Genomic DNA, 57,671 nt, shown 5'->3' with positions numbered 1-57,671 from the left:
ATCGTATATTAAAACCCAACGGCTATTTGGCTCTCATTTGGAATCAGCGAGATATTAATGTTCATTGGGTGAAAACACTGGCAGATTTAATTTCACCTTTTGAAGGTGACACGCCGCGTTACCACAGCAACCAATGGAAAAATGTTTTTCAAGAACAGGAATTATTCAAACTTTTCCAAGAAACTACAATTCAACATTTGCATCATGGTACAGTGGAACACGTTGTTTCAAAACGCTTACTTTCAACCAGTTTTATTGCGGCAATGCCCCAATCAAAACAACTTGAGTTTAAAGCACAATTTGAAAAAATCGTACATGAACATACCGGGAAATCTGCACAAGATAATATCGATTTTCCATATACCACACATGTATATGTCTTTAAAAAAATAGCGACAGAATAGGATAATCTTCTCATGAATATTTTACTGAAACGTATGGCTTTTCCTGCACTTATTTGCTCTACATTATTTTTAAGTGCTTGTAATAATAAAAATGCTGAACACTCAGATGAAATAACTCCAGAAGATAAAGTCATGCAAGAACTATCCTCTGAAGCTGTTCGTCATTTTGATAAAACACCAAATGATCAACACGATATTCGTTTACTTGTGGACTATGACAACCGTTACACACAAGTCAGCGATGAAATGGAAGATGAACTTACCAAGCTCGCTAAGGCTGGAAACTTAACAGCTGAATTTTCATATACACGTAAAAAAGATAATTTAACCTCTGCTTCTGAAATGCTCAAAGCTTTAGATTTAAAAACCGAACAAGGTCGTTATATTCAAGGTCTGATCGCCAGTTATTGGGATAAGCAGCTTCAACTTTTAGAACAACATAAAGATAAGGCACTCGACGATAAAAGCCTCTCTGATGATAAATTAAAAGACTTAGGTTCTTATTTACATGCACAAGATCAACTTGAAAATTGGCGCTCTCAATATCCTGAAATGGAATCTCAACTTGATCAATAAATCAGGTTAAAGAGGAAATAAAAAAGGAATCACATTCGATTCCTTTTTTATTTCCTAGATTCGCATTTGAACGACATTTTCTATTTACTTAAATAAGAATGTACGCCTTCACCCGCTGCTCTACCTGTAGCAAAACAAGCGGTGAGTAAATATCCGCCTGTAGGCGCATCCCAATCGAGCATTTCACCACATAAGAATAATGTAGGATTTGATTTCAACTGCAAGTGTTCAGTTAATGCTTCTTGCTTCACGCCACCTGCACAGCTAATCGCTTCTTCAATGGGTCTAAAACCTGTTAATGGAATAACTAAGTTTTTTACTTTTTGCGCCAATGCATGTGCATCTGTCCAAATATCTTTCGCAACAAGTTCTCGAACTAAATTTGCTTTTGCTGTATCTAAACCTGCTTTACGCCAAATATTGCTTAACGATTGTTTTTTACTTGGCTGTAATTTTTTTGCAAGTTGCTCAATACTTTGATCTGGCAATAAATCCAAAGTTAATGCCATAGATTGACCACATTTCACTTGCTCACGTAAAGCTCGACCTTGTTTATATACTAGTCCACTTTCTAAACCGTAATGGCTAATAACAATATCACCACTCGCTTTATCGCCACTATTTACCCATGCTTCAACGCGCTTTAATGGTTCGCCAAATACAGGTTGCATAAACTTAGACCACGCAATTTCTACGCCTGCATTACTTGCCTGGAAGCTTTCAATATCAGATATATTCAACCATTTTTGCCATGCTCCATCACTTCCTAGCTTTGACCAAGACACTGCACCACAAGCCAAAACAATCGCATCGAACTTTTCTTCTAAAGTTTGCCTCAATACAAGATTCTGAATGCTTAATGTTGCATCAGTTAAATCTGAAACTTGGTGTCTATAATGAAATTTAACACCATCTTCCATAAGGCGTTTTAACCACGCCCGAAGTAAAGGCGCAGCTTTCATTTCAATTGGAAATACGCGCCCCGATGTACCAACATAAGATTCAATTCCCAAGCTTTTCATCCAAGCTTGAATCCAATGGGCATCCCATTTTTTTACCCAAGGACTTAGCCATTCCACCCGATCATAGCGCTGTACAAATAGATCTACAGGTTCTGCATGTGAAATATTTAAACCTGTTTTTCCAGCCATTAAAAATTTACGTGCAGCAGATGGCTTTTGCTCATACACATGAATATCGTAGTTATACTGACTGAGCACTTCAGCAGCCATAAGCCCCGCAGGGCCCGCACCAATAATTGCAACACGCTTTTTCATGACTAAATTAATCCACTTTCTCTGCTGTAGCATTTACCCCTTGTAGAGGCTGAAAGTCATCAAAACGGGTGTTGTAATCGGCAGGTTTGGTCATCACAAGTTGTTGGCACAATTCACCGCGTTCTAAATATTTAATTTCAAAATGGGTACGTGCCGATGTTGCAGGAATAACTTCTTTTACAAAAGGCAATTTCCATACATCTACAAGTTGCTTTTGAGCTTCTTCAATATATTCAAGAATATTACTAGCTAAAGTAATTGTACCGCCCACTTGTAAGCGAGAAATTAAAAACTCAAAGAACGGCATATTTAACCAACGCTGTGCAGGATTATGCGGCTCTGGGTTTGGGTACAAAATAAAAAATTGCTCAATTTGTGCAGGAAACAATGCATGCACTACCCAAGGTAAAGCATCTGCATGAACAGGCTGAAAATTGCTTTGACCTTCAATGCCATGTTGTTTTTGCATAGCTAAAAACTTTTCGCGTGTACGCTCAACCGCAATTAATTTTTTATTTGGGTTTTGTCCACTAAAAAGTAGCGCGTGCTTTCCTTTACCTGCACCAATTTCTACGCAAATAGGTTCATTGACAATGGTTTGAAAATCTCGGGGAGCATGCATACGATGTGCTTGAAATTGACGAATTGGCATAATCAGATCAAACTAATAAAATTCTGCACAAGTCTAACAAGTGCAATCGATTTTGCCTAATTGAATCATCCATTTTCGTTTGGAGCTTATACATGACGACTTTAAATTGCCCACGCTGTGGGGAACTCACCCCTTGGGAAAATAATGAATATCGTCCTTTTTGTTCTGAAAGATGCAAACTGATTGACTTTGGTGCATGGGCAAACGAAGGCTATAAACTCCCAACTCAAGATGCGCCACAAGCCGATGGCGGACGTGAAGAAGATCAGTATTAATTTAAAAACTGCAAATAAAAAAAGGTCTGAATATTCAGACCTTTTTTAATGCAGATATAAAATTAGCCAGCTTTACTTGCTACAAATGGATTGTGCTGTTTTTCAAAACCAATGGTACTCAATGGTCCATGACCTGAAATAAACTGAGTTTCATCTGGCAAGCTAAAACATTCACGCTGAATAGAATCCAACAATTGTTGATGGTTTCCACGTGGAAAATCTGTACGTCCTATCGAGCCTTTAAAAAGCACATCACCTGTCCACAACAAACTGTAGTTTTTGTTATAGAACATGACATGACCTGGGGTATGTCCTGGTGCAAAGCGAACTTCAAATTCTTCCTCGCCTATTTTCAACACTTCCCCACCTTCAAGCCACTGGTCAACCTCAACCTTTTCAGGAATTGGAAAGCCATAACGTGCCGAAACTTCTTGAATTTGATCTAACCAAAAAGCATCTTCTTTATGTGGACCAACAACAGGCACAGACCAAACTTTTTTCAATGCACCAACCGCACCTGCATGATCTAAATGTCCATGCGTTAACCATAATGCTTTAACAGTTAAGCCGATTTCTTCCACTTCAGCTTTGAGCTTTTCAGCATCGCCACCTGCATCAATCAAAATTGCTTCTTTGGTTTCCGAATCCCAAACAATTGAACAGTTTTGTTGGAATGCCGTGACAGGCACAATTTTGACTTGCAACATATGGCGAAAACCTCAATTTTTAAATGGCTAATGTTTGCTTTAAGGCATCAAGATTAGCTTGAACCAAGTGATTGAGCAATTGCAAATGATCATCACGCGAATTTAGCGCAGGAATATAAGCATAACTTTCACCACCTGCATCTTTAAATACTTCTTCATTTTGAATCGCTAATTCTTCAAGCGTTTCTAAGCAATCTGCTGAAAAAGCAGGGCTCATAATTTGCACCGACTTCACACCTTGCTTACCCCAATCTTCAAGCAGTACATCGGTATAAGGTTTTACCCATTCTTGCTTACCAAAACGCGATTGGAAACTAATAGCCCATTCATTTTCAGATAAACCTAGCGCTTCTGCGACCAATTTTGCTGTTGTACGACAACGGTCTGCATAAGGGTCACCCTTATCTGCATAAGGCTGAGGAATACCATGAAATGACATCAATAATTTTTCAGCTTTACCATGTTGAGCTTGATATTCACGCACACTTTGCGCTAAAGACTGAATATAAAGTGGATGCTGATAATAATCGCGAATAATGGTTAGACCTGGCAAATTTCGTTGCTGTGGAATCCATTTCGCAAAAGCATCGTACAAAGGAGCAGTCGATGTTGCTGAATACTGTGGAAACAACGGAAACAAAATAACGTGATCTTGCTGATTTTGACTTAAGCGCTCTAAAGCAGATGCAATTCCTGGATTACCATACGTCATGGCAGGAACAACCGTCAGCTCAAATTCAGGATACTGCTTTGTCAATGTTGTTTTAACACGTTCAACTTGTTGAAGCATGATTTCACGCATTGGTGAATCTTTTGACCATACCATTTCATACGCATGTGCCACGCGCTTGGGACGAAATGGCAAAACAAATACATTTAGAATGATTTGCCAAATGGGTTTTGGAATTTCAATTACACGCTGATCGGACAAAAACTGTTTCAGGAATCGACGAACTGCTGGCACCGTGGGTGCATCAGGCGTACCTAGATTAGCCAAAATCACGGTCACTTTGGGTTTAGTTGCAGTCATCATCAAGCCTTTTTCTTATTCAGTTTGAATAAGCTTACTTTAACAGCTTTCTAGACATTCTTGATATTGATTAATTCTAAGATCTAAATTGTAAAGTCCGATCACTATCTAATAAATTACTTTCTAAAAGACGTTTTGCTTTCGGAGAAACTTTCCACAGCATACGTTGGCGATCATCACGCCCTGTCGGCACAATCCAATCATTTTCACGCATTTGCATTTTAATGGTGTGTAAAGCACGAATATTGATTTGTGCACGTGCAACTGCATGCGCTCGTGGCATCTCTTCACGCGCATCTGCAAGTCCAGTTTCATTTAAATATTCATTCATACTCTTAGAAAAGAAATCTTCTGGAGTAGGATTAATAAATGTTGTACCCAAAACACTTAATAACTGCGCCCATGTCATACGGCGCTGTACTTTTAGCTCTTTAAAATTACCGTCTTGATAAGCGTGCATTCGATATTCAAAAGAAAAGTCTTCATGCATCGAAACTTTTTTAATATTCAAAAATGGATCTGCTTCACGCGTACCAGCATTTGTTTCTAATTGAACAATAGTCGCTTTCAGCGCTTCAATTTGATCATGTAAAGCTTGTGTATTTTGAGGACGAACCCAACCAGAAACGGGATAACGCTCTAAAATTTGAGACATATTTAAACGTACAGCAAGCTCTAAATCTCGCATAGTTCGATATGTAAAAATTTGATCAACGTCTTGCATAATCAACTTACGAAATTCTTTGAATTTCTCTCTTAATTCTGGCTTTTCATCATGCAAAGATTCATCACGTGCATCTGGATTTTCATGTACAAAGGCAATAATTGGCTTTTGCTTGGTCACAGCATAAATGTACTCAAGATGCATATAGCCAACACCAGAGACTGACTGCTCTCCATATTGACTACCTAATATCACCACCACATAATCACAATCATCAATTTGGCGACGTGCAAAAGTCGTACTTAAAGGTGTACGTTGCTCTAATCCCCAAGAGAAAAAACCCATACCAACCAGAGTTTGGGACAATACAATTCGTTCTGGTTGCATTTCACGGCCAGAAGTAGAGATAAAAACCTGATAACGCTTATCGAGCATTGGGTTTCCTTTCTATATTATGTATTTTTAAATTCAATCAACACTTAAATCTTAAAATATAAATTTTAAATGTTTTTTATTTCCCATGTTAAATTAGATGGAATAAGGTGCTGCAACACTGCTGTTAATTCAGCTGCATTATTTCCACTCACATAACAGGAAACACGAAAGTCTGACTTAAGATTACGTTCAAATAATAACGCATTTTTGATTAGAATGCGGGAAGTTTGTCGCGCTACAGCCTGTCCAGAGTCAATTAATTTTAATTTTTCACCAAAAATATGTTGAATTGCAGGCTTTAAAAATGGGTAATGCGTGCAGCCTAAAACTAAAAAATCTGCACGTTGATTGACTGCTGGTTGTAAAATCTCTTGCAATACTGATAAGCATGCTTCACTCATTTGCTCTCCTGCTTCAACAAATGGCACCAAATCTAAACAAGTAATTGGAAGCACAGATACATGAGCAGGAATGGCAAAACGCTGAACAACGTCTTTAATAAGTTTGCCACGAAAAGTTGCAGGTGTTGCTAAAACTGCGACTGTTTTTGTTGTTGTTTGAAGAACAGCTGGTTTAAGTGCTGGAACCAAGCCCACTATAGGAAAGTTCTCACCATAATGTTCACGTAAATAATCTAAACTAAATGCGGAAGCTGTATTACACGCCACTACGGCAATTTTACATCCCTGACGATACAACCACTCAATGGCATGAGCCGTAAGTTCACGAATATTTTGATCACTGCGTGGACCATAAGGCACATTGGCAGTATCTGCATAATAAACAATACGTTCATTTGGCAAATATCGTGCAATTTCAATTGCTACAGACAAGCCACCAATTCCCGAATCAAAAATACCAATAGGCGCACTCGGCTTTGCCTTAGGCATTGGTTCATTTAAAGGGTAAATAGGATGAATGGCTGTCATATCTTTAAATTCAAAAGTTCGAAATAAGATCGCTAAAGCTTAAACCTCAGGTGCCTAATTGCAAGTGTAAATCACCACTTTTAAGCAATAAAAATGCTTCACCTTGTTCATTTTCTTTCAACTCCCCCATTTCGACTAAATGAAAAAATGAAGATCTTTGAATTAATGCATTAATCCCAAAACGAACATGTACATAAGGACGCAATTCACCTGCGTATTCACGCATAAAAATGGAATGTTCTTTATCAACAAGAATAACATCGTCTGTTGTAGTAGTAAGTTGCAAATAATCTTGCCCCTCAATTTCTACTCGATCGACCTGATTTACAAATAAAGGTTCATCTTCAACTTCAATTTCTATTTGCTCTACAGGCGTTTTTAAATAGAACTTTCCATCCTCTTTCCAAAGTACTGTCGAAAAGAGATCAATTAATGCTTTTCTTTTGATTAATTGACCTTCGTGCCACCATTCTCCATTAGCTTTTATTATCAAATTCATTGTGCCACAATGCTTTGGGTGCCATTGCTCTAAAGGCGGAATTGACTTTTTGTGACCGGACTGTCCACCTTTTAAGTATTGTGCAATATCCATTAAATTCTTATGATCAGAAATCGCTAGTTTTTTCGTCGGATTTGATGAATTATTTTTGTGTGCCATAAATGCATACCTTACTGACGGAAAAATAATATGATTTAGCCAATTGGCTAGATCAAGGTTTAAAACTATACTAGCCCATATTATAAAAGACACGATCTTTTTGTGTCTGGGAACCGAACACTCATGGCAGCACCGAATTGAAAAATTACGGATGCCACCTTCGTTATATATGAGGAGTCCTACATGGAGCACATCGAACGTGAATCGATGGAGTTTGACGTAGTCATTGTTGGTGCAGGCCCTGCGGGTCTTTCTGCAGCAATTAAAATTCGTCAACTTGCAATTGAAAATAACCTAAACGATTTGTCCGTTTGTGTCGTAGAAAAAGGCTCCGAAGTTGGTGCGCATATTCTGTCTGGTGCTGTTCTAGAACCACGCGCAATGAATGAATTGTTCCCAAATTGGAAAGAAGAAGGTGCGCCTTTAAATGTTCCTGTAACTACAGATGAAACATACTTCTTAACTTCTCCTGAAAAATCACAGTTAGCTCCACATTGGATGGTTCCAAAAACCATGCATAACGAAGGTAACTACGTTATTTCACTGGGTAACGTAGTTCGTTGGTTAGGACAAAAAGCTGAAGAATTAGAAGTTTCCATTTTCCCAGGTTTTGCTGCTTCTGAAATTCTTTATCATGAAGATGGTACTGTTAAAGGTATCCAAACAGGTGATATGGGTATTGGTAAAGATGGCGAACCTACGCATAACTTTGCACCAGGTTACGAACTTCATGCCAAATACACTCTATTTGCTGAAGGTTGCCGTGGTCATTTAGGTAAACGCCTGATTGCGAAATTCGACCTAGATAAAGATGCCGATCCACAACATTATGGTATTGGTATCAAAGAACTTTGGGAAATTGACCCTGCTAAACATAAAGCAGGTGCAGTAATGCACGGTGCAGGTTGGCCGCTAAGTGAAACTGGTTCTGCTGGTGGCTGGTGGTTATATCACGCTGAAAACAACCAAGTTACCTTAGGTATGATTGTTGATCTTTCTTACCAAAATCCACACATGTATCCATTTATGGAAATGCAGCGTTGGAAAACGCATCCACTAATCAAACAAGTACTTGAAGGTGGTAAACGTATTTCTTATGGCGCGCGTGCCGTAGTAAAAGGTGGTTTTAACTCACTTCCTAAATTTACATTCCCTGGTGGTTCTTTAATTGGTGATGATGCAGGTTTCTTAAACTTTGCAAAAATTAAAGGTTCACATACTGCCATGAAATCGGGCATGTTATGTGGCGAAGCTGTATTTGAAGCCATTCAAGCAGGTGTAGAAAAAGGTGGTGACCTTGCCATTGCTCGTGTCATTGAAGGTGAAGATTTCTTTACTAAAGAATTAACGTCTTACACTGAAAAATACAATAACAGCTGGTTAAAAGAAGAGTTATACAATTGCCGTAACTTTGGTCCAGCAATGCATAAATTTGGTACTTTCGCTGGTGGTGCATTCAACTTCATCGACCAAAATGTATTTAAAGTTCCATTTACACTGCATGACTTAGTGCCTGACTTCAGCGCATTAAAAACTGTAGATGCTGCAAGTGTTAAACCAAACTATCCAAAACCAGATGGTAAGCTTACATTTGACCGCTTATCTTCTGTATTTGTATCGAACACCGTACATGAAGAGAATCAGCCTGCTCACTTAAAACTGACAGATGCATCTATTCCAGTAAATGTAAACTTGCCAAAATGGGATGAGCCTGCTCAGCGCTACTGCCCTGCTGGTGTTTACGAAATTATGGAAGAAAATGACGGTTCTAAGCGTTTCCAAATTAACGCAGCAAACTGTGTTCACTGTAAAACTTGTGACATTAAAGATCCATCTCAAAACATTACTTGGGTAACACCTGAGGGTGGTGGTGGTCCTAACTATCCAAATATGTAATTTGGACAGTTCTTGCGCGAGCTCATACCCTAACATGTAATGTCCTTGCGGCAGATAAAACTATGTTTTACCTGCCTCATCTTGCGAAGTAATCTTCTCATATCCAAATATGTAATTTGAATCAAATCGTGTAAGAGAAAAATTATAGATTTCTCTCTTACAATAAAAAAATCCCTACTAAATGCAGGGATTTTTTTTATTGCTTAAAAGTTTTAGCCTTTTTTAACTAAATAATGAAATTCTTTATTACCTTCTTCATCTAATTTTTCTTCTTGCAGTAATAGTTCATGACCTAAATGCATACAAAACTTTGGAATATCCCAAGAAGTCGAATTATCTGTAGCAAAAACCTCAACAATATCGCCAGATTTCGACTTACGAATAGCCTGATGAAGCATCATCACAGGTTCAGGACAGCGTAGTCCACGTGTATTTAATTGAATACTTGGTTCAATAAATGAATCAGACATCACAATACTCAAAAATTTAAACTTTTTACATTCTAGCACAACGCAAGAATTCCCCATGCAATACAAACTGTTGCGTATTTGAAAAGTACTCAACAAAAATGACAACTATCCAACTATTTAATAGATAGACATCTATATTTTCTTCGGTATGATAAAATTACATTTTTGAAATTTTAAGAGTCTTTAGGAAAGATCATGCACGAGGAATCCGGCACATCGTGGGGAATGCGTGGCTTACGCAAATGGTTAGGTACTGCACCAGAAACTCGCGATGAGCTATTAAAACTAGTACAAGATTCACGTCGTTTTTTAGAGCCCGATACCGTGGCAATGCTTGAAGGTGTTTTTGACCTGCCTGCAACAAAAATTCGTGAAGTTATGACTCCACGTACAGCAATGATTAGCCTACAAGAAGATGATGAATTACTTGATATTTTACATGTTCTTGTAGAGTCAGCACATTCACGTTTCCCCGTATTCTCTTCAGATCAACCCGATAATGTTGTCGGAATTTTATTGGCAAAAGACTTATTGCCATTTCTTACCGAACCAAACACAAAGGTCGATATTCGCGCGCTTATGCGTCAGCCATTATTTGTGCCTGAAAGTGCACGTTCAGACCAAGTTCTTCGAATGTTAAAAAACACTCAAACACATATTGCAATTGTGATTGATGAATATGGCACAACTTCAGGTTTGGTCACGTTAGAAGATATTCTTGAAGAAATTGTCGGTGAAATCGAAGATGAACACGACAAACTAGATGAAGAAGCTGAATATATTGTTCCCGATCAGGATCCCAAAACAGCAAATACTTGGATTGTTCAAGCACTCACACCAATTGAACACTTCAATGATGTTTTAAGTTCAGAGTTTTCAGATGATGAAGTTGAAACTGTGGGTGGATTATTATTACAGGAAATTGGTCTAGTTAGTGATTTACAAGGTCAAGTTGTTGAAATTGATGATTGGGAATTTACAATATTAGAAGCTGACTCACGTACCATTCACCTCATAAGAGCCAAACATAAATGAGGACATTTTTTAATAAATTGTTAAAACCGTCTGAACAACAAAAACAATTACCCTTCATTTACCCTTTGCTAATATCCCTATTAGCAGGGGGAATTTTTAGTTTTGCCTTAGCACCATACCACTATTGGTGGCTTGCGATTTTATCCCCTGCCTTGCTTTATGCAACATTACATCGTCGCACTCCAAAGCAAGCTGCTGTTTTAGGCTGGGCGTATGGTTTTGGTTTATGGTTTGTTGGCGCATTTTGGCTTTACACCTCCATCCACGTTTATGGTGATACCAATTCTGCTTTGAGTGTTCTACTCATTGCGCTTATGGCAATTGCAATGGGACTGTTTACTGCAGTTCAAACTTGGATGTACCGTCGTTTCTTTCCTGAAACACCACTCACATTTGCTCCGCTTTGGGTATTCTTTGAGTGGGCAAAAACATGGGTATTTACAGGTTTCCCATGGCTCTTTGTTGGTTATGCATTTACCGAAAGACTACTCGATAACTACGCACCATTATTTGGTATTTTTGGCGTTTCTTTTGTTGTCATTACCATTGCTTGTGCATTGGTCGAAATACTACAAAACCGGTTTTTCTGGATCATTCCTATTGCAGTTTTATTAATTGGGGCTTGGGCTGCATCATTTATTCAGTTTGTTCATCCTAAAAATACTAAACCTCTGACCGTTTCTTTAATTCAAGGCAATATTCCTCAAGATTTAAAATGGTTAACAGAATACCAAGCTAAAACTTTAGAAATTTATACAGAATTATCACAGCGTGAATGGGGTCGTGATTTAATTGTTTGGCCTGAATCTTCAATTCCATTACCACAAACTGAAATTCAACCCTTTTTAGATGCTGTTAGCTATAAAGCACAAAATATGCATTCTGCATGGGTAACAGGCTTGGTATATATTGATCAAGAAGAATCCCAAGAAACAAATCGTTTGATGTATTACAACACGATTATGGCTTCGGGTTACGATACAGATGGACTCTATAAGAAACAGCGCCTTGTGCCTTTTGGGGAATATATTCCACTATCAGGTTTATTAAGTTGGGTACTTCCCGCTTTCCAAAATGACCCTGCTGCTGCGGGCTTCTCACGCGGTGAAAGCAACCAACACGCATTAACTGTTCAAAAGCATCAATTAGGAACAGCCATTTGCTATGAAGTGGCATATCCAAACCTAACGCGTCGTAATGCATTAAATAGTGACTACCTTGTTACCGTCTCAAATGATGCATGGTTTACAGGTACAGCTGGGCCTCAACAACATTTACAAATGGTACAAATGCGTGCCAAAGAAAATGGGCGTTGGTTTATTCGTGCAACCAATACAGGTGTGACTGCGTTTATTAATGAACAAGGTCATATCGTCAGCCGTGCACCTATGGACCAAGCAACGGTTTTACGTGGCAATCTACCAGCAATGGAAGGTCAAACGCTATATAGCCGATTAAGCGATTGGCCAGTGCTTATTTTCTCTGCACTGCTTTTACTTTTAGGTTTAAGGTTCCGCCCACGAGTTGTAGATGTTTCATTTAAATCCCGTCGATAACAAATAATCATAAAAAAACCGAGCGATAGCTCGGTTTTTTTATCAACATTGATTTATAACAAAGTCACTAAATAAGACATCATTGCTGCAAGTGAAACCATTGGAACATAGCGATATAGTCTAACAACACGATGTTCAAATGTTGTTGAATTATCTTCTTTTAATTTTAAAACAGTGGCTTGTAATGCAGACCAAAAACTTAAAATAAACATAGAGCTTAATAAGCTCAATGCAAAAAAACCAACCATAATTTGGCTGCTACCCTCTGTTGCCTGCCATACATGTGCAATGCCTTGACTAAGAGGAAGTGTGCTTAAAATCAAAAGAACAGACTTGAGCACAGACCAATGAAATTGATTGATTTCATCCGACATCATTAATGCTTTCATACAATTCTCCTGAGTAAATTGGATACCATGTAGACATTATGCAAGTTTTTAAATAAATAAAAAGTCTATATTTCTCCATATTTAACTTAGATTGTAATCAATAAATATGGGAATAATTCTTATTATAAATACCAAACACACAATATTATATAAAAACAATAATTATCAATTACTTATATTATATTTTATAATTAATATTTATTATCATTTAACTCAGTATTGAATAATTCAATTATTAGAAATGATATATTCCATAATCGAACAATTTAGAATAATTCTCATTTAATAAATATAAATACATTTTCCAAGAAAAATACCTTCAAACCAGGAGATCCCTCCTACAAAGTCTATCTACTTTATACTTAAAATATTCACATACAAGAACTCAACATGTTTTTTAAGATATAAACCTTGATAATTTCTTTATTTGATATATCATTAAGTCAACTAGAAAAATTCTTGTTTAGTAACCTTCTTTAAGTATCGCAGTTTTAGTCATAATCCTTCGTTTTTTCAGATATTAAACTTTCTTTATTTTTCAAAGTTATTATCAGCCACCTAAAAATGGCTAAAAGTCATCAAATTTATGTAGGATATATCATGTCTAATACAGTTACTGGTACAGTTAAATGGTTCAACGAAACTAAAGGTTTTGGTTTTATTCAACAAGAATCAGGTCCAGACGTTTTTGCTCATTTCAGCGAAATCACTGGTTCAGGTTTCAAAACTTTAGCTGAAGGCCAAAAAGTTTCTTTCAGCATCGCTCAAGGTCAAAAAGGCCCGAACGCTGTAAACATCGTTGCTCTTTAATTAGTAACGAATAAAAAAAGCACTTTATAGTGCTTTTTTTTTGCCTATTGCTTTATACACAATCTTATTATTCCTAAATATATTCGCTGCTATTTTTTAAAATTATAATTTTGCTCTATGCTGTTACATTCAAATACCAAAATCATTCATATTCTTATTATCATATCAATAGCTCAGCTATCGATCCCCATGCCTTACTCTTAAATAAATAAGGACTTAACTTAGCATTATGCAAAATGTCTATTCAAACAGTTCAGGCACTCATCGTATTCGCGTTGCTGTCCCTGTTTATTTATACGATTGTTTTGACTACATGCTTAGTCCTGAACAGTATCAACAAGCTGAAATTGGTGCTCGTGTTTTAGTTTCTTTTGGGCGTCAAAACTTAGTGGGCATTATTATGGAAAAGCTTCCATTAGATGCCCCTATTGATCCTTCATTTAAACTTAAAGCTATCACTGAATTATTAGATGATCATGCAATTTTAGATGCGAATGTACTGAAATTACTGAGTTGGTCAGCCCAATATTATCAATTTCCAATTGGCGAAGTCATGCAAACAGCGCTTCCCACCTTACTTCGCCAAGGCAAACCTGCCGACATTTTGGCACGCGTTTGGAATTTATTAGATTTTGGTGCAGAAAATAAACTTAAGCGCTCAGAAAAACAACAAGAAGCTTATAAAATTTTAAAGTTACACCCTTCAGGTACAACTGAAAATGTTCTAAACCTAGCAGGTGTTGAAACAAGTACTTTAAAGGCGCTAGAAAAGAAAGTAATTTGCGAATGTGTATTGGAAAAACAAGATCAAATACCTATACCTATGAGCATGGCACAAATGCCCTTGACTGCAAATCCAGAGCAAAAAGCCGCTGTAGATGCTGTTCTAAAATATCAAAATAAGTATCAGGCTTTTTTATTAGATGGCTTAACAGGGAGTGGTAAAACCGAAGTCTATTTGCAAATTATGCAAGAAGTCTTAAAAAAAGGAAAACAAGTATTAGTACTTGTACCTGAAATTGGTTTAACACCTCAAACAATCAGCCGCTTCCAATCGCGCTTTCACTGTAATATTGCCTTATTACACTCTGGTTTAAATGACACAAAACGCTTACAAGCTTGGCAACATGCGCAATCGGGTAAAGCATCTATTATCCTTGGTACACGTTCTGCAATTTATACGCCTTTACCTAACTTAGGCTTAATTATTTTAGATGAAGAGCATGACCTTTCTTTTAAACAACAAGAAGGTTTCCGCTATCACGCACGTGATGTTGCTTTATATCGTGCACATTTAGAAAGTTGCCCCATTGTTCTTGGTTCTGCTACACCAAGTATCGACAGCTATGCTCTAGTAGATACGGGTAAAATGCAAAAGTTGGAGTTAAATCAGCGTGCAGGCTCTGCTGTCATGCCTAAAATTCATATTTTGGATTTAAAAATCGCGCAAAAACAACATGGTATTAGCCAAATTCTGATTCAAGAAATTCAAAAACGCTTAGATAAAAAAGAACAAGTTTTAATTTTTTTAAATCGTCGTGGTTATGCACCTGTTCTTATTTGTGATAGCTGTGCTTGGCAAGCAAAATGTCCAAATTGCGATGCCAATTTTACATTACATACAAAACCGTACTCTCATTTGCACTGTCATCATTGTGGAACCATTCATCGCAAGCCCGATCATTGCCCACAATGTAACCATACTGAACTTAAACCAATTGGGATGGGAACAGCTAAAGTTGAAGACCATTTAAATGAACTTTTCCCCGACTTTGATGTAATTCGCGTCGATCGTGATTCAACGAGTCGTGTAGGAAGTTGGCAAAAAATTTATGACCGCATTCAGACCAGTGAACCCGTTGTTTTACTTGGTACACAAATGTTGGCAAAAGGTCATCATTTCCCTTATGTCACATTAGTTGCGATTTTAGATATAGACTCAGGCTTACTCAGCGTTGACTTTAGAGCACCTGAACGTACAGCTCAGCTCATTGTGCAAGTTTCAGGACGTGCAGGGCGTGGTGAACACAAAGGCGATGTATTTTTACAAACCTTGCGTCCAGATCATCCATTACTCAATACATTAGTTCAGGAAGATTATCGTCGATTTGCACAGCAAACTTTAGCCGAGCGAAAAATGGCATTACTTCCCCCTGCTCGCTATTCTGCATTAATTCGTTGTGAATCTAAAAACCAAGATACGAATCAAGACTTTCTCAAACAACATGCTCAAATATTACGTGAACACTCTGAAAATTTAATTGATATTTGGGGACCTATTCCTGCCCCAATGGAACGTAAAGCTGGACGCTTTCAAGCACATATGGTTCTTCTTTCAACCGATCGAGCTCGCTTACATTTTTATATTCATCAATGGTGGCAAAATATGTTGCAACAAAAACCATCAGGCATGAAACTAAGTTTAGATATCGATCCACAAGAACTCAGTTAATTTTTTCAGATTGTATCAATTAAAAAAATTATTTGTATCGTCATAAAACACACTAGGACACCCCATGTCACTACTGCTGCAAGTTACTATTTTTCTAGGAGCATCTTTAATCTTGGTACCATTACTTAAACGTTTTGGTATTGCCACAGTATTGGGTTATTTATTTACTGGCATTGTGCTTGGACCAAGTGTGTTTAACATCGCTAGTGACCATGAATCTATTAAAAGCTTGGCTGAATTTGGTGTCATTCTTTTAATGTTTATTATTGGTTTAGAGTTACGCCCACAGCGGTTATGGGAACTTCGGAAATCTATTTTTGTAATTGGCAGTGCACAAGTAGGTATAACAGGGATTATTCTTACTGTACTCGCCTTTTTTGCTTTATCACAAGGTATTGCAACAAGTGTCATTATTGGCTTTGCACTTGCCTTATCTTCTACAGCATTCGCACTACAACTACTCAGTGAAAAACAACAACTCAACACCACTTATGGTCAACAATCATTTTCAATTCTGTTATTCCAAGATATTGCAGCAATTCCCCTTATTGCCATTATCCCACTACTTGCAGGTGGTGAATCGGCTCATCATGGTATTGCTTATTTCGCTGCAATTATTGCAACATTTTCAGGACTATTTTTATTTAGTCGCTATTTAATGCGCCCCTTTTTCCGTTTTGTTGCAAAAAGTGGTGCATCCGAACTCATTACAGCAGTGGGTTTATTTATTGTTCTTGCAGTAGTCATGTTAATGGATGTACTTGGAATTAGTACAACATTAGGAGCATTCTTAACGGGTGTTTTACTTGCAGACTCGGAATTCAGACATGAATTAGAAGCAAGTATTGCACCCTTTAAAGGGCTCCTATTAGGCTTATTCTTTATGACAGTAGGTATGACCACTCAACTGTCATTACTCATGGATATGCCTGAACTTATCATTGGAGGAACTTTAGTTTTACTAACTGTAAAACTTGTATCCCTAACCGCAATCGCACGTTATTTTCAATATTCATGGCGTAACAGCTTACTGCTTGCAACCTGCTTAGCACAAGGTGGCGAGTTTGCCTTTGTCATTCTAAGTGTTGCACAATCTGAAAATGCACTCAGTCAAGCAATGATGGAGCCATTGACCTTAATTGTGACCTTATCGATGGTGTTAACACCATTACTATATTGGCTCATCAATGAACACATTATTCCGCTTATCGACAAAAAAACTGAGCCTGAATACGATGATATTCCAAACGAAAATCCAGCCATGATTATTGCTGGTTTTGGACGTATAGGGCAAATTATTGCGCGTATTGCACATTTACAACACCTCCCTTTTACAGCAATTGACATTAGTTTAGATAAAGTCGATTTTGTCCGTAAATATGGCGGCAAACTTTATTATGGTGATGCTGCTCAACCTGAAATTTTACGCTCAGCAGGCATTGAACATGCCAAAATTTTCATACTTGCAATTGATGATATTGAAGACTCAATGAATGTTGCACGCCACATCCGTTTAAACTATCCAAACTTAAAAATGTTAGTCCGTGCTCGCGACCGCCACCATGTACATTTACTACGTGATTTAGGTGTAGAGTTTATTTGGCGAGAAACCTATCTTTCTTCATTAGGTATGGCATATCGTGCTTTATGTGACTTAGGCATTAGTGAAGAAGATGCACATAAAAGTATTGAGTTATTCCGAGATTATGACGAGCAAGTTCTCGCTCAACAGCAACAAGTCTATACCGATGAACAAAAAGTATATGAGTCTTATCGCAATACCTTAGCTGAACTTGAACACCTATTTGAACGCGATACAGAATTACGTGAAGAGCCCATAGGTGTAGACTTAAAACGTGGATTAGAAACACACCGTATTGATGTTACACGTGATGAATTGAAATGACTTGTGTTTTAAAATATCGCCACCATTAAGTAAGGGTTATGGAGAATTTTATGTCTGATTTACGTCAACGCTTTTATATTGAAGATAGTCCTATCCGTGGTGAAGTCGTTCATCTTGAAGAAGCATTGCAAACAATCCTTGCTCAACGTGACTATGCACCGGCAATCCAAGTTTTAATTGGTGAAATGCTCAGTGCAACTGCATTACTTGCAAGTACTTTGAAAATTAAAGGACGCATTAGTCTTCAAATTCAAGCATCAGGCACACTCAGATGGGCAATGGCTGAATGCAACCATCTTGGTGAAGTTCGTGCTTTAGCTGACTATGAATCTGACCCTGTTTTTAATCAAGCTGAAGACAGCAGCACTGTTTTTAAAACTCTTGTAAGCCCTGTTCTTTTTATTAATATTGAACCTGAATTTGGTGAACGCTATCAAGGTATTGTACCGTTAGACAAACCTGATTTAGCTGGTTGCTTAATGCAGTATTACGATTTATCTGCACAGCTTCCAACTCGTATTACCTTGGCAAGTAATACTGAGCGCACAGGTGGATTACTGATTCAATTATTACCACGTAATAATGAAGAAGAACAAAAAATTGTAGATGAAGACTTATGGCCTCGTATGACCATGTTAACTTCAACATTGAAAAAAGATGAGTTAACAGATCTTCCTGCAACAGAAATTCTTTATCGTTTATACAACGAAGAAGAAGTTCGCCTCCCTGATGCTGAACATCTTAAATTTGGCTGTACATGTTCAAAAGAGCGCTGTGAAGTAGCACTTGAACAAATTGGTGTAGATGCTGTACGTGAAACATTAGAACATCAAAATCCAATTGAAATGGATTGCCAATTTTGCAATACCAAATATCAATTTACAGCAGAAGAGGCTTTAGCTCTTTTTGGTGAACACCTCAGCTAAGCGACTTTCTAAAAAAAGGATGATTTATATCATCCTTTTTTATTTGTCTAAAATTAAAACAACAAACTCGCACTTATGTGAATAACTTAACAATTCTTAAACTTATTCCTACTTCAATAAAAAGAATAACGATATAAATACACCCGATTCCTTTTACAGATTTTCTAACAAGAATAATCTTTTTATTTTTAGGTACATTCTCCCATGTATAAAAAACTCCTAAAGCCTATCGCTATCATCGGTATGCTTATCTTTTCACATCATGCTTATGCAAGTAATGATCCTCTTATTGGAACATGGAAAATGATTGATGAACGCACAGGATATTCACTTTCTGATACCAATATCAGCAAATTAAAAGATGGCACTTATAAGGCTACTATTATTGCAATACGTGCAGTTCCAGGCGCTCCTATCACTAGTAAGTGCTCGGAATGTATAGGACAGCTCAAAAACAAACCTCTTATCGGGTTTTCACCTTTGTATGGCTTAGAAGCATCAAATACAAATAAAACAGAATTTATAAATGGAATATTTATCGATACAAAAACAGGGATTAAATATCAAAGTCATGTCCGCCTAAGTAACAATGGCAAGTACCTAAATATACGTAACACCCAACCCAACAGTACTGTTGGTAGAAATTTAACATGGGTAAAATATTAAGCAATTTTAATGAATTAAGTAAATTTTCACTGTACCTTTTGTCACATTTTGAAACAATAAGGTACAGTTCAACAATATTGTAATATGTAAAAATCGCTTAATAATAATTCTAATAAGAGAACTTACTTGTCTAGCTACACATACTTAAAATAGTAAAAGCTTAGTTAAAACATGACATATATTCTCCGTATGTCATTCCTATCACTCAAATGAGGGTTTAGATGGCTTATGAACATTAAAGAATGTAATAAAAAACTGAAAAATATGTTTCCAGAATTTAGAGAAATCATTCAACAACTTCGTGAAGACAATGCACATTTTGCAAGAATTTTTGAAGAGCACGAAGAGTTAGATAAAGAAATTATTCACCTAGAACAAAATCCTGTAAATTTAGTGAATGATTCGATCGAACTATTGAAACGTAAAAAATTAAAACTAAAAGATGAGATGTATCAACTTCTAAATCAATTTAAATCTGCCTAAATGATTTAAACGATACAAAAAAAACCGCAAATTCTAAAATTTGCGGTTTTTTCTAAAATTAAAATTTCTTTTCAACTGATAATAAGAAACTTGGAATAGACTCACTTATTCGTGCCTCATATACACTACCATCCGACACATTATTCAAACGCTCTTTATAATCTGTACTAAAAATATTACGGGCGCTAAATGTTGCAGCTAAGTCATAATCAAAGCGCTTGGTCACACTCAAATCTATATTTACACGCTCATTTGTCGTACGTGTGTAGGGCTGATTATCTAGAGTTCGTGTAAACTCTGGTGTGTAATTTACATTGATACTTGTTGCTAAACGCCAAGGTTGATAATTATATGAAAGACCCGTACTTGCCGTATAAGGTGCTACGCCGCTCGCTAAACGCTCCTTACCATTACCTTCATCAATCGTTGCATGTACAGTTGATACTTGCCCATTCAACATAAACGAATGACCATTTTCAGTTTGCTTTAACGCATAACGCCCTGCCAACTCAAAACCATAAGTTGTAGCATTGTCCTGATTATGTGGACGCTCCACAAAACGACCATTTTCTTCACGAATCACTTTCTCAATATAGTCATCTATTTTACGATGGTAAGCCGTTAAATTCACACCACCTGCCGAGGTGTTATAACCTAAAGTTGTTTCCAACGCTGTAATGGTTTCAGGTTTTAAATATGGGTTACCACCACGATCAGGATTATTTAATGAACCTGAATCTGAATCAGTAGAAATGGTAATTGTCGGCATCAAATCATCAGCACGTGGCGTTTTAAATGAACGTGAAAAATTAGTTTGTAATGACCAACGATCATCAAAATCAAAACGATGTGCCAATACAGGACTTAAATTACTCGCAGTATAATCGACCAATCCTGAGCGATCTAACCACTCTTGACGAGCACCAATCGTCATAGTCTGACGATCTGTAAAGCGCCAACTTCCTTCTAAATATAATGCGTATTTTTGCTCATCCAAAGTATCTGCAACATTACTTTTTAATTCATTGATACGTGAATCAACACCAAATTTGAGTTGTTTCGTTTCATCAAATTTACGTACACCATCGTATGCCAAGCCATATTCATTCACGCTTTCATCGATATAGTCGACACGTGAACCCGTAGTTTTCTGAGTTTCATTTTGTTTTTCTGCACTAAAACGAACTTTATCAGTATTTCCTTTATCTTTACGTTCATAACGCGTATTTAAACGTAAACTATCATTGGTATCATGCTGAAATTGCCCATCACTTTGACCTTTATTTGTGCTATCACGATAAAACATTTCTGCAATTAATTTTTGCTGATCATCAATTTCATATTCAACACGCGGTGTAAGCATTAAAGATTGACGATCCATAATACGTGTGCGGGTATTCACGTTACCTTGCTTTTCAGTTTGTGTAATGGTCGTTGAATCTGTCCACATCTGATTAGCAGACATACTGTAGATCCAACCATTATTGCGACCATCCATTTGTAAACTTAAGTTTTTACGTTCTTCTTCTTTGGCATCTGAACGAGTTAAACCATACCCTGCACGTACAGTACCGCTAATAAGATTATTTTCTAAAGGCTCTTTTAAAATAACATTAATCACAGCTGATGATGCAACCGAAGCTTGTGCAACACTTGGCTGTTTCACAATTTCAATTCGTTCAATCATATCTGGTGTAATGCTATCAATAATTGATGCTCCACTACGTGGACCACCCTGAATAGGTTCACCATTCACAAGAAAGACAGGAGCACCACCTCCTCGAAAACGCATTGCCCCATTTCCACCACGGGATCCTTGCCCTGGTGCTCCCATCTGAATTCCGGCTGCACGTCTTAAAGCATCATTTACAGATTGATCACCAAATTGAAGCATTTCTTCACGGCTAATAATTGTTTTTGGAATTGCACTTATATCAGGATCTTTTGCTACCGTAGGCTGTGCTTCAAACTTCAATGTCTGTAAAGTTTGAACCGATGGCTGTTCTACATTTTCTAAACTATTTTGAGAGCTTTGCTCTGCTTGAGCATAGTGAGATAATCCCATTACCCCCAAAGTTAAAGCACTCAACTTAAGCGATTTTTTTAGATAAAGCATGACGATAACGCCTGATATTTATTTTTTCGCTAGCATAAAACAGAATCATGGAGAAATTTAGAGTATTAAAAATATTCCCACTATTTATTTAAACTTTGTAAATTTCTCTACTGTTTTTATGGTCTGCTTAATAGGCGTTTCATCTAAAAACCAAAATAAACTCATGTGCTGATCTTTATGCTGTTGTGCAAGCATATCAATCACACTTTTCTCTCCGCGCCCAACCAAGTGACGACGGTAAAAATAATAAAGTAGCAATAATGTAGTTCCAAACATAATTGCCAACATCACCCAAAAACCTGTTGGTGATTTTAGCCCTGGAATAAATACAAAGTTCATTCCATAAATACCAGTTAATAAGGTTAATGGTGCAAATACGGCTGTAATAATCGCCAAAATCCGCATGTTTTCATTGGTCTGGTTTGCTACTGCTGAAAAATGTAAATCTATTGCTGCTTGTACTGCACTACGTGAACGCATCGTATATTTTTGAATACGTTCAATATGACTCGATAAATCATTCATACGAATTAATAGAATGTCATGCTTTTCATTCCGTTTTTTCACTTTCAAATGACTATAGTTTTCTACAAGTTCATCTCTTAATTTTTGCAAACATTCAATTTGCTCTTCACATAAATTTTCTATTTGTTGAAAAGCCATATTTTCTTGTAGCAACTGATGCCACTTGGTAAATCTTTTATGTCCTTGCAATAACTCTTGCTGCCAATGTTCTATTCGTCTTGTCAAAGGAACGCGCAAATCCAAATAATCATCAACTATGACATTTAGTAAACGTAAAGATAAATCTACGGGATGATTGGGCAATTTGCGGGGCTTATTTTGCTCTTCAATTGCTTTCATTGATGCTATTTCAATACGCTGCACATAACTTTCCGTAGCTTTATTCCCCACCTCTCTAACGGTTATTAATACTTGTGCTGTCATAATAAAACTAATAGGTGTTGTACTTAATCCAAATATCTGCTCATGGACTTCCAATGATTCATCATTTGTTTTTATCTGGTCATTTGGAGTAATGAGCTTTCTAAAAATCAACAAGTCATAATCATCTAGAGTATCGAATATACAAGGATGATCTAAATTTAGAATATCTTTTAAGTGATATTCATTTATTAAAATATTAGTTTTTACTTGTATTTCTTTTTGCCAAATATCAGCTTTTCCTACAACATCTTCACGTAAGCAATCAATCCAAATATATTCAGGCTCTAATGCTTCTTCCCTATTTTTTCTAACATAAATAGTTTGTTGTTCAGGATGTAAATAAAAATAATAGACTTGCATAAATTCACTCATTGAATATATGTTTTACTTTAACTAATTGTTCAATCATAAGTTATTTTCTAAAGCTTATTTGTAATTTAAGTTTTTATAATCTTTTTTAGCTCACAAAAATACATAATTCATTGATTACACTTACTTTTAAAACAAATAATAAAACTTACAATCAAGCAACATAATCTCTTATATTTCATTAAGCCTTTTCTAAATCAAAATGCTAATCTTAAAGAATAAACAGAAATAACTCAGCCTAGTTTCAATTGTATAGGCACTATTTTCTAGCTCAATGAGGTAATGCAATGTTTCCAGAATACCGTTCATTAATTAGCAAACTTAAGCAAGACAACTTACATTTCTCAAAAGTTTTTGAAGAACACAATGCGATAGATCATGAAATTATTCGTTTAGAAAAAGATCCTATAACGAGTAATGCTGATGATATCGATCTACTGAAAAAGAAAAAGCTCAAACTAAAGGATGAAATCTATACCATGCTTAAACAAGCAGAAACTTCAACCGAATAATCTAAACTTCAATTAATCTTTTCAGTAAAAAGCCCGCATAATGCGGGCTTTTTTAAACAACTAAAACAAGAAACAATTATGCTTGTTCGATGTCTTTCATTGTTAATTTAATACGACCACGGTTATCAACATCCGCAACCTGTACTTTAACTTCTTGACCTTCTTTCAATACATCTGCAACGTTCGCAATACGTTCGTTAGAGATTTGAGAAATATGAAGTAAGCCATCAGTACCTGGAAGGATGTTTACAAACGCACCGAATTCAACGATACGAATCACTTTACCAGTGTAAAGTGTACCTGGTTCGATTTCAGCAGTAAGTGCTTGAATTTTTGCAATTGCAGCAGAAGCAGCAGCTTTAGTTTCACCAAATACGCGAACTGTACCGTTATCTTCGATATCGATTGCAGCTTTAGTTTCTTCAGTGATTGCACGAATAGTCGCACCACCTTTACCAATTACATCACGGATCTTATCTGGGTTGATATTGATCACTTGGAATGTAGGCGCGTGCATAGAAATTTCAGGACGAGCGCGTGAAATAACTTGGTTCATTTCATTTAGGATGTGCATACGACCAGCATAAGCTTGGTTTAATGCAGACTCCATGATCTCTTCAGTAATACCTTCGATCTTGATGTCCATTTGAAGCGCAGTAATACCGTTTGCAGAACCTGCTACTTTAAAGTCCATGTCACCAAGGTGATCTTCGTCGCCTAGGATGTCAGAAAGAACAGCGAAACGCTCACCTTCTTTTACTAGACCCATTGCGATACCCGCAACTGGTGCTTTAAGTGGAACACCTGCATCCATAAGTGATAATGAAGCACCACATACAGAAGCCATTGAAGATGAACCGTTAGATTCTGTAATGTCAGATACGATACGGATTACGTACGGGAAGCGATCAGCAGCAGGAAGAACAGCTTGAACACCACGACGAGCCAAACGACCATGACCAATTTCACGACGCTTAGGACCAGATTCACGACCAGTTTCACCTACTGAGTATGCAGGGAAGTTGTAGTGAAGCATGAAGTTATCAGTTTTAGTACCTGCAAGAGTATCAACCATTAACGCATCACGAGTATTACCAAGTGTAGTTGTTACTAATGCTTGAGTTTCACCACGTGTGAACAATGCAGAACCGTGTGCACGACCTAATACACCCACTTGTACGTCGATTGCACGAACAGTTTTAGTGTCACGACCATCAATACGTGGCTTACCAGACAAGATGTTGTCACGTACTGTGCGATATTTAAGGTCTTCGAATAATTCGTTAACTTCGTCAGCGATACCAGTTTCGTCATTTTCAGGAACGAACTGAGCAACAGCTTCAGCGTGAAGTGCATCAAGTGCTGCATAACGGTCTTGTTTAACAGCAATTGCGTAAGCTTCAGAAATTTTCGCTTCGAATGCTTCTTTCAATTTACCAAGAAGTTCTTCGTTTTTAACTGGAGCAGTCCAAGTAGACTCTGTTGCACCCGCAGCTGCAACAAATTCTTTAATTGCTTGAATCGCGATTTGCATTTCGTCATGACCGAACAATACAGCACCTAACATTTGGTCTTCTGAAAGTTCTTTCGCTTCAGATTCAACCATAAGCACTGCAGATTCTGTACCTGCAACCACTAGGTCAAGGTCAGATTCTTTAAGTTGTTCGTGATTTGGGTTAAGAATGTATTCACCATTGATTAAACCAACACGCGCACCACCAATTGGACCACGGAATGGTGTACCTGCAATCGCAAGTGCCGCTGAAGTACCTAGCATTGCAGCAATGTCAGCATCCATTGTTTTATCAGAAGAAATAACAGTCGCTGTTACTTGGATTTCGTTATAGTAACCTTCTGGGAACAATGGACGAATTGGACGGTCAATTAAGCGTGAAATTAAAGTTTCAGCTTCAGATGCACGACCTTCACGTTTACCATAACCACCAGGGATACGACCTGCTGCATATTGTTTTTCTTGATAGTTAACAGTCAATGGGAAAAAGTCTTGACCTGCTTTAGCCGTTGGTTGAGCAACTACAGCAACAAGAACTTGAACACCACCCATCGTAATTACAACAGTGTTTGCTTGGCGAGCAACACGACCTGTTTCTAAAATTACATTATGTTGACCGTATTGGAATTCTTTACGAATAATATTAAACATTGACATGTATTTTTGTTTCCCGAAATTATTCTAGTGGAGACCCCTAAGGTTTGGCATTCACAACAACTAAAATAGTCTTGTAGCATAAATGACAAAGCTTAGAAGCCGACCTCACCAGAATCAAACATACTAATTTTAAACACAAAGAAGGAGCGAACATTCGCCCCTTCCCCATTACTTAGCCGAGACTAAGTATTCTTTTGTTTTCTGTACTACAGCATATAACATGCAATAATCCGAAAAACAAAGTTTAAATCGAATTAACGACGTAAACCTAAAGCAGCAATCAAAGCGCTGTAACGAGTAGCATCTTTACCTTTAAGGTAATCAAGAAGCTTACGACGTTGGTTAACCATACGGATAAGACCGCGACGGCTATGGTGGTCGTGTTTATGCTCTTTGAAGTGACCTTGTAAGTCATTGATTTGAGCAGATAAAAGAGCTACTTGAACTTCTGGTGAACCAGTGTCGTTTTCAGCGCGAGCGAATTTTGCAATGATCTCTGCGCGATCTGCGTTTGTTAAAGCCATTCGATTTCTCCGAGATGCTTATATAAGTTTCATTTGATACAAATCAAATTGATTCTTCAAAACCAATTTGACTGCCGTGCATCACTACAGCAAGTGAAATATTTTAAGGGAAAAAGCATTGAATTGCAAAAGAGAAATTTGAATGCTATTTAAACACTTAAAGAAAGGTATAAAAATTTTCCGTGTTTATATAAAAACCACAAAATGTACAAACTTTAACCCAATAATTACATTTAGATAATTTATTTATTTACTTTGCAAATATATATTAACACTTAAATATATAAAGCGGCTTGAGCAAGCCCAAACCGCTTTATAAGTGCGCTGTAGTTTCTTATTTTTTCGTTATTATTATTTAATTTATTGTTGTTATTTTCCGTTTTATGCTTTTAATTTAAATAGCGATATTAATAATCTACTAATTGCTATCGAGTGAATGACATTATCTTGACACATTTAATTATGTGACGTAATCATCATTTTCTTAATGTTTTGTAAGTTTTTTTCTTACAAAGAGTGATTGGCTTTTATGATTTATTTTTAGATAAAGAAAAGCCTTGTAGTCTCTCCCAAAACTACAAGGCTTAGCGGCTGTAAGTTTCCTCTTTCACTTACTTCAATGTAAGCTCGTTGTCTAATGACGTTATTCTTATACTTTTACGATTATGTCTAGCATTCCTTGCTAGACTTGTTTTACGCAGTCATCTTCTCAAAATTTATGACAAAGCTCTATGCGTCAATTGCCTTAATTCTTGTAAGCTATTTCGTACAAAATAAAAAATCATTTAAAATCAACAATATTTTTTTATAATCTGTTCAACTTATTTTGAATTCCACTTTTCCTTGATGTTTTAATTGTTAAGGCTTGTACCAATGACGCCTGATCTGCAAGTAAGCTCACCGCAGACTTTGCTCTTGTAATTGCAGTATAAAGCAACTCTTTACTCAACAAATTTTGAGCAGCTTGATCTAAAACAACCGCTGTATGTGTAAATTCTGAACCTTGTGATTTATGAATAGTTAAAGCAAATGCTGTTTCTATATTTTTTGGAAGACGTGTTGCCAGTACCCATTTTTCTAAGCTAGGAAAATATACATTAAATTGTACTTGTCCCTCTTTTACTTGCTTAAAGCAAATTCCGATATCACCATTTGATAAACCAAGCTGATAATCGTTATAACTCATCATTACAGGGCGTCCAACATACCAATCGCCCTGTTTGACTATATTCAGCTGGGCTAAAAGTCGTTGCTCAATTTGATGATTAATTTGTGTTAAACCAAATGCACCATGACGTATTGCAGTTAAAATTCTGTAATCATCAAATTTTTTAACGACTGCATCAACCAGTAATTCAGGTTCATCACTTTCTAAATATTGTTTGAGTACTTCCACATAAGATACATAACCCAACATCAATTTGTCATAGTACGCAGTTAAGTCCGATTGATTCGAAAGCTCTGAAGGTAAATATTCTAAATTCACCTGATCTTTCATTCCTTTATTTAAAATAACTTCTGACAATTCACTAGGCTGTACAACATTTTGATGAAAAGTATCTAAAATAGAATCTGTAGATTGATGATCATGTGATTGTTGAATAAATTTCGCCATTTCACCAATCAATGCACCCTCTTTAAAACGCCGACTTGTCACTAAATTTACGAAGTTTGATTCCAGTGATTCAACTTGTTGTAAATCTGCCAATACAGAACCAACATCTACAGATGCAAGCTGATTCGCATCGCCTAATAAGATAAGCCGAGCATGATCTGGGATTGCAGTAAATAACATTTTCGCCAAATTCAAATCAAGCATAGAAGCTTCATCGACCACAATCACATCGTAAGGTAAGGGTTGTTTTTCATGAAATCTTGGTTGATGACTATTGCCCAAACCTAAAAGTCGATGAATGGTAATGGGTGTTAATCGCTTTAAGTCTTCACTTAATAAGTCTTGTAATTTTTCATCATCAAAAGATTTCTGAAGAGCCTCTTTCATTCGCTGAGCAGCTTTACCTGTAGGTGCTGCCATTGCAACTCGAATATCTGGAATTTCTTGATTGAGCACTGCAATAATGCGTGCCAAAGTATAGGTTTTACCCGTGCCAGGCCCCCCCGTAATAATGCTAAAGCCATTTTCAGCAACCATTTCCAAAGCTTTCTTTTGATGAGTATCTTCTAATAAATCATGATATTTATTAAATGAAATAGCGGAAATTTTTTGATTTTTTAAACGCTGTACTTGCTGGCAAAGTGCCTGTTCTAAAGCCCAATAACGGTATAAATATAAATACTGATTATCGTGAATAAAAGGTGCTATATTCTGACTAGAAACCTCGTTTTCATGCACCACCAATCCACTTAAAGCATCTATGTTTTCCAAATTTAAGCGTATACAACTATCACCTTGCGTTACAGCCTCAAGAACATCTTGCATAATTTTTGTGGAAATATCCGTTTTTTCGGCATGATTAAACGAAGATTTTATTAAAAAATCACTCCATATTTGAAACCATTCAGTAGCTTGGCTTTCAGGCTGTTGTTTAATCGTTTCCTGCTTGTTTTCCACACAATTATCCTCAAAGTTATCCACAGACTAATATCATGTTTAATCAACTCTTTTTTTAATGAATTAGCTTTTTTCGAGTAGTTTATCGACAGAAAAACTGCCTAATATAGAATCAAGTCTCAAAATAAACTCTGCATCAGGTTTCCAGTAGTTTATGCCTTGTAACTTTTCACTATTCATCCCTCTTAAATACAGATAACTTGCACCACCCAAATGCTGATGAATATCATAGTGTTCCAATTGCACTTTTAAATATCGATGCAAAGCCACCAAGTATAAGCCTGCCTGTAACCAATAACTGGCTTGTGACATACTCTTTTGAATTTCTTCAATATTATACTGAGATTGATCTACACCTAAAAAGTTACTTTTATAATCGGCAATTTGATATTTCTGACCATCAAAATAAACCAAATCGATAGAACCTGTTAAATAGCGTGCTGAATTTGCTTCATTTAGCTCGAGCATTTCAATACCGTATTCGGCAAATAACTGATAAATACGTTTAGTTGCCAAAACGTGATCTGACAAAGCCAAATAAAATGGAAATTCAGATAAATGATTTTTCGCACTTAATTGGTCAAGCTGAAAACCATCATGCAGTGGTGTTGTTAAAACATCTTTAAGCCATTCAGCCATTAATGCAATTAACTGATCTTCCGTACCTTCTAAAAATTCTTGATGATATTTTTCAGCAAGTTCCAACCATAAACTTGGATAATCATTTTTAAAACGACGATGAATTTCTAAATGCCATTCGCTAGAATCTTGAAAATTAATATGTTCAAAAATTTCATGCAAGAAATTACCTGCCAATGTTCCCATTGGAAAATGACGCTTAATCCATGAAATTGGTTGAGTCTGAATAACGTCTATTTCAGGAATAATATTGATTTCATCTTCAGCACTTTCCATTTTTTCAGTTTTAGCCGCTAGAGCATCTATGGCTTGCTTACGGGTTAAATGCTGTGCCAAAGCACTAAAACTGGTTTTTGTACGAGGATAAAAGCGTTGCATAGGAAATTGCTGTGCTTGCAAAGCCTTAGATTCTGTATCCGAAGCTCTGAGTGCTAAAGGACGCTCTGCAATTAGAGCTTCATCTACACTAAAAGGATGCTGAAAAACATCTGCACCTTGACCACGCCAAAATGCTAAACCTGTATTCGACTTCCCTTTTACATCTTGCAACATGGCATAAACACGGTGACTTGCACGTGTTAAAGCCACATACCACAAACGATGCTGTTCGGCTTCCGCGCGCGCATTATGCTGACCAACGTCATCTTTTGAAATGATTAACTCGTTATTTACCGCAACGACTCGCTGTAATTCCGCTTTACCTGTTTGTGGATTAGTTTGTTCAACTGTGGAAAAGTTTAGGGTTTTCCCCATTTCACGAAAGTCTTTATCTGCGCCCAATAAAAATACAATTTTAAACTCTAAACCTTTCGATTGATGAATCGTCATCAACTGAACGCCTGCTTCATTCGACAGTTTTCTTTCTAACTCCCACTCTCGCTCACTTGGAGATTGGAGCTGTTTTAAATACCAATGATAAAGACTTTGAGCACCTTGATATTGCTCACTATGTTGACTAAGCACTTCGGTTAAATGACGCAAATTCACAACCGATCTTTCATTATCTCGACTTTGAGTTGCAACTAAGTTTTCCCAAATTTGGAATAGATTCAACGCATATTGCCATGCGGTTAAAAAGCCTTTTTCTAACCACATTTCACGTATTAAATCGAAATCATAAATAAAGGAACTTAAACCTTCTGCTTGCTGTTCCAATTCAATTAGTTGTTGCAAATTAATATTTAATAATCGGCTAAGTAGAGCTCGTTTAATTTTGCATTCATCATAAGGATGCATAATTGCTGTTAAAAACGCACCAACATCTTTAGCAACTTGGCTATCAAAAACACTACGTTTAGATGGACGATTCACCTTAACGCCTAGTCGTTCCAACTCATATTGAACTTTGTCTAAGCCATCGTGATTTTTCGATAAAACTGCAATGTCATCGGCAATTAAATAACGTGGTGATGCTTCATCTAAATATAATTTTTTTTCAATTCCTTGATTAAGTAAATCACGAATTTTCCATGCAACTTGAATGGCTTCGGTACTTTTATCTTCAAGCATTAACCAACGCAAAGCTTGATGATTTTGACCATTTTCATCAACCAATGCAGGATGTGGCCGCGAACCAGCCTCAACCAAACTATAAGAAACATTTTCGCCAAAATCCATTTGACGCTGAAATAAAGCATCGACAACTTCAACCAATTCTTTCGTTGAGCGATGGTTATACTTCAAACTATAAAAATGCCCTTTTTTCGCAATAATATCTGCACGAGCTTTGTTATAGGTCAGCATATCTCCACCACGAAAGCCATAAATCGCTTGCTTTGGATCGCCCACCATAATCATGCAGCCTTGCATATAGCGCTGATGATCACGCCAAATTCGTGCCAGCATATCGTCTTGGTCTTGGTTGGTATCTTGAAATTCATCAACTAAAATAAGTGGATATTTCGCTTGTACAAACTGAGCAAAACGTTGACCTTGAGCGCCTTGTAGCGCCTCAGATAACGTTCGAATTTGCTGTGCAAAAGTCGTTTCACCTTTTTGTTGCAATACTTGTGGTAAACGCTTTTTTACTTCTTTGCTTAAATAAAATTTTAAATAAGCATCTAGTACATTTAAGTCGTTATCCAACTGAGATAATTCTTCAAAAAAATCTCTCAATGCTTTAATAACAATGTGATTATTAAAGTTTTCAAGTACATCTTCAGCGCATTTATTCAGGGCTTTTTTTGTAGATAATTCCGTTAAATACTTAACAGTTTGTTCAAAATGTGGTGAAAATAAAGCGTAACTTTTTTGCTCGGCTAAAGCCTTAAAAAATTCGGGCAAGTACAATGTTAATGTCTTTTGCATTAAATCATCAGTGCGCCATTTTTTTGCCACAATAGAATTGTACTGACCATCTGACAGGTAATATTCACTTAAAGTAGCGACTTGACTTAAATCGAGTTGGAGCAATTGATCAATCGACTGTTCAAATTCATTTAAGTTAATTTTTGGTGCTTCAATTTCTTGAAATTGTGCCGATGCAAAATTTAAAGTGTTTTCCACAACCGAAACATAATTATCCACAGATTTTAGTTTTTTCTGTAAAAGTAGATAATTCACGACCTTTTGTTCTTGTGTCTGAATCCATTCACGTAAAGCGTCATGTATAAGTTGTAAGGTATAACTTTTGGCATCATCAGTAATTTCAGCACGTTCAATTTTGCCACTTTCAAAAGCAAATTCACGTAATAATTTTTGGCTAAAACTATCGAGCGTTCCTACAAATAACTCATCAAGCTGATCGATTACCAATTTCAGACGTTCACGCGCATAATCCACTTGCGTTGCATAATCTGTTAAAACTTTTTTGTATAAAGGATCTTTTTCTTGCTGAATATAGGTTTGAATTTCAGCATCTGTTGAGTTTTGAAACTTCTCAAAAAAACGCAACGTATCGACCAAACGCATTCGAATACGAGACTTTAATTCTGCAGCTGCTTTTCGGGTAAATGTAGTCGCAATCACTTGATTTGGCAAATATGAACCTAGAAAAATACGTACCATTAAGCTCGAAAGCGTAAAGGTTTTTCCAGTTCCTGCCGAAGCCTCAATCCAATGCAACCCATGAAACTGCATATCTCCAATAGGGTCAAAAGAAAACTGCTGAGATATTTGAGGATTGTTCATTTTGTTACTCCTCAACCGTTACTTGATGCATAAAAATTGGGTGATATAAATCATAGGAAAAATGCTTACAAGCATCTTCTAATAAAATTGTTGCATCTTGTTCTTGCAAAATAAAATCCCAATCTCGATGATGCTTTGTCGCTTCATTTTCAGTGACAGAAAAGCCTGTGAACTTTCCATCAAAATTCCAATCTTTATAAATATCATCCATATTTTGAATAACCATGTGCTGATTTTCATCAGGCACCCACTCATATTCTTTATATTTTTCAGCAGGTTTTAAAATTAATGCCGCAGGTAAAACCAAAGGCTGTGTTTGACCATATTCCCAAGCCTTAAACCAATGACTTAAATAAGTTCGTGCTTGGTTAGAAGAAACACCTTCACAAATAATGGTGTTATCACTAAAAATGACAATACGAGCATGGTCTTCACCACCCTCACCCAAATTTAAATATGCAATCCACAATAAATATTCAAGCCACACTTTGGCACGGCGTTTTGCCCGTGCGCTTGATGCCTCTAGGCTGACCCACTGTTTAGCACCATGTTTTGGTAAGCTTAAATTAATATGTAAACTCTTATTTACACGCCAAATTTGCTGCGTTATTGCTGTTTCAGTTTCTGCATATTGTTGTAAACGTGCATGTAATTGTGCTTGCTCTAACACGCTCATTTGCCATGCACTTTCTTGAATTTTCCCAACAGGAAGCTTGTCCATTAAAAGCTGTGAATTTTGTTCACCTTCATGTTTTTTCAAAAAATCCCGCATTGCATAACGTCCCAAACCATCAAGTAACAACGGCTCTTGTGTATCGGGTAAATCTTCTGCTTTTAAGTTTTTTACACCCAATGTTTTTAAATATAAACGTGCAGGGAATGTGACATCTTGAATCCATTGATAGCTGTCGAGCACCTGAATATCTTGTTCTAATAATGGATATTGCGTATTGACCCATTGGCTTCGTTGCGATTTAGCAAAACGAATTTGATTGGCAACTTTATACCATTGATCTTGATAACGAATAGTTTCAGTCGATTCAAAACCTATCGGATCAAAAGGCTGTAAAGTATGAACGTGATAGAGCGACTGCAATTGTTTTGCAACATCAATACCTTCTATTGAAACCATTTCATTTAAACTTGAATCGGTCGTTTCAGCTTCTACAATAAGCGCTAAATGCTGAATAAATTCTTGTAAAACTGTCGATGGATCTCGCACTTCACCATCGCTCACATCAAAGCCATTATAAAACAGCCATAAATTTTCTTGAGCCAATAACAGTGAATCTAAAAATGCGCCTTGTTCATCTTCTAAACGTGAACGATCACCTAATTGTGGTTTTAAAATTTCCATTAAATCGAAAGGTAAATGTGTATTTCGATTTGGGAACTTTCCACTGTCTAAGTTCAGCATCACAATAAGTTTATAAGGCAACGGACGCAATTGCCCAATTTGGCTAAAAGTCACTTGCCCTGTTGGTTCTGCTTGTTCAACTTGCGAGTCGAGTAGTACATTTATTTCTTCTAAAATGTAGCCTAAAGGCAAACTTAATGCGTTTAAGGCATGATGATTTTCTTCATCATAAAAACTTGCCAAAGTTAGCATTCTGTCTTGTTTTTTAATCAGCTTATAAACCGCACTTAATGAATCTACACCTGCATCAATAAATTCATTAACGTCATCCATTAAAGTTTTAAGCCATTTTTCGACACGAATTTTCTTACCCAATTCATGAGCAATCATCCAATTTCGACGTGCTGAAAAATCTTGATAAATTTGAATAAGTTTAGCAATAAGCTCAAAGTCACTTGGTAAAACATTTGCAAAACTTAACGTATCGTTAAAAATTGCATGCTCTGGAATTGCCACGCCTAATGCCAAACGGTCTAAAGCAAATTTAAAACTAAAACGATAATCTTCATCGCCTTGTTTTAGGCTTTGCTTTAAATGTTCTTCATCAAATCCACGTTTAAAACCTGCGGCAACAAGCAGTTCGACCATTCGGTCTACGCTATTAATATCGAGTTCATAACGAAGTAATGTGGCATTTAAACCCAACCAATCTGCAAAGTCTTCAATGTTAAAACGACCTTGAATAAGTTGAATTCTACCTAGCACAGAGCGCCATGCATTGGCGGCATCTATTTGAGTTACACCTGCAATTTGCACAGGTAAATAAATACTTTCTTGACTAAGCCTATGCGCTTGATTTTCACGTGAATGATGTAAATTTCTATCACTAGGTGGCGGTGCAAAAATACTACGAATTAAAGGTTCAAGCTGTTTCAAATTTGGTGTTAAAACCAAAATATCACTTGGTTTTCTTGGACTATCTTTATCGCCTTTTGAAAGCCAGTGAATAAGTTGATCTTTTAAAACTTCAAGCTGTCTTTGAGATGAATGACACACATGAATTTGCACAGAATCATCATCTGATTTTAAGTGATAAGCATTCTTTTCAGGTTCTACCAAATACAAAATATCAGACTGAACTTTTGCTAGTAAAGTATCTGCATATTCATCGACAAAAAGGTCTGCCCAAACCCCTTCTTCCCCTGAAGATAAATTGGATAATAAAGAGAAATGATCACGCGCTTGCTTACCAAAACGTGTAAGTAGTGGATGACGTGATTCACGTGTTTGTGCATTGAAATTTAAAGTAAATTCTTCAAAGAATTTTTGAATTTGTTCATCGCTTGCATCTGGATTTTTTTCAATAAATCGCTCTTTTACTCGAACGTCATAACGTGCTTTCCAATTCGGATCGACACTATCTGCCCAATATTCTTGCGATGGGTTGTAATGTAGAATATAGATATCTATGTATTGTCCCAAACGGCGCAAAAACTGTAATTGACTAGGTGGCAAATCCAATAAAGTGAAAACCACAAGCTGATGGGGTAACGTGCTTAAAACATCATTGGGCTGTTCAGGTGAGCCTAAAGCTTCCCAAAACAAAACATCAATTTCTTCCATTTCCTTAAAGTCTTGGTCGAAAACTTCTTGCCAAAGCCAACGCTGCCAAGCTTCTAACTCTTGAGCCTGATTTAAGGTAAAAGCAGAAATTTCTGTATTGGTTTTAAAGAACATATTTTCAATATTCAGTTCTTTATTCTGCCCCCAAGCCTGTAACCAATTGGTTTGGCAGTTACATTTTCCCTCGCAACCTTTTTGGCAATATCCTCTATAACTCATGTAATTAGAAAATAACTGAGATACTTGCTGAGATACCCAATACAACATATTTTGCTTTTTTAGCTGTTTTTCTAAACCTTGCTCTAAACGATCTGCACTGTCATAAATACGTTGAACTATTGAATAAAGTGGATGTGTTGTATCTAACGGATTTTGTTCTGCTTGAATAAATTCTTTTAGCGCTTGAAACACACGCCATTTAATGATTAATCTGGGAATGTTGGCTTTACGTACTTTGTCTTTATCGTTCTGTAAAACTTGCTGATAAGCAGACCACTGAAAACCACGAATACGATGGTGAAATGTTGTATTTGCACTAATGCCTTTTTTTTCTGCCAAGCGCTGTGTAAGCCAAGCCTCAATAGCAGGTGAAGGCACAATAAAATGTTGAGTTTTTAAAACGTCAAATGGGTTCGATGTCGGCTTCTGAATAGTCTTGAGCATCGCTTCAACAAGCACATCTATGCGCTGACTTTGAATGACATGAATCCCCATTAAATTTAATTCCTTTTCAATTTATGCAATACAAAAGCTTCAAGATTATTTACTATACTTTAATGTCTGTCTATGTCACTTTAAAAACATTATTCAAGGTAAAATTACATTGAATAAAACATCTTCTAAAAAGTTTTACATAGAAAAATTTATACGCTTTTTTAAGGTACTTACCAATATGAAAATAGATAATATTCCTGAGTCTATAGATCCAACGCTGAATATTGAAGCTATTCGTACTGAATGCCTCGAACTTGTAAAAAAGCGCTCTTATTTTTCTGCGGGTGCTGCGGTTATTCCTGTTCCATTTTTAGATGTTGTGATTGATGTAAGTATTCTTTCACAGCTTATTCCTGAAATTAATACGCGTTTTGGTTTAGCACCTGAACAAATTAGTGTGTACGACCCTGCAACTAAAGAAATTCATTGGAAAGAACTACGTAAACGTGGCATCGAATTTTCAGGATTTGTTGTTGCACGTACGGCGGTAAAAAAATCTCTCAATAACATTGCGGCAAAAGTAATTACGAAACAAGTCACCAAATTTATTCCTTTAGGTGGTCAAATTATTGCTGCAAGTTTGGGTTATTTTGTGATGAAAAAAGTGGCTGAAGCGCATGTTGAAGATTGCTACCGTTTAGCACTACGCATTCAGCAAAAACAAAAGACCACAATTGATCAATAATTTTTAATTCGTCAAACTCAATATAATGATTAAACCTCTGCTCTTTCAATAAAGAGCAGAGGGTTTTTTTAAAGTATTAATCTGCTTTAAGCTGTTTTAAAATAGCTTTTAACACTTCCAAACGTGCAAATTGTTTGTTGTCTGTGGCAATCACATGCCACGGTGCATAGTCTGTATTTGTTCGCTCAAACATATCTGCTGCTGCTTTTAAATAATCATCCCAACGCTCTCTATTACGCCAGTCTTCCACAGTAATTTTAAATTGTTTATGCGGTGTTTCTTCTCGTGCTTTAAAACGACGTTCTTGTTCATCTTTACTAATGGCAAGCCAAAATTTAATCACTAAAGTTCTGCTATCAAATAAGTCTTTTTCAAAGCGGTTAATTTCGTTATAAGCACGTTGCCATTCTGCATCTTGCGCAAAACCTTCTATACGTTCAACCAAAACACGTCCATACCAAGATCTGTCAAAAATACTGATCTTTTCTTCAGGTTGTAACTTTGTCCAAAAGCGCCATAAATAGGGTCGTGCCAACTCATATTTTTCAGGTGCGGCAATGGTATGAATTTCATATTCACGCGGATCAAGCTTTTTCACAATGCGTTTAATAGCGCCGCCCTTTCCTGCTGCATCCATCCCTTCAAATACAATCACAACATTTCGGTCATCAAAACGTAACGCTTTAGAAACCTTAGATGTCAGCTTTTTTAACTCTGCTTTGTATTCGTCTTTCGGAATTTCTTGAAGTGGAGGGTTAATTAAAACTTCAGGTGTTTTTGCTTGTTTCCATTTTCCTTTGGCTTTGCTTTGATGCTCTGGAAGATGCTTTAATTTGCGTAAAATATGTTGTGCAAATTGTTGATCTCGCGATATTGCATCTTCGCAATCAATAATGACCCAATCTTCTGTAAAGCGTTGGCGTAAGCGCTGTAAATTATCGTATTGTTTTTTATTACGCCAATCTAAACCATGTAATTTATGCCAATGTACTTCACTAGGATCCATTTCGTTTAAACGGCTTTGCAGTGATTTCCAAGATAAGTCGAACCAAATTTTAATGACATCTACGTTGTTATTTTTTAGATCTTGTTCATAAGCTCTCATGTTTTCCACGTATTCGTCGAATAGCGTGGAATCTAAGGGGTTTGAAACATGAGATGCGGTTGATAATAAATCTGTATACCAATTACCAAACATCACCAATATTTGCCCTTCGGCAGGAATAGAGCGTGAATATGGCTGCCAAAATGTTTTTTTATGGTCGAATATATGGGGGGCATCTGCTTTTACACGTAAATAGCGTGGGTCGACCCATTCACGGAGTTGTTTAACGGCTTCGCCTTTACCTGCAAGTTCAATTCCGTTGACCAAAATAAGTAAGCTTTTGGCGTTTGATTGTCCGCGAGTTTCTTTCATTGCGTATTGCGCTTGAATAAGCTCTACAGATAATTGTTCTTCTTGCATTGGTTTAAATTCAGTTTCTTTTAGCATCTTTATTCATACTTTTTAGCCCCTATTTCTTGAGTATATAAAAAATAGGGTTTGATATAAGTATATTTATATTACAAATTAAACTTTCATGTTCATATTTTTTCAGTGCACATCTATTAAAATTTTATGACTCATTAAAACCCTCATCTTTGACATTTTCTAATCTCGAGTACAAATCAGTTACCGCTTTATAAAACTCTATAAATTTACTCCAATCTTCAAATCTAATTTTGTATCCATCATGAGAGTTATCCAAAGGATGTACTCTCAATTCTGGTACTCAATGCTCATCTATAAGCTCAACATCACATAATTGTGAGTTATTTTTCGATACCCAATTAGGTAATTCAGCTTCAAAAAAAGAAAGAGCCCCCATGTTTAATTCTCCTGTAAATTTTAGATAGTTTAAAACTTACCACCCAAAAAATAAAAAGTCAAAATAATTATATAAAACAGTAGTTTACAAAAATAAATCATAATTTTACCTACTTGAAATCATTCATTTTTTCTATATCTTTTATACTAGTAGTCCTTTAATTTTTTTGCTTTTATCTAACTTTCAAAATCATATTGCTCTAATTTTACCTAGCACCATCCCATTACTTTTTTCCCTCAAACCATAGCGCATCTATAAAACACATACTAAAATTCAGGTATTAAGTACACCACCTGAGACGTTACATGTCTAAACTTGCTGTTTTAGATGAGCTTTTAGAACTTTACTATCAACTGAAATACCATAAAAATCAGGACATTTTTTACCGCCTGCAAGACGTTCAAGCATGGCAAAAACAACGTATACAACATACTCACGCAAAACAATTTGCAGAAAAACAAAATATTTTAATGTCAGAATATTTTCTTAATCGCTTATATGGTGGTCCCGACTTCGATGCTTTGGCAGGACAAATTGCACGACTTGTAAAATATGCACATAAAGCCGAAAAACTCATTCCTGAAAATGCCATAAAAACAGGAACAGCAGGCGTAACCTTGGCTATTTTAGCCGTTCAGCTAGACGAAGAAGTTGCAATTCAATTACTTGAAGATTATCCCAATAATCCTGTAATAACCGATGAAATAATGCGTGTAACTTACTTAAAGCTCAATCAAGGTGAAAATCGGTTAAAACAGCTACGCTTACTGGATGAACTTGGCATAAGCTTAGACAAATACATGCGCTCATTTATGGTTCAAGCAGCCTTTAAAATGTGTAAAGGTGCTGCAAATAAATATCACTTTGAAGTGATGTATGACTTTATGCAAGATGGCTTTTTAGCGCTAAAACCGTTAAAGTCGGCAGAGAAATTTGTAAAAGAATTTACTGCAATAGAACGAAAAATTGTCGATAAAGTTCATGCAGGCGATTTAAATCCATTTCAATAATGGATCAAACTATTTAAAGGAGAAATAAGTCTAAGCTTTATTTTCCTGTATATTATTCATAACAATTGCACGCTGATTGCTGTATATCGACTCATAATCTGTCATCATGCAAGCACTGCAACATTAACCCTATTCTTATGTTAGGAGTGACTCAAATGTCGAATGAAAATCAAACGCCTACCCCTTCTTCTGCGTCGGCACAAACAGACAATGTGAGTCCTTTTCTAACAGAGCCACTTCCTCAAGGTGCGCCACAAGGTCAACAGCAATCTTTAGAATTGCCAACTTCAGACACACCTGTTACTGGTTCTGTTCCTAAATATAATCTTCCACGTGGTGCAAACACAGGTAATGTCGGTGCAACAACACATTTTGGTTACCAAACTGTAAGCAGTGAAGATAAAGCTCAAAAAGTTGCAGAAGTATTCCATTCTGTAGCAAGCAAATACGACATCATGAATGACTTAATGTCATTTGGTATTCACCGTCTATGGAAGCGCTTTGCAATTAATATGTCGGGCGTTCGTCGTGGTCAACGCGTACTAGATATTGCTGGTGGTACTGGTGACCTTGCAAAAGTATTTAGCCGTGAAGTAGGCCCAACAGGTCATGTTGTACTTTCAGACATTAACGAATCAATGCTCAATGTAGGTCGTGATCGTTTAATTGATGCAGGCTGTACAAATGTCGACTTCGTTCTTGCCAACGCTGAAACTTTAGAACCATTTGAAGATAATAGCTTCGACCTTTTAACTATTTCTTTTGGTTTACGCAACGTAACAGATAAAGATGCTGCACTTGCTGCAATGTACCGTGTACTTAAGCCAGGTGGTCGTTTACTAATTTTAGAATTCTCTAAACCTGTATTTGAACCATTCGCTAAAATTTACGATTTATATTCATTCACGGCTTTACCAATCATGGGTAAAATCATTGCAAATGACTCAGAAAGTTATAAATATTTAGCAGAATCTATTCGTATGCACCCAGACCAACGTACTTTAAAAGGTATGATGGAAAATGCTGGATTCCAAAACTGTGATTATCACAACTTAACAGCAGGTGTTGTTGCTGTTCACCGTGGTTTCAAACTTTAAGGTTATAACTATGTGGTCGATTCTGGCACTTGGTGCAGTTGAACGATTCGTGAACCATATCATTGATTTGGATGCGATTACTCGCATTCAGCTCAATGAGCTTCAAGGCAAAATGCTTCGTGTTGTTTTAGACAAACCACAACTTTCAGTTGATGTTTTTTTCGATGAAAATAAAGTTCGTTTAGAACCAACGGTAACAGGTCATAGCGAAGCATCTTCAATATTTGAGCAACGCCCTTTTGATAAAAACCAGCAAGTTTTTGAAGCGACAGCAACGCTACATGTAAAAAATGTGGTCGAGCTACTTAAGCTTTTGGTTGCAGATGAAGTTGGAAATATTCCACTACAAGGCGATTATCACTTATTGCAAAAAATCCAAAACATTATGCAACAAGTTGAACCCGATTTAGCATCACATTTAAGTCCTTGGATTGGTCCTAGCCTTGCCCATGAAATTGGTAAAATTCAACGCGCACCGAAGCATTTAAAAAAGACGTTACAAAGTTATGCATTTTTTGCTGAAGATACTTTGAAAGAAGATTCAGGACTATTTGCTGCCCGTTGGCAAATGGACAATCTCCATCAAGATACCCGCACTTTCCAGCAAAATTTAGACCGTACTGAAGCTAAAATTCAACAGCTTCAAATACAAGTCGACGCATTAGAAAATACAACTCAAAATTAGGTAATAATATATATGATTCCGCATGTTTCACGTTTACTCGAACTTTGGCGTATTGCAGCGCACTATAGACTCGACACGTTGTTCCCTGCGGATGAATTGCCTGAAAAAGCCCGTCATGTTTTAAGCATTATCCGCATGCACCCTGCTGCATGGTCAAGCAAAGAAAGTAAAAATCCTTTAAAGCTAAAACAAGCTTTGGAAGATATGGGGCCGCTTGCCATTAAAATGGGACAGTTGCTTTCAACACGTCGTGACCTCATTCCACCTGAAGTTTTACAGCAACTAACACTGCTTCAAGACCAAGTAAAACCATACGGTGTAGACGTTGTAAAATCACGTATTCAAAATTCACTTAAAGCAGATGTTGCAACACTATTTTCTCGTTTTGATGAACAACCTTTAGCAGCAGCATCTATTGCACAAGTTCATACAGCGGCATTGCATGATGGTCGTGAAGTTGTTGTAAAAGTGACACGCCCCGATATTCGTACGCAAATTTTACAAGATTTTGAAATTATAGAATGGCTAGGTTGTCGTCTAGAAAAGCGTCTAGAAGCAGCACGTGCATTGCACTTATCTGAAATTATCCAAGACTATCGTCAAATCATTCTTAAAGAACTCGATTTAACTTTAGAAGCAGACAATACACGTCGTATGCGCCATTACTTCACAGGCTCAAGCATGATGTATGTGCCTGAAGTTTATATGGATAGCAAAGATGTGATGGTTGCTGAACGTATTACAGGCGTTCCAATTTCAGATACAGCAACATTCGATAAATTGGGTATGGATCGTAAAGACCTTGCTGAAAAAGGTTTAACCATTTTCTTTACCCAAGTATTCCGCGATAACTTTTTCCATGCAGATATGCATCCAGGAAATATTTTTGTAGAAACTATTAATCCAAATGCGCCACGCTATATCGCGTTGGACTGCGCCATTATGGGTGAATTGTCTAAACACGATCAAATGACCGTTGCACGAATGTTACTTGCGGTAATGAACAGCAATTTCATGCAACTCATTCAAATTGTGCACCAAGCAGGTTGGATTCCACCAGGAACCGATCAGGATGGTTTAGCAAGAGAAATGCGTCGCACCGTTGGCCCAATGGTTTCAAAACCAATGAGCGAACTCGATTTTGCAGGTATTTTACTTGAAGTGATGGATATTGCACGTCGCTTCCATTTAGAAATTCCACCACAACTTATGCTTTTACTAAAAACATTGGTTCATGTAGAAGGCTTAGGTACAGACTTATATCCTGACTTAGATATTTGGCAACTTGCAAAACCAATTTTGACAGATTGGGTTAAAACCAACATGAATCCTGTCAAAAACATGAAAGAATTAGGTCAGCAAATTCCCGACTTACTTCTTGGTGCACAAGATTTACCAAGTATTTTGATTGATAGCATCAACGGTTTAAAGAACCAATCTGCATGGCAAGCAAAACAATTACAAGAATTACAAACTATGCGTTTGCAAATGGAACATCAGCAAAAACGTAGTTGGATTTTTGGTAGTGTTATGGCTATTTTACTGGCAATTTCGGTCATTGCACCTTGGTATGTATCGGTCGTTTTACTTGTAATTGCAAGTTTCCTTGCCATTTTTAGATTATCAAAATAATTGTTAAAAGCTAAAGCAGTCTATTAAATAACGTCGATAGTTTAATAGACTGCTAAATGTTAATTCACTTGTTCTTCTATGGGTGCTTGTTCTAAAGTTACATCTGGTTCAGAGTCTGTAAATGCCCAAAACATACCAACAACAAGCAGCAATACCACACAGAACCACGTCATAATTTTTCTAAATGAAGTCATTTTCATTACCAATCAACAATCTAGAACTAAAAGATAGCTTAAAAAATAAAAACTTGCCTGATTTTTCTCATCATTAATCGAATTTTGTATTAAATTAAGTTTCAACTAATATTTTTATACAAATTTATATTTCATTATGCAAATTCTAAAAAAACAACCACGAGCTTTAAATATTAGAGCAGGTTATCTTGCACGTAAACTCATTACAAAAGAAGGCTTACATGCACATCAAGTCGATATACTGCCCGGTGCTGCAGGTGGCCCGAAAGGCATAGGTATTCAAGGTTTAGATCAAGCAATTTTTGGTCGCTTCCTAACACAAGCACCGCAGCGCAGAACTGTTATTGGCTCAAGTATTGGCAGTTGGCGTTTTGCAAGCATTTTGGCATGGGGCGCACAAGAAGGAACTCAAAGACTTTCTGAACTTTATACCAATCTGCATTTCACCAATAAAATGTCGCGCCAAGAAGTGGGTGATATTTGCAAAAACATGCTTTTTGAATTAATTCGGGGCAAAGAACAACAACTCGTTGAACATCCCGATTATCACCTTGCTGTCATTTCAGTGAAAGCACAGCATATTTTCCAAAGTGATAAATCACTTCCTTTACTCGCTTCAGTTGCAGGAATTGTCAGTAGTAATGCACTTGCGCGTAAACATAATCGCTTATTCATGCAACGCGTCATTAGTCAGCCCAATATTGGTGAACAATTTAAAGTTGATGATGATTTTATTACCCACTACCAAACCCTAAATAATGAAAATGTAACGCCTTGGCTCATGGCATCTGCATCTATTCCAGGGGTAATGTCTGCAGTTCGTAATATTCCAAATGCACCTAAAGGAAGTTACCGAGATGGCGGTTTAATTGATTATCACATCGACCTACCATTCCAAAGTAACGGTGTTGTTTTATACCCACATTTTACCGACAGTATTACACCAGGCTGGTTCGATAAAATGTTTAAAAACAGAAAATCCAATCCTGAAAATCAAGCACGAACTTTATTACTATCTCCATCTCAAGAGTATTTGGCATCTTTACCTTTAGGTCGTTTACCTGACCGTAAAGACTTTACTTTAAAGGGTTTAGATCAACAAAAACGCATTCAGTTGTGGAACCAAAGTGTGGCGGAAAGTCAGCGTTTAGGCGATGAGTTTTTAGAAATGATCGAAAAGCAGAATTTTGCAGAATTTATGCAGGATTTGTGAAATAAAAAGCAGCTAATTGATAGCTGCTTTCTTTTTGTTGTAGCGTTGGTTGTTGTACTGTAAATTTAAACCCTAAAGTAGATTTGAACTCATAGTTTTTATGTTGTTTAGGATCTACTGTTAATTGCAGACCATCTCTTGAATTCGTCATAATTTCGAGCTTTGTATTTTTCAAAGATAACAACAGAAGCTCATTAATCTGATAACTCCCATTTTCTATCAAATAAGCATAATTCTGACCAACAACCATAAATTTTGTAGGTTCATTTTTTTGAATGACTTTAACAAAACCAGCAACTTGATCTTCTTGAATCATATGAAATGTTTCTTTTTTTTCATTGACTGGAAATTTTTTCCAAGTATCTAATGTATAACAAGCTGTTAACAACATGCTTATAAATATAGTTGTTGCAAGTAGCGTAATTTTCTTCATATACGTTGCCTTTTTTCCTCGAAATGAGGATTTTTTTAGTTATTAATATTAAGTATTATTCATAAAACTTAGTGCCTGCAAACCATAATATCATTTTTAAGCATGTATCCCCTGCTTCCGAAAAGAAATGGCTATCACAATTTCAGATCTAAAATCGAATATGTTTAACATCATAAATTATTCAAAACTTACGAAAGATCAGACCTATTTGGCAACGATCAATTTAAAAATAGATGAAGATTTATTTCCTTAAAAGGATGCGGATGCCGTACACTATCGAAACGATACGGCAAACGTATTGATTAATTTTTTGAAAATATTTTGGTGAAATACTCATGAATAATGTGCAATGGCTCGATGAAGTAAAATTTAACGAACAAGGCTTAGTGCCTGCTATTGCACAGCATCATCAAACGGGTCGTGTGCTTATGGTTGCGTGGATGAACCGTGAAGCTTTAACCTTAACGGCTGAAAAAAACCAAGCGGTTTACTTCTCTCGTTCACGCAATAAGTTGTGGCACAAAGGCGAAGAATCTGGACACTTCCAAACAGTTCATGAAATTCGTTTAGACTGCGATGCAGACGTTATTGTGCTTCAAATTGAGCAACACGGCGGAATTGCCTGCCATACAGGTCGTGAATCTTGCTTCTACCGCAAACTTACGCCAAATGGCTGGGAAATTGTAGACGCTCAAATTAAAGACCCGAACCAAATTTATGGTGAAAAATCTGTAAATCCACATACGCTTGCAATGAATGCCTCAACTGCAAAATCTGAACAAGTCGATGTATTGTCTTATTTAGGCAAAATGATGGCAGAGCGTAAAAAAGCCGATCCTGATTCATCTTATGTCGCAAAGCTTTACCATAAAGGTTTAAACAAAATTTTAGAAAAAGTAGGCGAAGAAAGCGTTGAAACCATTATTTCTGCCAAAGATTTTGATGCAAAAGCCAATGAAGACAATAAAAATGATGTGATTTATGAAGTTGCAGATCTTTGGTTCCATACCATTGTAATGCTTGGCTATTTCGATTTAGATGTTCAATTGGTACTTAACGAACTTGCGCGTCGTCAAGGTTTATCTGGCTTGGTTGAAAAAGCAAATCGTCAACATTAATTAAAAGTAAATTATCTGTGTCTGAAAATAACAAACCCAATGCGACCTATGAACAAGCAACTGCTATTGATAACGCTCGCCTAGGGAAATCTTTTAAAGTTATTGCCTATGCAGGCACAGGTAAAACTACAACTTTACAAATGATTAGCGATGCTATGCCACAAAGACGTGGCATGTATCTCGCATTTAACAAAACCATTGCAGCAGAAGCGCAAAGTAAATTTCATAGAAATGTTGATTGCCGAACCTTTCACTCCTTAGCCTATAGAAGCGTTCCACGTGGAGTAACCGACAAACTTCGCCTGCCACGTTTAAGCCCAAGTTTTATTGCGAAAGAATATCGCTTAGAGCCGATTACACTTCGTAGAATGATGGGCGGACGTTATGAAAAATACGTTTTAATGCCGTCACGTTTAGCAAGTTTAGTGGCAAATACAGTGAGCTATTTTTGCTCTACCAGTTCGCAATACCCTGCTCCACGTCATATTCAAGCACCAAGTTGGTTACATCCAGATGATATTCCAACGCTACAAGCACATTTATATAAAGCTGTTGAACGTCGTTGGTTAGAATCGATCGATCCCAATCATCAAGCAGGCATTGGGCACGATATTTATTTAAAACTTTGGGCATTGTCTGAACCCAATATTCCATCTGACTATGTTTTATTTGATGAAGCACAAGATGCTGACCCTCTCATGCTTGGAATTTTACTGAAACAACGTAATTCTCAAGTTATTTATGTAGGTGATGCACATCAGCAAATTTATGCGTGGCGCGGCGCAGTCAATGCCATGCAACAATTGCCTTTACCAGAATCACGCTTAACCACATCTTTTCGTTTTGGTGAAGAAATTGCACTCAATGCAAATGCCATTTTAGGTGCATTGAATGAAACTGTGCCTTTATTGGGTAATCCACAGTTAAATTCTAAAGTTGTGAATAAACCACACACTAAAATGCGTGATGCTATTTTATGCCGTACCAATGCGCGTGCAATGGAACTTTTACTTTCAGGTTTAGTTCATGGCGACAAAGTCAGTTTGCAAGCCGATCATGTTCGATTAAATAAATTTGTTGATGCAGCAAGTATGCTCAAACAAGGCAAACGTGTAACTGATGTTCCTGAATTGGCTTGGTTTAATTCGTGGCACGATGTTCACGAATATTGTGAAACAAATGATGGTAGCGACATTAAGCCATTGGTCAAACTTGTAGATGATCATGGAACAGATCCACTTAAACGTGCTTTAGCGAAAATTACGCCTATCGATCAGGCGGATTATATTATTTCGACTGCGCATAAAGCCAAAGGTTTAGAATGGAATCGTGTTCATATTGAAGATGACTACCAATTTAGACTGAACGATAAAGACTTTAAAATTAGCGATGAAGAATTACGTTTGTTATACGTCGCATGTACTCGTGCTAAGTTAAGTTTAAATATTCATCATATTTACGACTTGGTTCAACAACTCAAAATTAAAATGCCAATGTCCTTACGTAAAGCTGTCGTATAATTCATGCAGGTGTTCTATGAAAATAAAATCTATACAGTTCAAGCACATCACTCACTTTACCGATACTAAAATAAATTTTGAATATCACAATGCACCTATCACGCTTATTTTAGGCCATCAAGGTTCAGGAAAAACATCTTTACTGCGCTCTACCTTTCTTGCACTCACTTGGTTTTCTGCACGTTATAAAGATGCTCGAACAGCAGGTGCAATTTTACCTGATCACGATATTAAACAAGATCGCCTACAAGCAAAAATCGATATAAAAGTACATCTGCCAATAGAAATTGGCTCATTGCCCGAATCTATCAATTCATGTGAAATTGAAACTCAAATATGCGATTGGCAACTTTACAAAACAAAAACGAAAGCCTTAACAGGTCATAGCAAAGTTGAAACACAAAAATTAGAAAAACTTGTTGCGCTTTATCAAAAGGCAGCTCAACTAGATCCATTACAAGGCTTACCACTTATTGCATATTACCCTTCAGAGCGTTTTGTTCATGAAATAAATTTAACCAATAAAAACAATCCTGCTATTTTTCAAGCAGGAAATGCTTATGAAATTACCACAATTCAGTACACAACTTTTTCACGTTTTTTTGAATGGTTTCGTGAAATTTCAGACATTGAAAATGCCCAAACTACAGATCTTGTAAATCGTTTAATTTCAAGCCAAAAAAGTAGCGACCGACATCAAGATTTAAGCGCAGCGCTTATTCATGCTTATAACCAAATGCATGCACCTAGCTTATCTGCGCTAAAAGATACGCTTGCCATCATATTTCCTGAACTTAGTAATATTTATGTGCAATACCTACCAAAACTACAACTCATGGTAACGTATCAAGGTAAAACCATGATGTTCCAACAACTTTCTAATAGTTTAAAAAATTGGATTGCTTTGGTTGGAGATATTGTTCGTCGTATGTGTTTACTAAATCCATCAAGCCTTTACCCATGTTTAGAAGGCGATGGCATCTTATTAATTGATGAAATTGACCAACAGCTTGATCAAGATGAATGTACGACTATTTTGGCTCGGCTCAATCAAGCATTTCCACATTTACAAATGATTGCGACAGGTAATCGAGCAGAATTATTAGAACAAGCATCTGACTATCAATGCTTACAGTTAGAAAACCAACAATTACATCCGATAATGCCACCACAATTTACAGTTGAATTTGATGAAATTTATCAAAATTTAACCACAAATGAAGATCTCAATATTTCAAATGATCTTGAAGCTTTACACGGTAGTGTTGAAACACCACAAAGTATTTATCAATTTATTCATGAAAAATTGAATGATGAACAACTAAAAGACCTCATCACATTACTAACAAACGACATCCAAACAAGTCCAGACCAAAAGTTACTTGAGTAATTTTTTTTCAAACTAAGTCTTTGCTTACATTTATTAAAACATCTATTCATGTATCTTGCCCATAGAGAAATGAAGTCAGCGTATAATGTGCCCAATGTGATCAAAAAAGATTGATGTTGTGCTTTGGCTGTAATATGATCGGATTTATTTGCAAATTTCGTAAAAATATCGGATTTTGCAATCATTCCTAAGTTGCGCAATACAACTTATTTTTCATTTTGATTCAACATTTGGCTTTCAAGATTTAGAAACTTGGATCGTTCTTTGCTGTCCTATAATCCTTGAAAGATTAAGATTCACATTAGGTTTCTCGACCTAAATCACGACTATGGATACGAGTGTGCTACCGATTATTATCTTGTTACCGTTAGTACTAGGCACAATACTTGTCTCGTGGCTGAAGAAATTCTCGCGCGGGGTAACAGCTTTAGGTGCTATTGGAGTCAGTCTTACAAGCTTAATCTTGTTACTGACTCAAGCCGAAGCTGTATTTAATGGCAAAACGATCATTCAAACATGGTCGTGGTTACCTCAATTAGGTATAGATCTAAGTTTCCGCCTCGATGCACTGGGTTTACTTTTCTCCCTTCTTATTACGGGAATTGGTACCCTCATTTATATTTATGCATACTATTATTTAAGCCCTAAAAACTCTCTCAGCAAATTATACCTATTACTCATGCTGTTTATGGCAGCTATGCTTGGTATATCCCTCTCTAATAATTTACTTCTATTACTTGTGTTTTGGGAGTTAACCAGTATCTCCTCATTCCTGCTTGTAGGTTACTGGAGCAATTACGATGCGGCTCAACGCGGCTCACGTATGGCTCTAACCATTACAGGTATGGGTGGGCTTGCCATGCTGGGTGGTTTTATTTTATTAGGACAAATTACTGGCACATACCAAATCGATCAAATTTTAGGTATGGCAGAACAAATCCAAGAAAGTCCTTTATTTGTTCCAACACTTTTACTCATTTTACTTGGTGCTTTTACTAAAAGTGCGCAGTTCCCATTCCACTTTTGGTTACCAAATGCAATGGCAGCACCAACACCTGTATCGGCTTATTTGCACTCTGCAACTATGGTAAAAGCTGGTATTTTCTTACTTGCACGTTTACTTCCAATTTTTGCAGGTGCCGCGCTTTACCACAACCTTGTGACCTTTATTGGATTATTTACGTTATGTATGGCGGCCTTCTTTGCCATATTTAAAGAAGATTTAAAAGGTTTATTGGCTTACTCAACGATTAGCCATTTAGGTCTTATTGTTTGCTTACTTGGTATTGGCTCTCCCCTTGCTGTTGCCGCGGCTATTTTCCATATTATCAACCATGCCACATTTAAAGCGGCATTGTTCATGATTGCAGGTATTGTTGACCACGAATCTGGTACACGTGATTTACGTAAACTTAGTGGTTTATGGCAACTACTTCCTTTTACTGCAACCTTAACTATGATCACTGCTGCCTCTATGGCAGGTGTTCCGCTGACCAATGGCTTCTTGTCTAAAGAAATGTTCTTTACCGAGTTGCTTGCGAATTTATCAGGTCCTGTAATGGTAATTTCAGCGATTGTTGCAACACTTGCTGGTATTTTTGCAGTCGCATACTCTGTACGTCTTGTTCACGGTGTATTTTTTGATGGTCCCGTGGGCAAAGATGTTCCTAATAAAAATGCTCATGAGCCTGCTTTTGGCATGAGAGCACCTGCAACATTACTTGCAATTTTATGTATTTTAGTGGGTATTTTCCCTGCGCTACTCATTCAAAATATTATTAATAGTACAACGCAAGCCAGCACCCAAATCGCAAGCTTTGAAGGTGTCCATATTGCCATTTGGCATGGGTTTAATGCACCATTACTCATGAGTGCAATTGCATTAATTGGTGGTATTGGTTTCTATTTCTCTTTAGCGAAAGGTGGCAAAATTCGTGAAATTGATTTAGACCCTTATTTAGGTAAATTCCAAGGAAAAGTTCTCTTTGACCTATTCCTAAAACATTTATTACTCAATGCTCGAAAGTTTAAACGTGCAACTGAAAATGGAAAGCTACAAAGTTACCTTTTATGGATTGTACTTTTCAGCATCATTGTTGTTGCTTTACCTCTATTTAATTCAGGCATCACAACAGGTACTCGCGAATTATCTCATGCACCCGCAATTGCGATTGTGCTTTGGTTATTATTGTTCTCTTCATGCTGGATGATGTTATGGTTCCATCACGAACGTATTAAAGCAATTTTAATTAGTGGTGCTGTAGGTTTAGTTGTGACCATGGTATTCGTATGCTTCTCTGCACCGGATCTTGCACTGACTCAAATTACAGTTGATGTTGTAACAACAGTTCTACTTCTTATGAGCTTATCGTTGTTACCACAACTCACGCCTTATGAATCTTCAGTACCTAGACGTTGGAGAGATGCATTACTTGCCATTTCTGGTGGTGTAGGTATTACATGGATTACATGGCTGATTTTGACTCGTGATCACAATTCAATTTCATGGTTCTTTATGCAACAAGCCATTCCATTGGGTGGTGGTACAAACGTTGTAAACGTAATTTTAGTCGATTTCCGTGGCTTTGATACCTTTGGTGAAATTACCGTATTAGGTATTGCTGCAATTGGTGCACTTTGTTTAATGGATGGTATGCGTACGCACGGAACCACAACTACACAAGGTCTAACCTATCGCTTTAATCCATCTCCGCTGATGTTCCGTATCACGTCTTCATGGATTTTAGCTTTAGCACTTGTCGTAAGTTTATATATCTTCCTCCGTGGTCATAACCTACCTGGCGGTGGATTTATTGCAGGTTTAATTACATCTCTTGCTCTTGTTATTCAATATATTGCTTTGGGTCAAGATCAAGCTGAACGCTTATTAAAAGCTAAATCTGGGCGTTTATACGAAATTTGGATTGGTGTTGGTTTAGTCATTGCAGGACTTTCAGGTATTGCTGCATGGCTTTGGGGGCGACCATTCCTCACCAGCGCACACATCTATGTTAACCCACCAATTTTAGGTGAAATGCATTTAGCATCCGCCGCTATTTTCGACTTAGGTGTTTATATCACTGTTGTTGGCGCAACTATGTTAATGATTTCCGTACTTGGTGACTCACGTCATACCAGTATTACTGGTCCAGTTCCGAAGGGGTAAAATATGATTAGCTTAGAATTTTTACTTGCCTCTTCAATAGGATTACTCGCTGCAACAGGTATTTACTTAATACTTCGAGCACGTACTTTTCCTGTGGTTTTGGGCTTAGCCATGATTGGTTATGCAGTTAACTTATTTTTATTTGCCATGGGTCGTATTCAAATGAATGCGCCTGCGGTACTTACAGCGACTGAACGCGTTACAGACCCCCTCCCTCAAGCTCTAGTTTTAACAGCTATTGTTATTGGTTTTGCAACTACTGCATTTATTGTTCAACTTGCATTACGCAGTCGTTTTGAAACAGGAACAGACCACGTTGACTCCAAAGAAGAAATACCACAAATTGACCCACGCGAGGATGAGCCATAATGACTGACATCCTCCAATTTTGGACACAGCACACACCTATTTTTAGTATTTTAATTCCTGCATTTACTGCATTTATTCTTGTGCTTTTAGGTAACCCAGGTTCAGGCTCTTTAGCACATGACTGGCGCCAACCATGGCGTCGCGGCATTAGCTATATTTCTTCTGCTCTTGGTCTATTTACTGCTATTAGCTACTTAATATTTGCAAGCAGTGGGCAAGTTTCTGTTTACAACTTGAGTGAATGGGCTGCGCCATTTGGTATTGTACTTGTACTCGATCAGCTTTCTGCGTTTATGTTGGTACTCACCTACTCTCTTGCGGTTCCAGTTATGTGGTATGCAAGTAAAGAGTGGGATGAACGTGGTCGATATTTCCATGTCATGTTCCATTTTTTACTCATGGGACTTTGTGGTGCATTCCTAACAGGCGATTTATTTAACTTATTCGTATTCTTTGAAATTTTGCTTATGGCATCGTATGTCCTGCTTCTTCATGGACAAGGCCGAGCAAGATTCCAACTCGGCATTCATTACGTCACCATCAACCTTCTTGCTTCTGCCTTATTCCTTATTGGTTTAGGTATGATTTATGGCAGTGTAGGTAGCCTAAACATGGCAGATGTAGCACGTCTAATGCCTCTGTTAGAAGCGGATCAACACCGTCTTGCTGTTGCTGGTGGCTTACTCTTATTTGTTGTATTTGGTATTAAAGCAGCCATGTTACCTGTCGGTTTCTGGCTTCCAAAAACTTATGCAGTCGCAACCACACCTGTAGCAGCCATTTTTACCATTATGACTAAAGTGGGTATTTACTCAATTTTACGCGTAAATGGTACTGTATTTGATGATGAATTAAGTCGCTCAATTCTGCAAAATTTATTGCTACCTATCGGTCTAATTACCTCACTTTATGGTGCAATTTGTGCCATTGGTGCTGAACGTTTAAGACGTTTGGTTGGTTTTATGATTTTGTCATCTATAGGTACAATCTTAATTGCAATTTCACTATTTAATACACAAGCATGGGCTGCTGCATTGTATTACTTAGTTCATAGTACAATTATTGGTGCAGCATTTTACTTGTTAGCAGGTTGGATTACCTCTCAACGTGGCGAGTTTAAAGATCACTTTAAAATTGCACCACAAATGAAACAACATAAAGTTGTATCTATAAGCTACTTTATTATTGCGTTAATGTTGGCAGGTCTTCCACCATTCAGTGGCTTCTTTGGTAAAGTTTTCCTTTTACAAGCAACTGCTCATTCACCATACCAATTGATTATTATCATTACGGTTTTAGTGGTTAGTTTACTCAGTATTATTGCATTTACACGAGTAGGTTTTATTCTTTTCTGGCGCGCAACTAAGCCTGAGAGTGACCCTAAAAAACCTGAATATGCACAATACCAAGCATTACCTAGCACTGCTCCAAAACGTAACGATTATGCAATTTATGTTCTACTTTCAGGCTTAGTTCTTTATGTCGTATTTGCAAATCCTATTTATCAATACATTTCAAATACTGCGGCACAAATTCAAAACAATGCTTTATATGAATCAACGTTCCTGAAAAAAGATGAACATGGCAAGTTTATTAGCGTTCAACCCTTTGATGCAGAAAACTTACCAGAAACTAAATATGGTGGTGAAACGGTTGATCCAAATGCACACCTCATTCCTTATATTATTTCTGAGGAAACACTAAAGGGGCAGCATATTTCAGAGTTCAAAAAACGTCAAATTATTGAACAGCGCACTCAAGATGATCATCCTGAAATAGATCAACTTAAACCAACTGAGGAGCCATAATATGCAAAAAATTTCTTTTGTTGATCGTTGGTTCCCCCACCCCTTAGTTTCTGTACTTTGTGGTTTGAGTTGGATCATGCTTGCTCAAAGCCTAGATGCAGCAACTCTCATTATGGCACTGCTACTTGCTTTTGCCATTCCAAAACTACTTAGTCCGTTTATCGATCGCACGCCAAATATTAATTGGTTAGAAGCACTTAAACTTTTCTTTGTTGTTGTTTGGGATATTGTTGTCTGTAATATCAATGTTGCTAAACTTGTGCTTGGACCAACAAAAAATGTACACCCAAAATGGTTCCGTGTTCCTTTAGATACAAAACATGAAGAAGTAAACTCTCTTCTTGCGATGATTATCACCACAACACCAGGTACCGTTACCGCAGGTATTGACCAAGATCGTTGTGATATTTTAGTTCATGCTTTAAATACAGATGACATTGAAAGTGAAATTAAAACGATTAAAGAGCGATACGAACAACCTTTAATACGTATATTTGGCGTAAAAGTAGGAGATAACACATGAGTATATTGCCGTATGCTTTAAGTATTTGCATGGTTGCAATTACCATCTCTATGCTTTTATGTCTGATTCGCCTCATTATGGGTCCATCTATTGTCGATCGCTTATTAGCTTTGGATACCTTATTCCTTAATGCTATTTGTTTAATTGTAGTTTTAGGTATTTATTGGGCAAGTACATCATTATTTGAAGGTGCACTATTGGTTGCCATGCTTGGTTTCGTTTCAACTACTGCTTTAGCTAGATATTTTACATCTGGCCATGTAATTGATTAGGAGTAGAAACTATGCAACTCGTGATGGAAATTCTTGTTTCAGTATTTTTAATTATTGGCTCGTTATTTATGCTGATCGGTAGTATTGGTATGGTCAGACTTCCTGACTTATTTATGCGCCTACATGCTCCAACAAAATCAAGCACATTAGGTTTAGGTAGTTTTTTAATTGCAGCAATTATTTATTCTGCCTTTCAGGGTAGATTTGGTTTTGCCGAAATATTAATTACATTATTTGCATTTATTACCGCACCAGTATCTGCAAATTTAATGGCACAAGCAGCCTTGCACTTACGCTTAAGATCAATGAGTGGTGATGTTCCTGAAGCAATTAATCGCCCTCTTCCTTGGCAACGTACACGTCGTCGTGCATTTCACGCTAAAAGTAAATCTACTAAAGATGATATTCACTAAAAAGCGTTAACTCTAAATAGCGTTTGACCTCAATAAAAAAGCCACCCTAAGGTGGCTTTTTTATTCTTACAAATTATTCATCATCTTGCTTAGCTTCAGCAGGAGGTAAATCCTTTACAGCTTCAGCAATTAGACCAAACATATAGTTACCATAAGCATTCGTCTTATCATAATGGAAACGTAAGCGCGGTGTAATACGCGTCTTAATACGATGCCCTAATTCATGACGTAAAAAACCAGATGCTTTATTCAATACATCTAAAGTTTCTTTATTTGCTTCTTCATTTTGGTCATCACCAAGTTCACGTCCCATTACTGTGACATAAACTTCGGCATATCCTAAGTCTGGGCTAACCTTCACGGCAGAGATGGTCACAAGACCACCTAAGCGTGGATCTTTAAGCTCCTGACGGATAAGCTCAGACAACTCGCGTTGTACTGTATCCGCCATACGCTTTAGACGTTGACTACCCGCCATTAAAGACTCCGTTTAATTAATTTAACATCATACACTTCGATCTTATCTTGTGGTTTGATGTCTTTATAGCCTTTAACTGCAAGACCACATTCCATACCCGCACGAACTTCTTCAACCACTTCTTTATAACGACGTAATGATTCAAGTTCACCTTGGAAGACAACAACGTCATCACGAAGGACACGAATTGGTTTGTTACGATGTAATGTACCTTCAAGTACCATACAACCTGCAGCAGCACCAAATTTACTAGAGTGGAATACTTCACGCACTTCAGCAACACCCAAGATAGTCTCACGGTGTTCTGGAGCAAGTTTACCGCTCATTGCAGCTTTCACATCATCAATCAATTGGTAAATGATTGAGTAGTAACGAATGTCGATGTCATCAGCATCTGATTTTTGACGAGCTGCATTATCTGCACGCACGTTGAAACCAAGAAGAATCGCTTCAGAAGATTCAGCAAGAATTACATCTGACTCGGTAATTGCACCAACACCAGAACTAATTACACGAACTTTAACTTCATCAGTAGACAATTCAGAAAGCGCAACAATCAATGCTTCCAATGTACCACGTACGTCAGTCTTAAGAACAACGTTCACGATAGGTACATCTTTTTTGCCCATAGAAGCCATTAAGTTTTCTAGACGCATTGCAGATTGACGTTCAAGACGTTTTTGACGTTCACGATCTAAACGAGCTTCAGCAACTTCACGTGCTTTCTTCTCATCATCAACAACAAGAACTTCATCACCCGCCATTGGCGCTTCTGGAAGACCTAAAATTTCTACAGGAATAGATGGACCCGCAGATTTGATACGTTGACCATTTTCATCAGTCATTGCACGTACACGACCATAAGATGCACCTGCAAGAACAAGATCACCTACTTTCAATGTACCGTTTTGAACAAGAATCGACGTTA

At 36.9% G+C, this 57,671-nt stretch carries 49 protein-coding genes (2 of these 49 cut by a window edge); 28 read left to right on the top strand and 21 right to left on the bottom strand.

Annotation, left to right across the window (positions count from 1 at the left end; translation table 11 throughout):
- Both AC5YC8_RS09645 and AC5YC8_RS09640 read left to right on the top strand, forming a co-directional pair.
- Nucleotides 1-404, top strand: the 3' portion of a protein-coding gene (locus tag AC5YC8_RS09645; protein ID WP_496164359.1) for a class I SAM-dependent methyltransferase. Its footprint begins 379 nt before the window's first position; the window shows 404 of its 783 coding nt (coding positions 380-783); its start codon lies beyond the left edge, outside the window; its stop codon occupies nucleotides 402-404.
- A 12-nt stretch (nucleotides 405-416) separates the two neighbouring features.
- Nucleotides 417-980 carry a hypothetical protein gene (locus AC5YC8_RS09640; protein ID WP_496164358.1) on the top strand — a complete coding sequence of 188 codons (564 nt, stop codon included), beginning with the start codon at nucleotides 417-419 and terminating at the stop codon, nucleotides 978-980.
- A gap of 80 nt (nucleotides 981-1,060) precedes the next feature.
- Here AC5YC8_RS09640 and AC5YC8_RS09635 read toward each other — a convergent pair whose 3' ends face one another.
- Entirely contained in the window at nucleotides 1,061-2,257 is a 1,197-nt protein-coding gene (locus AC5YC8_RS09635) for a TIGR03862 family flavoprotein (protein WP_496164400.1), read from the bottom strand.
- 7 nt (nucleotides 2,258-2,264) lie between these two features.
- Complete coding sequence (locus AC5YC8_RS09630) at nucleotides 2,265-2,915, bottom strand: class I SAM-dependent methyltransferase (protein ID WP_496164399.1); 651 nt, start codon at nucleotides 2,913-2,915, stop codon at nucleotides 2,265-2,267.
- Nucleotides 2,916-3,001: 86 nt separating this feature from the next.
- Here AC5YC8_RS09630 and AC5YC8_RS09625 point away from each other — a divergent pair, with 86 nt between their 5' ends.
- A complete protein-coding gene (locus tag AC5YC8_RS09625; protein ID WP_496116257.1) occupies nucleotides 3,002-3,184 on the top strand; it encodes a DNA gyrase inhibitor YacG in 183 nt (60 codons plus the stop codon).
- Between the two features lie 62 nt (nucleotides 3,185-3,246).
- Here AC5YC8_RS09625 and AC5YC8_RS09620 read toward each other — a convergent pair whose 3' ends face one another.
- From AC5YC8_RS09620 to AC5YC8_RS09600, 5 genes are all read right to left on the bottom strand, one after another.
- Complete coding sequence (locus AC5YC8_RS09620; RefSeq protein ID WP_496164357.1) at nucleotides 3,247-3,891, bottom strand: MBL fold metallo-hydrolase; 645 nt, start codon at nucleotides 3,889-3,891, stop codon at nucleotides 3,247-3,249.
- Between the two features lie 19 nt (nucleotides 3,892-3,910).
- Complete coding sequence (gene hemH / locus AC5YC8_RS09615) at nucleotides 3,911-4,924, bottom strand: ferrochelatase (protein WP_496164356.1); 1,014 nt, start codon at nucleotides 4,922-4,924, stop codon at nucleotides 3,911-3,913.
- Nucleotides 4,925-4,997: 73 nt separating this feature from the next.
- The gene (locus tag AC5YC8_RS09610) at nucleotides 4,998-6,020 is read right to left on the bottom strand and encodes a DUF4062 domain-containing protein (protein WP_496116253.1); all 1,023 of its coding nucleotides are present in this window, start codon (nucleotides 6,018-6,020) and stop codon (nucleotides 4,998-5,000) included.
- A 65-nt stretch (nucleotides 6,021-6,085) separates the two neighbouring features.
- Complete coding sequence (gene murI / locus AC5YC8_RS09605) at nucleotides 6,086-6,949, bottom strand: glutamate racemase (protein ID WP_496164355.1); 864 nt, start codon at nucleotides 6,947-6,949, stop codon at nucleotides 6,086-6,088.
- A 46-nt stretch (nucleotides 6,950-6,995) separates the two neighbouring features.
- Nucleotides 6,996-7,607: a DUF1285 domain-containing protein gene (locus tag AC5YC8_RS09600; protein WP_496164354.1), complete on the bottom strand. Its 612-nt coding sequence runs from the start codon at nucleotides 7,605-7,607 to the stop codon at nucleotides 6,996-6,998.
- A 183-nt stretch (nucleotides 7,608-7,790) separates the two neighbouring features.
- Between AC5YC8_RS09600 and AC5YC8_RS09595 the strand changes: the two genes are divergently transcribed.
- The gene (locus AC5YC8_RS09595) at nucleotides 7,791-9,503 is read left to right on the top strand and encodes an electron transfer flavoprotein-ubiquinone oxidoreductase (RefSeq protein ID WP_496116250.1); all 1,713 of its coding nucleotides are present in this window, start codon (nucleotides 7,791-7,793) and stop codon (nucleotides 9,501-9,503) included.
- Between the two features lie 212 nt (nucleotides 9,504-9,715).
- Here AC5YC8_RS09595 and tusA read toward each other — a convergent pair whose 3' ends face one another.
- Nucleotides 9,716-9,973 (bottom strand): sulfurtransferase TusA, encoded by a 258-nt coding sequence (gene tusA / locus AC5YC8_RS09590; protein ID WP_496116249.1) that lies wholly within the window; start codon nucleotides 9,971-9,973, stop codon nucleotides 9,716-9,718.
- 195 nt (nucleotides 9,974-10,168) lie between these two features.
- Between tusA and AC5YC8_RS09585 the strand changes: the two genes are divergently transcribed.
- Both AC5YC8_RS09585 and lnt read left to right on the top strand, forming a co-directional pair.
- The gene (locus AC5YC8_RS09585) at nucleotides 10,169-11,008 is read left to right on the top strand and encodes a CorC family transporter (RefSeq protein WP_496116248.1); all 840 of its coding nucleotides are present in this window, start codon (nucleotides 10,169-10,171) and stop codon (nucleotides 11,006-11,008) included.
- Nucleotides 11,005-12,564: an apolipoprotein N-acyltransferase gene (lnt, locus tag AC5YC8_RS09580; RefSeq protein WP_496164353.1), complete on the top strand. Its 1,560-nt coding sequence runs from the start codon at nucleotides 11,005-11,007 to the stop codon at nucleotides 12,562-12,564. The genes AC5YC8_RS09585 and lnt overlap by 4 nt, the downstream gene beginning before the upstream one ends.
- 53 nt (nucleotides 12,565-12,617) lie before the next feature.
- On the opposite strand, the gene AC5YC8_RS09575 is transcribed toward lnt, so the two are convergent.
- A complete protein-coding gene (locus tag AC5YC8_RS09575) occupies nucleotides 12,618-12,953 on the bottom strand; it encodes a hypothetical protein (RefSeq protein ID WP_496164352.1) in 336 nt (111 codons plus the stop codon).
- A 600-nt stretch (nucleotides 12,954-13,553) separates the two neighbouring features.
- Between AC5YC8_RS09575 and AC5YC8_RS09570 the strand changes: the two genes are divergently transcribed.
- From AC5YC8_RS09570 to AC5YC8_RS09545, 6 genes are all read left to right on the top strand, one after another.
- Complete coding sequence (locus AC5YC8_RS09570; protein WP_154772038.1) at nucleotides 13,554-13,763, top strand: cold-shock protein; 210 nt, start codon at nucleotides 13,554-13,556, stop codon at nucleotides 13,761-13,763.
- 229 nt (nucleotides 13,764-13,992) lie between these two features.
- Entirely contained in the window at nucleotides 13,993-16,215 is a 2,223-nt protein-coding gene (locus tag AC5YC8_RS09565; protein WP_496164351.1) for a primosomal protein N', read from the top strand.
- A gap of 64 nt (nucleotides 16,216-16,279) precedes the next feature.
- Complete coding sequence (locus tag AC5YC8_RS09560; RefSeq protein ID WP_496164350.1) at nucleotides 16,280-18,121, top strand: monovalent cation:proton antiporter-2 (CPA2) family protein; 1,842 nt, start codon at nucleotides 16,280-16,282, stop codon at nucleotides 18,119-18,121.
- A gap of 50 nt (nucleotides 18,122-18,171) precedes the next feature.
- Complete coding sequence (gene hslO / locus AC5YC8_RS09555; protein ID WP_496116243.1) at nucleotides 18,172-19,047, top strand: Hsp33 family molecular chaperone HslO; 876 nt, start codon at nucleotides 18,172-18,174, stop codon at nucleotides 19,045-19,047.
- 204 nt (nucleotides 19,048-19,251) lie between these two features.
- Nucleotides 19,252-19,713 (top strand): DUF2147 domain-containing protein, encoded by a 462-nt coding sequence (locus tag AC5YC8_RS09550; protein ID WP_496116241.1) that lies wholly within the window; start codon nucleotides 19,252-19,254, stop codon nucleotides 19,711-19,713.
- A gap of 228 nt (nucleotides 19,714-19,941) precedes the next feature.
- The gene (locus AC5YC8_RS09545; RefSeq protein ID WP_496164349.1) at nucleotides 19,942-20,196 is read left to right on the top strand and encodes an HP1242/YdcH family protein; all 255 of its coding nucleotides are present in this window, start codon (nucleotides 19,942-19,944) and stop codon (nucleotides 20,194-20,196) included.
- A 58-nt stretch (nucleotides 20,197-20,254) separates the two neighbouring features.
- Here the strand turns inward: AC5YC8_RS09545 and AC5YC8_RS09540 are convergent, their stop codons facing one another.
- On the bottom strand, nucleotides 20,255-22,312 hold the full coding sequence (locus AC5YC8_RS09540; RefSeq protein WP_496164348.1) for a TonB-dependent receptor plug domain-containing protein: 2,058 nt from the start codon (nucleotides 22,310-22,312) through the stop codon (nucleotides 20,255-20,257).
- Nucleotides 22,313-22,396: 84 nt separating this feature from the next.
- Nucleotides 22,397-23,620, bottom strand: coding sequence for a magnesium transporter CorA family protein (locus AC5YC8_RS09535; RefSeq protein WP_496164398.1), 1,224 nt, complete (start codon nucleotides 23,618-23,620; stop codon nucleotides 22,397-22,399).
- A gap of 296 nt (nucleotides 23,621-23,916) precedes the next feature.
- Between AC5YC8_RS09535 and AC5YC8_RS09530 the strand changes: the two genes are divergently transcribed.
- Nucleotides 23,917-24,141, top strand: coding sequence for an HP1242/YdcH family protein (locus AC5YC8_RS09530; RefSeq protein WP_496116237.1), 225 nt, complete (start codon nucleotides 23,917-23,919; stop codon nucleotides 24,139-24,141).
- Between the two features lie 76 nt (nucleotides 24,142-24,217).
- Here AC5YC8_RS09530 and pnp read toward each other — a convergent pair whose 3' ends face one another.
- The 5 genes from pnp to AC5YC8_RS09505 form a co-directional block, all read right to left on the bottom strand.
- On the bottom strand, nucleotides 24,218-26,305 hold the full coding sequence (gene pnp / locus AC5YC8_RS09525; RefSeq protein WP_496164397.1) for a polyribonucleotide nucleotidyltransferase: 2,088 nt from the start codon (nucleotides 26,303-26,305) through the stop codon (nucleotides 24,218-24,220).
- Nucleotides 26,306-26,565: 260 nt separating this feature from the next.
- On the bottom strand, nucleotides 26,566-26,835 hold the full coding sequence (gene rpsO / locus AC5YC8_RS09520) for a 30S ribosomal protein S15 (RefSeq protein WP_154772030.1): 270 nt from the start codon (nucleotides 26,833-26,835) through the stop codon (nucleotides 26,566-26,568).
- A gap of 805 nt (nucleotides 26,836-27,640) precedes the next feature.
- Nucleotides 27,641-29,407 carry an exodeoxyribonuclease V subunit alpha gene (gene recD / locus AC5YC8_RS09515; RefSeq protein WP_496164347.1) on the bottom strand — a complete coding sequence of 589 codons (1,767 nt, stop codon included), beginning with the start codon at nucleotides 29,405-29,407 and terminating at the stop codon, nucleotides 27,641-27,643.
- 63 nt (nucleotides 29,408-29,470) lie between these two features.
- Nucleotides 29,471-33,175, bottom strand: a complete 3,705-nt coding sequence (locus tag AC5YC8_RS09510; RefSeq protein ID WP_496164346.1) for a UvrD-helicase domain-containing protein — start codon at nucleotides 33,173-33,175, stop codon at nucleotides 29,471-29,473.
- Nucleotides 33,176-33,179: 4 nt separating this feature from the next.
- Complete coding sequence (locus tag AC5YC8_RS09505; protein WP_496164344.1) at nucleotides 33,180-36,869, bottom strand: exodeoxyribonuclease V subunit gamma; 3,690 nt, start codon at nucleotides 36,867-36,869, stop codon at nucleotides 33,180-33,182.
- 178 nt (nucleotides 36,870-37,047) lie between these two features.
- Between AC5YC8_RS09505 and AC5YC8_RS09500 the strand changes: the two genes are divergently transcribed.
- Entirely contained in the window at nucleotides 37,048-37,554 is a 507-nt protein-coding gene (locus tag AC5YC8_RS09500; protein WP_496116233.1) for a hypothetical protein, read from the top strand.
- A gap of 76 nt (nucleotides 37,555-37,630) precedes the next feature.
- On the opposite strand, the gene pap is transcribed toward AC5YC8_RS09500, so the two are convergent.
- On the bottom strand, nucleotides 37,631-39,046 hold the full coding sequence (gene pap / locus AC5YC8_RS09495; RefSeq protein ID WP_496164342.1) for a polyphosphate:AMP phosphotransferase: 1,416 nt from the start codon (nucleotides 39,044-39,046) through the stop codon (nucleotides 37,631-37,633).
- Between the two features lie 681 nt (nucleotides 39,047-39,727).
- Between pap and AC5YC8_RS09490 the strand changes: the two genes are divergently transcribed.
- From AC5YC8_RS09490 to AC5YC8_RS09475, 4 genes are all read left to right on the top strand, one after another.
- Nucleotides 39,728-40,432: a DUF8198 family protein gene (locus AC5YC8_RS09490; protein ID WP_496164341.1), complete on the top strand. Its 705-nt coding sequence runs from the start codon at nucleotides 39,728-39,730 to the stop codon at nucleotides 40,430-40,432.
- 155 nt (nucleotides 40,433-40,587) lie between these two features.
- Nucleotides 40,588-41,529 (top strand): bifunctional demethylmenaquinone methyltransferase/2-methoxy-6-polyprenyl-1,4-benzoquinol methylase UbiE, encoded by a 942-nt coding sequence (ubiE, locus tag AC5YC8_RS09485; protein ID WP_496116228.1) that lies wholly within the window; start codon nucleotides 40,588-40,590, stop codon nucleotides 41,527-41,529.
- Nucleotides 41,530-41,539: 10 nt separating this feature from the next.
- Nucleotides 41,540-42,214 (top strand): ubiquinone biosynthesis accessory factor UbiJ, encoded by a 675-nt coding sequence (locus AC5YC8_RS09480; RefSeq protein ID WP_496164339.1) that lies wholly within the window; start codon nucleotides 41,540-41,542, stop codon nucleotides 42,212-42,214.
- A gap of 12 nt (nucleotides 42,215-42,226) precedes the next feature.
- The gene (locus AC5YC8_RS09475; RefSeq protein WP_496116224.1) at nucleotides 42,227-43,846 is read left to right on the top strand and encodes an ABC1 kinase family protein; all 1,620 of its coding nucleotides are present in this window, start codon (nucleotides 42,227-42,229) and stop codon (nucleotides 43,844-43,846) included.
- A gap of 59 nt (nucleotides 43,847-43,905) precedes the next feature.
- Here AC5YC8_RS09475 and AC5YC8_RS09470 read toward each other — a convergent pair whose 3' ends face one another.
- Nucleotides 43,906-44,040, bottom strand: coding sequence for a hypothetical protein (locus AC5YC8_RS09470; RefSeq protein ID WP_496116222.1), 135 nt, complete (start codon nucleotides 44,038-44,040; stop codon nucleotides 43,906-43,908).
- 133 nt (nucleotides 44,041-44,173) lie between these two features.
- Here AC5YC8_RS09470 and AC5YC8_RS09465 point away from each other — a divergent pair, with 133 nt between their 5' ends.
- The gene (locus tag AC5YC8_RS09465) at nucleotides 44,174-45,253 is read left to right on the top strand and encodes a patatin-like phospholipase family protein (RefSeq protein ID WP_496116395.1); all 1,080 of its coding nucleotides are present in this window, start codon (nucleotides 44,174-44,176) and stop codon (nucleotides 45,251-45,253) included.
- Here AC5YC8_RS09465 and AC5YC8_RS09460 read toward each other — a convergent pair.
- On the bottom strand, nucleotides 45,237-45,686 hold the full coding sequence (locus AC5YC8_RS09460) for a YidX family protein (RefSeq protein ID WP_496164337.1): 450 nt from the start codon (nucleotides 45,684-45,686) through the stop codon (nucleotides 45,237-45,239). The genes AC5YC8_RS09465 and AC5YC8_RS09460 overlap by 17 nt on opposite strands.
- A gap of 335 nt (nucleotides 45,687-46,021) precedes the next feature.
- Between AC5YC8_RS09460 and hisIE the strand changes: the two genes are divergently transcribed.
- From hisIE to AC5YC8_RS09415, 9 genes are all read left to right on the top strand, one after another.
- On the top strand, nucleotides 46,022-46,804 hold the full coding sequence (hisIE, locus tag AC5YC8_RS09455) for a bifunctional phosphoribosyl-AMP cyclohydrolase/phosphoribosyl-ATP diphosphatase HisIE (RefSeq protein WP_496164335.1): 783 nt from the start codon (nucleotides 46,022-46,024) through the stop codon (nucleotides 46,802-46,804).
- Nucleotides 46,805-46,821: 17 nt separating this feature from the next.
- The gene (locus tag AC5YC8_RS09450; RefSeq protein ID WP_496164334.1) at nucleotides 46,822-48,324 is read left to right on the top strand and encodes a UvrD-helicase domain-containing protein; all 1,503 of its coding nucleotides are present in this window, start codon (nucleotides 46,822-46,824) and stop codon (nucleotides 48,322-48,324) included.
- 16 nt (nucleotides 48,325-48,340) lie between these two features.
- Complete coding sequence (locus AC5YC8_RS09445) at nucleotides 48,341-49,714, top strand: AAA family ATPase (RefSeq protein ID WP_496164333.1); 1,374 nt, start codon at nucleotides 48,341-48,343, stop codon at nucleotides 49,712-49,714.
- A 328-nt stretch (nucleotides 49,715-50,042) separates the two neighbouring features.
- Nucleotides 50,043-52,880: a monovalent cation/H+ antiporter subunit A gene (locus AC5YC8_RS09440; RefSeq protein WP_496164332.1), complete on the top strand. Its 2,838-nt coding sequence runs from the start codon at nucleotides 50,043-50,045 to the stop codon at nucleotides 52,878-52,880.
- A gap of 3 nt (nucleotides 52,881-52,883) precedes the next feature.
- On the top strand, nucleotides 52,884-53,249 hold the full coding sequence (locus AC5YC8_RS09435) for a Na+/H+ antiporter subunit C (protein WP_496116216.1): 366 nt from the start codon (nucleotides 52,884-52,886) through the stop codon (nucleotides 53,247-53,249).
- Nucleotides 53,249-55,057: a monovalent cation/H+ antiporter subunit D gene (locus AC5YC8_RS09430; protein ID WP_496164331.1), complete on the top strand. Its 1,809-nt coding sequence runs from the start codon at nucleotides 53,249-53,251 to the stop codon at nucleotides 55,055-55,057. Before AC5YC8_RS09435 ends, AC5YC8_RS09430 begins: the two co-directional genes overlap by 1 nt.
- Nucleotide 55,058: 1 nt before the next feature.
- A complete protein-coding gene (locus AC5YC8_RS09425; protein ID WP_496164330.1) occupies nucleotides 55,059-55,580 on the top strand; it encodes a Na+/H+ antiporter subunit E in 522 nt (173 codons plus the stop codon).
- A complete protein-coding gene (locus tag AC5YC8_RS09420) occupies nucleotides 55,577-55,852 on the top strand; it encodes a monovalent cation/H+ antiporter subunit F (RefSeq protein WP_496116213.1) in 276 nt (91 codons plus the stop codon). The genes AC5YC8_RS09425 and AC5YC8_RS09420 overlap by 4 nt, the downstream gene beginning before the upstream one ends.
- A gap of 11 nt (nucleotides 55,853-55,863) precedes the next feature.
- Nucleotides 55,864-56,265 (top strand): Na+/H+ antiporter subunit G, encoded by a 402-nt coding sequence (locus AC5YC8_RS09415; protein ID WP_496164329.1) that lies wholly within the window; start codon nucleotides 55,864-55,866, stop codon nucleotides 56,263-56,265.
- Nucleotides 56,266-56,338: 73 nt separating this feature from the next.
- On the opposite strand, the gene AC5YC8_RS09410 is transcribed toward AC5YC8_RS09415, so the two are convergent.
- On the bottom strand, nucleotides 56,339-56,743 hold the full coding sequence (locus tag AC5YC8_RS09410) for a ribosome-binding factor A (RefSeq protein WP_496116211.1): 405 nt from the start codon (nucleotides 56,741-56,743) through the stop codon (nucleotides 56,339-56,341).
- Nucleotides 56,743-57,671 carry the 3' portion of a translation initiation factor IF-2 gene (gene infB, locus AC5YC8_RS09405; protein WP_496116210.1) on the bottom strand. Its footprint extends 1,786 nt past the window's final position, so the window shows 929 of its 2,715 coding nt (coding positions 1,787-2,715); its start codon lies off the right edge, out of view; the stop codon is at nucleotides 56,743-56,745. The genes AC5YC8_RS09410 and infB overlap by 1 nt, the downstream gene beginning before the upstream one ends.

This window comes from Acinetobacter sp. FY731, from assembly GCF_059515905.1.
Note: the sequence above shows the minus strand (reverse complement) of the source record. Positions and strands in the feature narration are given on the sequence as shown.

Bases quoted from the DNA above. Each gene is read 5' to 3' on its own strand.
- AC5YC8_RS09480 (WP_496164339.1), top strand. From the start codon at position 41,540: ATGTGGTCGATTCTGGCACTTGGTGCAGTTGAACGATTCGTGAACCAT.
- lnt (WP_496164353.1), top strand. From the start codon at position 11,005: ATGAGGACATTTTTTAATAAATTGTTAAAACCGTCTGAACAACAAAAA.
- AC5YC8_RS09475 (WP_496116224.1), top strand. From the start codon at position 42,227: ATGATTCCGCATGTTTCACGTTTACTCGAACTTTGGCGTATTGCAGCG.
- AC5YC8_RS09425 (WP_496164330.1), top strand. From the start codon at position 55,059: ATGCAAAAAATTTCTTTTGTTGATCGTTGGTTCCCCCACCCCTTAGTT.
- AC5YC8_RS09500 (WP_496116233.1), top strand. From the start codon at position 37,048: ATGAAAATAGATAATATTCCTGAGTCTATAGATCCAACGCTGAATATT.
- AC5YC8_RS09595 (WP_496116250.1), top strand. From the start codon at position 7,791: ATGGAGCACATCGAACGTGAATCGATGGAGTTTGACGTAGTCATTGTT.
- AC5YC8_RS09535 (WP_496164398.1), bottom strand. From the start codon at position 23,620: ATGCAAGTCTATTATTTTTATTTACATCCTGAACAACAAACTATTTAT.
- AC5YC8_RS09625 (WP_496116257.1), top strand. From the start codon at position 3,002: ATGACGACTTTAAATTGCCCACGCTGTGGGGAACTCACCCCTTGGGAA.
- AC5YC8_RS09445 (WP_496164333.1), top strand. From the start codon at position 48,341: ATGAAAATAAAATCTATACAGTTCAAGCACATCACTCACTTTACCGAT.
- AC5YC8_RS09585 (WP_496116248.1), top strand. From the start codon at position 10,169: ATGCACGAGGAATCCGGCACATCGTGGGGAATGCGTGGCTTACGCAAA.
- AC5YC8_RS09440 (WP_496164332.1), top strand. From the start codon at position 50,043: ATGGATACGAGTGTGCTACCGATTATTATCTTGTTACCGTTAGTACTA.
- pap (WP_496164342.1), bottom strand. From the start codon at position 39,046: ATGCTAAAAGAAACTGAATTTAAACCAATGCAAGAAGAACAATTATCT.
- AC5YC8_RS09470 (WP_496116222.1), bottom strand. From the start codon at position 44,040: ATGACTTCATTTAGAAAAATTATGACGTGGTTCTGTGTGGTATTGCTG.
- AC5YC8_RS09420 (WP_496116213.1), top strand. From the start codon at position 55,577: ATGAGTATATTGCCGTATGCTTTAAGTATTTGCATGGTTGCAATTACC.
- AC5YC8_RS09560 (WP_496164350.1), top strand. From the start codon at position 16,280: ATGTCACTACTGCTGCAAGTTACTATTTTTCTAGGAGCATCTTTAATC.
- AC5YC8_RS09460 (WP_496164337.1), bottom strand. From the start codon at position 45,686: ATGAAGAAAATTACGCTACTTGCAACAACTATATTTATAAGCATGTTG.
- AC5YC8_RS09575 (WP_496164352.1), bottom strand. From the start codon at position 12,953: ATGAAAGCATTAATGATGTCGGATGAAATCAATCAATTTCATTGGTCT.
- AC5YC8_RS09435 (WP_496116216.1), top strand. From the start codon at position 52,884: ATGATTAGCTTAGAATTTTTACTTGCCTCTTCAATAGGATTACTCGCT.
- AC5YC8_RS09570 (WP_154772038.1), top strand. From the start codon at position 13,554: ATGTCTAATACAGTTACTGGTACAGTTAAATGGTTCAACGAAACTAAA.
- AC5YC8_RS09610 (WP_496116253.1), bottom strand. From the start codon at position 6,020: ATGCTCGATAAGCGTTATCAGGTTTTTATCTCTACTTCTGGCCGTGAA.
- AC5YC8_RS09430 (WP_496164331.1), top strand. From the start codon at position 53,249: ATGACTGACATCCTCCAATTTTGGACACAGCACACACCTATTTTTAGT.
- AC5YC8_RS09410 (WP_496116211.1), bottom strand. From the start codon at position 56,743: ATGGCGGGTAGTCAACGTCTAAAGCGTATGGCGGATACAGTACAACGC.
- pnp (WP_496164397.1), bottom strand. From the start codon at position 26,305: ATGTTTAATATTATTCGTAAAGAATTCCAATACGGTCAACATAATGTA.
- hemH (WP_496164356.1), bottom strand. From the start codon at position 4,924: ATGATGACTGCAACTAAACCCAAAGTGACCGTGATTTTGGCTAATCTA.
- rpsO (WP_154772030.1), bottom strand. From the start codon at position 26,835: ATGGCTTTAACAAACGCAGATCGCGCAGAGATCATTGCAAAATTCGCT.
- murI (WP_496164355.1), bottom strand. From the start codon at position 6,949: ATGACAGCCATTCATCCTATTTACCCTTTAAATGAACCAATGCCTAAG.
- AC5YC8_RS09415 (WP_496164329.1), top strand. From the start codon at position 55,864: ATGCAACTCGTGATGGAAATTCTTGTTTCAGTATTTTTAATTATTGGC.
- AC5YC8_RS09550 (WP_496116241.1), top strand. From the start codon at position 19,252: ATGTATAAAAAACTCCTAAAGCCTATCGCTATCATCGGTATGCTTATC.
- AC5YC8_RS09635 (WP_496164400.1), bottom strand. From the start codon at position 2,257: ATGAAAAAGCGTGTTGCAATTATTGGTGCGGGCCCTGCGGGGCTTATG.
- AC5YC8_RS09540 (WP_496164348.1), bottom strand. From the start codon at position 22,312: ATGCTTTATCTAAAAAAATCGCTTAAGTTGAGTGCTTTAACTTTGGGG.
- AC5YC8_RS09640 (WP_496164358.1), top strand. From the start codon at position 417: ATGAATATTTTACTGAAACGTATGGCTTTTCCTGCACTTATTTGCTCT.
- AC5YC8_RS09565 (WP_496164351.1), top strand. From the start codon at position 13,993: ATGCAAAATGTCTATTCAAACAGTTCAGGCACTCATCGTATTCGCGTT.
- ubiE (WP_496116228.1), top strand. From the start codon at position 40,588: ATGTCGAATGAAAATCAAACGCCTACCCCTTCTTCTGCGTCGGCACAA.
- AC5YC8_RS09505 (WP_496164344.1), bottom strand. From the start codon at position 36,869: ATGGGGATTCATGTCATTCAAAGTCAGCGCATAGATGTGCTTGTTGAA.
- AC5YC8_RS09510 (WP_496164346.1), bottom strand. From the start codon at position 33,175: ATGAACAATCCTCAAATATCTCAGCAGTTTTCTTTTGACCCTATTGGA.
- AC5YC8_RS09620 (WP_496164357.1), bottom strand. From the start codon at position 3,891: ATGTTGCAAGTCAAAATTGTGCCTGTCACGGCATTCCAACAAAACTGT.
- tusA (WP_496116249.1), bottom strand. From the start codon at position 9,973: ATGTCTGATTCATTTATTGAACCAAGTATTCAATTAAATACACGTGGA.
- hslO (WP_496116243.1), top strand. From the start codon at position 18,172: ATGTCTGATTTACGTCAACGCTTTTATATTGAAGATAGTCCTATCCGT.
- AC5YC8_RS09530 (WP_496116237.1), top strand. From the start codon at position 23,917: ATGTTTCCAGAATACCGTTCATTAATTAGCAAACTTAAGCAAGACAAC.
- AC5YC8_RS09490 (WP_496164341.1), top strand. From the start codon at position 39,728: ATGTCTAAACTTGCTGTTTTAGATGAGCTTTTAGAACTTTACTATCAA.
- AC5YC8_RS09545 (WP_496164349.1), top strand. From the start codon at position 19,942: ATGAACATTAAAGAATGTAATAAAAAACTGAAAAATATGTTTCCAGAA.
- AC5YC8_RS09600 (WP_496164354.1), bottom strand. From the start codon at position 7,607: ATGGCACACAAAAATAATTCATCAAATCCGACGAAAAAACTAGCGATT.
- hisIE (WP_496164335.1), top strand. From the start codon at position 46,022: ATGAATAATGTGCAATGGCTCGATGAAGTAAAATTTAACGAACAAGGC.